The organism is Variovorax sp. IB41 (genome assembly GCF_016405905.1).
Classification (GTDB): domain Bacteria; phylum Pseudomonadota; class Gammaproteobacteria; order Burkholderiales; family Burkholderiaceae_C; genus Variovorax.
In genome coordinates, this window is sequence record NZ_JAEFCB010000033.1 from 1 (window position 1) to 52,514 (window position 52,514).

Below are 52,514 nucleotides of genomic sequence, written 5' to 3' on the forward strand. Positions count from 1 at the left end.
GGTGTCGGGGCCAGCAGCCGCGTTGCCGCTGTCCTCCGGTGCATCGAACACGGTGCCGATGTCGGGCAGCCCGAGGCGTTCGCCGACGCCGGCCCTGAGGTCTTCGTCGAAGTTGTTGCGCGCGATGTGGCGAACAGCCAGCACGGCGAAGCGGCGGTCTTCTTCGCTGTCCTTGTCGTGCTGCTCGTGACCGGTCAGGGTGAAGGTGGTGGCAGGTGCCAGCGTGCGCACGGCGCTCTGGCCTTCGAAGCGCTTGTTGCGCAGCTCCAGGGCCTGCAGGGCGTTGGACAACAGCCGCTCGCCTTGGGCCGAGGTTTCCCAGCCGTAGACACCGGGGTCATCGCTCCACTGGAGTACGCGGTGCTTGTTGGACGATGTGGGTGCGCTTGCATCCGAATCCGAGCCCCGGCTTTGCTGCTGCACGGGCCGCGCACTCACGCTCTTGTAGTCCCAGCTCTGCTGCGCCAGGCTGTTGGTCTGCAACTGGCGGCTGCCGCGCCATTGCTGGATGGTGTCTTCGCTCTCGCTCGCATCGGCGCGGTGGAAGCGGATGGTCGCTTGCGCATTGGCGCGGAAGGCGCCGTTGTGGTCGGCGATGACGAGGGTGTGGCTGCCGATATTCCCGTCCTTGCCCGTTGCATGTTCGACCCAGTAGAAGAGGCCTTCTTCGGCCAGCAGGCGCGCAACGAAATCGAAGTCGCTCTCTTGGTACTGCGTGGTGATGCCGCGCACCGGATAGATGTCGCGCTGTGCGATCTCCCAGCGCCATTGCACGGCCAGCTTACCCTGGCTTTGGTACCGCGCGAACACGGCATCGACAATGTCGAACACGTTCTGGTGTTGAAAGAGGCAACTGTCCTGGCGATGGCGCAGGAACGCGAGCCACGGCTCGATGACAAGCCGGTAGCGCGCCATGCCGCCGTTACTCGAGACGCACTCGGCTTCGGTCACGTGCCCATGGAACGGACGCAGTTCGGTGCGGCTCTGTGCGGTCTGCAGATCGAGGCGCACGCCCTGGCCCATCAGGGTCTTGAGTTCGATGTGCGCGTCGTCGCTCAGCGCTGTGAGTTCGAAGCGGAAGCCGCCTCCATCGATGCACTCCACACCGTCCAGGCGTTCCGCCAGCAGTTTGTTCGCACCCAACGGCGTGTGCAGCACCAGCAAGCGATCGCGCTGCAGCGTGCCTGCGGCGCCCGCACGCAACTGCGCGCTCAGCGACGCAGCGTTGAAGTCCGACATGTTGTTCTCTCTCCCCTGTGACTCTCGATCCGCCGCCGCGTGCCGCGGCGCCTCCCCCGTGATCCTTCGGCGCAATCCGTCGCTCTTGTCTCTGCCGGCCTTTTGATGGGCGAAGCCCAGGCCGGTCTGTTGTGTTTATTGATGCACGAATGCGCGCCTGCACAGCCGTAGGCTGCATGCAGTTTGCAAATGATATCCGGCGCATTCCCCTCGGCAAAGGCCCAGCGCGCGCAGCGCGGACCCGGCCGCGCTGCACTGATACTTTCAGATTACCGATCGCCGCATCGCAGCGAAATAACTGTGGGGCGTGACACACAACGATGTCCTGCAAGGCCCCTGACGGCCTGAAATATTGGCTCCCCGGACACGGATCGAACGTGTGACCTGCGCATTAACAGTGCGCCGCTGCTACCAGCTGAGCTACCGGGGAAAAAGGGAGTGGAGGCGCGGCCCGGATTCGAACCGGGGTCTGCGGATTTGCAATCCGCTGCATGGCCGCTTTGCTACCGCGCCGTGGCGTTCCGCAGGGGAGTCGAACCCCTGGCTTCCTCCTGGACAGGGAGGCACTCTGGCCACTGAGTTAGCGGAACGAAGAAATCTAAAAGATGGCAGACCCTCAAGGATTCGAACCTTGGATGCCGGGATCAAAACCCGGTGCCTTGGGCCACTAGGCGAAGGGCCATCGAACTGGAGCCTCGTGTGGGATTCGAACCCACGATCACCGGGATGAAAGCCCGGGGTCCTGACCGCTAGACGAACGAGACGTTGAAGAAGAAAAAAGAATGGCGCGCACGGAAGGAGTCGAACCTTCAACCGCTGGGTTTGGAGTCCAGTGCTCTGCCAATTGAGCTACACACGCGTGATGAAAAAAAGAATGGTCTGAGTGGCAGGATTTGAACCTGCAGCCTCCTGCTTCCAAGGCAGGCCGTCTACCAGATTGACACTACACCCAGAGAAAAATCGATTGGTGCCCCAGGGGAGATTCGAACTCCCAGAATTCCGCTTCTAAGGCGGACACGTATGCCGGTTCCGTCACCGGGGCGATGAATGTGCTGCTGACTTTTTAATGAGCGTTCACCGGGCCGAGGCGCGGTGTTATGCAGTGCGATCACTGCGCATTTTTGAAAGTTGAAAAAACAAAAAGGCCCGAAACCTTGCGGTGTCCGGGCCTCTGCGAGAGAGCTTGGGAGTTACGCGCTCAAGCGCTTCCTCCACCCGGTGACACCTGATCCTCATAAGCGCAATCCCACAGGTTGGCCTGCGGCGCTTGGAGGGAATTCGGGCATTGATCGAGCCGCTGCGGCAGCAGCATGCCGGGGCCATCGCACAGCGCGACGCACACGAGCGCGCGGCCCGATGCGGGTCGAATGCTGTGGGTGCGGAGGCTTGCTGCTTTCACGATGGTTCCTGTTGGATGCGACTTGTATGAGTCGATGGTTGTGCGGCCTGAACCGCGAATTGGGTGTGACTGTAAATAGTCTTTACGCCACCGTCAACAACTTCTGTTGATTATTTTCGACACACCGTATTTCGATCGAAGATCCTTTCCGCCAACGCCGCGAGGTCACAGAATGGCGCACGGCAACAAGCAGCCGCAAGGAGCCCTCATGCAAATCCGCGAACTCGCCACCGGCCTCCAATTCCCCGAAGGCCCGATCGCCATGGACGACGGCTCCGTGCTGCTGGTCGAAATCGCGCGCGGCACGCTCACGCGCGTGCGGCACGACGGGCTGGTGCAGGTGGTGGCAGACCTCGGCGGTGGCCCGAACGGCGCGGCCATCGGGCCCGATGGCGCGGTCTACGTGTGCAACAACGGCGGCTTCAAATGGCACACCGAGGCCGATGGATGCCACCGCCCCGTGGGCCAGGCCGAGGACTATTCAGGCGGCCGCATCGAGCGCGTGAATCTCGCGACCGGCCGTGCCGAGCGCCTGTTCGACACGGTCGAAGGTGGCGCACTCTGCGGCCCCAACGACATCGTGTTCGACGCGCACGGCGGCTTCTACTTCACCGACCTGGGCAAGACCCGCGAGCGCGACATGGACCGCGGCGGCCTCTTCTATGGCCGCGCCGACGGCAGCGCGCCCAGCGTGATCGCGCGCCCGGTGATGACGCCCAACGGCATCGCCCTCTCGCCCGACGGCGACACGCTCTACTACGCCGAGACCGAAGGCGCGCGCCTCTGGGCCTTCGACATCACCGCGGCCGGCCGCGTGCGCAAGGACGGCTGGCCCTCGCCGCACGGCGGCCGCATGCTGTGCGCCTCGCCCGGCGGGCACTACCAGCGCTTCGACTCGATGGCCGTCGATGCGCTCGGCAACCTCTGCGTGGCGACGCTGCTGCACGGCGGCATCAGCATCGTCGCGCCCGATGGCAGCACCGTCGAGCACGTGCCGCTGCCCGACCGCTACACCACCAACATCTGCTTCGGCGGGCGCGACCGGCGCACGGCCTACGTCACGCTCTCGGGCAGCGGCCGGTTGATCGCGATCGACGACTGGCCCACGCCCGGGCTCGCGTTGAACTGCGAAGCCTGAGCCACTTCGCGCTCAGGCCGCGGCAAGCGCAGTCAGTCCAGCGATGCTCCGGTGAGCTTCACGAGGTCGGCGTAGCGGCCGAGCTCGGCCTTCCAGAACGCCGCGAAGCTGGCGGCATCGCCGGTGCGCACCTCGGCACCGATGTCGGCGAGCCGCTTGCCCAGGTCGCCTGTCTTGAAAGCCGCCTGCACCGCTGCGTTCAGCCGGTCGACCACCACCGCCGGCGTGCCCGCGGGGGCGGCAAGGCCGTACCAGGCGTTCATGTGCATGCCTTTGATCCCGAGCTCGTCGAAGGTCGGCACGCCCGGCAACATGGGATGGCGCTTGTCGGAGGCGACGGCGATGGCGCGGATCTTTCCGCCCTTGACCTGCCCGTACGCCCCGGTGTCGAGCATGTAGTCCAGTTGCCCCGCCATCACGTCGGTCAGTGCCGGCGAGCTGCCCTTGTAGGGCACATGGATCGCGTCGATGTGCGCCACCGACTTGAAGAGCTCGCCCGCCAAGTGCGCCGAATTGCCGACGCCGCCCGATCCGTACGAAAGCGTGCCGGGCTTGGCTTTCGCGGCGTTCACGATGTCGGCGGGTGTCTTGTAGGGCGACGCGGCCGCCACCACCATCACGCTCGGAATGATGGCCAGCGACGCGACCGGCGTGAAGTCCTTGACCGGATCGAAGCCGGTGCGCTTGTAGAGATAGGGATTGGCGGAGTTGGTCGAACTGGTGGCCAGCAGCAGCGTGTAGCCGTCGTGCGGCTGGCGAATGAACTGCTGCGTGCCGATGTTGCCGCCGGCACCGGCAATGTTGTCGACGATGACCGATTGCCCCAGTTGCACCCGCAGGGCCTCCGCCACCGCGCGCCCCACCGAGTCAGTCGCACCGCCCGCGGGCCACGGCACGATCAGGCGGATCGGCTTCTGCGGATAGGCCTGCGCCCACGCAGCCGGTGCCGGCAAGGTGGCGGCCAGCGCGACGGCAGACGCGCAGAGCCCGAGGAAGATTCGCTTGTGATTGTTCATGGGTCTTGTCTCTTCTTTGGTTGTTTGCCGTTCAGGCGGCGTCGTGGGGCCAGGCTTTCAATGCAGGCCGAGCCGGTGCAGCGTTTCGCCCAGCTCGAGCAGTTCCACCGTGGAGCTTCCGTTCGCAATCGCGCGGCGAAAGCCGGCTTCTTTTGCCTCGCGCGCCTGTGCGCTCGCCAGCACGCGCTCGACCGCGTCTGCTTCGACCATGACGAGGCCGTCCCGGTCACCGACGACGATGTCTCCGGGCCGGACCACCGCGTCGCCGATGCACACGGGCACGTTCAGGCGCCCTGGCTGGTGCTTGCCGGTGCCCTTGATCGACAGGCCGCGGCAGAACACGGGAAAGCCCATCCGCACGATGGCGTCGGCATCGCGCACCGCGCCGTGCAGCACCAGCCCCGCCACGCCGCGCGCCATGGCGGCTTCGGTCAGCACGTCGCCCCAGGGGCCCGCTTCCATGAAGCCCTTCGCATCGACCACCAGAACGTCGCCCGGCGTCGCCTTGAGCAGCGCGTAGTGCAGCATGAGGTTGTCGGCGGGCCGCATGTCCACGGTGAGCGCAGGCCCCACGAGGCGGCTGGCCGCATCGAGCGGTTTCAGGCCGCTGTCGAGCGCGCCACAGGCGCCCTGCGCTTCGTACACGGTGGCGGCGCCCAGGAGGCGCAGGCTTTCAAGCGCCTGGTTCTGCAGTTGTTGTCTCATGGGTGCGGATGATCACCCGATGAACTCCTGAACGACAGTGCCGATTTCTGGAGATAACTTCAGATATTCAGAGCTTCCGCGGGGCCTTGCGCGCGGCCGCCAGCGCCGCGAGCATGGCGGCGACCAGCGGCCCTTCCTCGTCGGCGCGTGTCACGGCGACCACCGTGGTGAGCGCCTTGAGCGCGGGCAGCCTGACGAAGGCCACGTCGCTCTGGGCGCGCTGCGCCACCGAAGCGCCGACCACCGCATAGCCCAGCCCCGCCGCGACGAGCCCGAGCGCGGTGTGGATCTCGATGGCCTCGTGCCCCACGCGCGGTTGCATGCCCAACGCACGAAGCTGCCCGATGACGTGCTGCGCGAAGGAGCTCTGCGGGTCTTTCGGATAGCTGATGAGCGGCAGCCCCGCGAGCTCGGCCAGAGAGACCTTGCCTCGCTTCGCCGCGCGATGGTCCGCGGGAAGCGCGACGACGAACGGGTCTTCGAACAGCAGTTCATGGCGCAGGTCCGGGGGCGGCTCCTGGGGGCCGGCGAAACGCGACAGGCCGATATGGATGCGGCCGCTGCGCAGCTGCGCCGGTTGGTGTTCGGACAGCAGCTCGACCAGGTCGAGCTTGACGTCGGGATGCCTCTGCCGGAAAGCGCGCACCGCATCCGTCAGCACGGAGTTGAGCAGCGAGCGGACGAAACCGATGCCGAGCCAGCCGCTCTTTCCGCTGGCCACGTCGCGGGTCTCTTCTTCCAGCCGCTGGCCGTTGGCCAGCAGTTCTCGCGCCCGCGGCAGGAAGAAAAGCCCCAGCGGGGTGAGCTTCATGGGCCTGGCGGTCCGATCGAACAGCATTCCTCCCAAGCCTTCCTCCAGCTGCGCGATCTGCATGCTGATGGCCGTGGGCGCGACGAACAGGCGCTCGGCGGCGCGCGCGAGGGTGCCGTTGTCGGCCACCTCGCAGAAGTAGCGCAATTGACGAAAGTTCATGGTGGGGAATCGTGCCACGGGCACGCGGCCCCCGGGTGGCTGCAAACCCGTGCAGGCGGCCTGCAGCGAGGCCTAGGACACGACCTGGTAATACAGGTTCTGCGGGTGCTTGGCCTGCGCGAAGAAGAACCAGCGCTCGGCCAGCAGCCCCGGCGCCTGCACCAGCACCGCGAGCACCCACGGCAGCACGGCCGCGCTCGCGAGGCCCCACACCAGCAGCAGCGCGGGCAGCGCGAAGGCCAGCAGCAGAAAGCCGAGCTTGATGTTCTTCAGCGCCGCCAGCGATGCGCCATGGAAGAACTCGCGCGTGTTGAACGAACCGGCCGACATGCCCATCGACTTCTGCACCAGCTTCTCGGTGCGGATGCCGGTGGCCGATTGCAGCGTCGACTTGTGGCGGATGCCCGCGTTGCGCCGCAAGGCCTGTCCGCGCGCGGCCCACGCCGCGAGCGTTGCGGCGAGCGCGCACGGCCCGAAGACCTGCACGAAGCGCGCTTCGCCGGCCAGCGCCGCCATCGCGCAGGCCAGCACCAGCCCCGACGACAACCCGATCAGCGTGAAGTTGACGATGGTGAGCGGATGCGCCCACTCCTCGATGAAGCGCAGGCACGCATAGATCATCGCGGTGCAGTACCAGAGCGCGACCGCGCCGAAGAGCACCAGCACGGGCAGCAGCCACGACCACGGCGCGCCCACGCCCACGCCCTGACCGGAATGCAACGACAGCCACCACAGCGCCACGAGCGCGATGAAGCCCGGCAGCACGATCACCTCGCGCGACATCCACGAGGTGCGCCACATCAGCACCGCGCGCCATGCGCGCGTCTTGCGCCCCAGGTGCATGAACGATGCGGCAAGACCGGCGACGAGCAGCACTTCGGCCACGCCCAATGCGATCGTCAGGAAGCCCGGCGCCATCTCCAGGCCGAACAGCGCGCCGAGCGCCAGCGTGAACACAAGGCCCTGCGCCGCGCCGGCCAGCGTGGTGAAGAAAAGAATCGAGAACGCGGGATGCATGCCCTTACCCCTGTTGGCCCTGTGCGTCGGTCGACTTTGTGATGCGTCGCGGCAGGTACTGGTTCGCCGGGTTGGTCTCCCACTCCGGCATCAACTGGTAGCCGCCGCGTTCGCGAATCGCCTTCGACACCTCGGAGTCCGGGTCCTTCACATCGCCGAAGAGCCGCGCGCCCGTGGGGCAGGCCTTCACGCACGCGGGCTTGCGGTCTTCCTTGGGCAGCATCTCGTCGTAGATGCGGTCCACGCAGAGCGTGCACTTGGTCATGACCTGGCGCTCTTCATCGAGCTCGCGCGCGCCGTAGGGGCAGGCCCATGCGCAGTACTTGCAGCCGATGCACTTGTCGTAGTCGACGAGCACGATGCCGTCTTCCTTGCGCTTGTAGCTCGCGCCCGTGGGGCACACGGGCACGCAGGGCGGGTCTTCGCAGTGCAGGCAGCTCTTGGGCAGGTGCACCGTCTCGGTCGCCGGGAAGGCGCCCGCCTCGTAGGTCTGCACGCGGTTGAAGAAGGTGCCGGTCGGGTTGGCGGCATAGGGCCGCTCATCGGCGAGCGGGCCTGCGCTGCCGGAGGTGTTCCATTGCTTGCATGAGGTCACGCAGGCATGGCAGCCGACGCAGACGTTGAGGTCGATGACCAGGGCGAGTTGCTTGGCCAGCGTCTCGCCCTGCTCCGCGCGCAGGCTCGGCTGCGTTTCCGCGAAGCTGGCGCTGGCGGTGGTGCCGCCCATCAGGTCCTTGAGCCACTGCATCATCTCTTGCCCCTCCCCGCAAAGTACGTCAACACACTCGCCGCCTTGCCCAGCACCCCGGGCGGGCTCGGCATGCTCGCCATCTGCGGAAAGCTCTCCTCGGGCTCACCGGGTTCGGCAGGCCGTATGCGCACGCGCACGTCGTACCAGCCCGCCTGCCCGGTGATCGGATCGGAATTGCTGATGCGCCCGCTCGCCGTGCCTTCGCACGGCAGCTCCTCGCTGATCAGGTGGTTGAGCAGGAAGCCCTTGCGCGCCTCGTCCGAACCGGGCGCGAGCTGCCAGGCGCCATCGGCCTTGCCGATCGCATTCCACGTCCACACGGTGCCCGGCTCCACCGCCTCGCTGTAGCGCAGCATGCAGCGCACCTTGCCCCACTGGCTCTCGACCCAGCACCAGCCACCATCCGCGATGCCCGCGGCCTCGGCGGTGAGCGGGTTCACATGCAGGTAGTTGTGGCTGTGGATCTGCCGCAGCCACGCGTTCTGCGAATCCCACGAGTGGTACATCGCCATCGGCCGCTGCGTGAGCGCGTTGAGCGGATAGGCCTTCAGGTCGGTCGCCTCCTCTTCGAGCGGCGGGTACCAGAACGGCAGCGGGTCGAAGTATTTCTCGATGCGCTCGCGCAGCGCATCGGGCGGCTGCCGCCCCGCGCTCTTGCCTTGCGCGGCGAGGCGAAAGCTCTGCAGCGTGTCGGAGTACAGCGCCAGCTGCACCGGGTCGTTGCGCTGGCGCCAGCCCTTGTCTTTCGCGAAATCGAGGTACTCCCGGTTCCAGTTGCGCATGTAGTGCATGGTCTCGGGCATGTGGTACTGGAACACGCAGTTGTTCTCTGCATACGCCTCCCACTGCTTGGGGTTCGGCGCGCCGCGCAGGTACTCGGTGCCGTCCTTGCCGCGCCAGCCCATGAGAAAGCCGATGCCCGGCTGCGGCTCGAAGTTGACGACGAAGTCCGGATACCCCGTGTACTTGCGCCCGCCCTCGGGCGTGGTGAAGGCCGGAAACTTCAGCCGCGAGGCCAGCTCGATCAGCACCTCCTGGAAGGGCTTGCACTCCCCGGTCGGCGGCACCACGGGCACGCGCACCGAATCGACGGGCCCGTCGAACTCCGAGATCGGCCGGTCGAGCATGCCCATCACGTCGTGCCGCTCCAGGTACGTGGTGTCGGGCAGCACGAGGTCGGCGAAGGCCACGGTCTCGCTCTGGAAGGCGTCGCACACCACGAGGAAGGGGATCATGTGCTCGCCCTTCTCGTCCTTGCGGTTGAGCATCTCGCGCACGCCCATGGTGTTCATGCTGGAGTTCCACGCCATGTTGGCCATGAAGATCAGCAGCGTGTCGATGCGGTAGGGGTCGCCCTTGACCGCATTGGTGATCACGTTGTGCATGAGCCCGTGCGCCGACAGCGGGTGCTCCCACGAGAACGCATGGTCGATGCGGATCGGCGAGCCGTCGGGGTTGATCGCGAGCTCTTCGGGGTTCGCCGGAAAGCCCAGCGGCGCGGCGTTGAGCGGCGTGTTCGGCTGGATCATGCCGGGGTCGTTGAACGCGCGGTAGTTCGGCACGATGTGGCGCGGGTACGGCGCCTTGTGCCTGAAGCCCCCGGGCGCATCGATGGTGCCCAGCACGCTCATCAGCACTGCGAGCGCGCGCACGGTCTGGAAGCCGTTGGAGTGCGCCGCAAGGCCGCGCATCGCATGGAAGGCCACGGGTCGCGCCTGCGTCGTCGGGTGCTTCTTGCCCCAGGCATCGGTCCATGGAATCGGCAGCTCGAAGGCCTGCTTGAGCGCGGTCTCTCCCATCTCGCGCGCGAGCTTGCGGATGCGCGCCGCATCGATGCCGGTGATGCCCTCTGCCCACTCGGGGGTACAGAGCGCCACGCGCTCGCGCAGCAGCTGGAACGAGGGCGCCACGCGCGTGCCGTCGGCCAGCGTGTAGTGCCCTTCGAGCGCCGGGTCGCAACCGTCGGCGATGCCCTCGGGGTAAGCCGGCTTCACGCTGCCGCTGGCCATGTCCCACACCAGCTTGTTGTGCGGGTTGCGCCCGTCGCCGGGCACGCCGCGCTCGGGGTCGAACGCGAACAGCCCTTCGCGGTCGCAGTCGTCCAGCACCACGAGCTGCGGCGCATTGGTGAAGCGCTTGAGGAACGCATGGTCCACCAGCTCGTTGCCGATCAGCTCGTGCAGCAGCGCCATGAACAGCGCGCCATCGGTGCCCGGCTTGATCGGAATCCACTCGTCCGCAATCGCCGAATAGCCGGTGCGCACCGGGTTGATCGAGATGAAGCGTCCACCCGCGCGCTTGAACTTGCTGATCGCGATCTTCATCGGGTTGCTGTGGTGGTCTTCGGCCGTGCCGATCATCACGAACAGCTTGGCGCGCTCCAGGTCCGGCCCGCCGAATTCCCAGAAGCTGCCGCCGATGGTGTAGATCATTCCCGCGGCCATGTTGACCGAGCAGAAGCCGCCGTGCGCCGCGTAGTTGGGCGTGCCGAACTGCCGCGCGAAGAGGCCGGTGAGCGCCTGCATCTGGTCGCGCCCGGTGAAGAGCGCAAACTTCTTCGGATCGGTCGCGCGGATCTTGCCGAGCCGCTCGGTCAGCATGTCGTAGGCGCGCTCCCAGCTGATGGGCTCGAACTCTCCCGCGCCGCGCTCGCTGCCGGCCTTGCGCAGGAGCGGCTGCGTGATGCGCGCGGGCGAGACCTGCTTCATGATCCCCGAGGAGCCCTTGGCGCAGATCACGCCCTGGTTCAGCGGGTGGTTCGGGTTGCCGTCGATGTAGCGCACCTCGGGGCCCTTCTCGCCCTCGCGCAGGTGCACGCGGATGCCGCAGCGGCAGGCGCACATGTAGCAGGTGGTGGTCTTGACCTCGGTGTCCGCCGTGGGCGTCGGCGCGGTAAGCGGATCGTGCACGGGCTCTTTGGACAGGAAACTGAACACTGGCGGTCCTTTGTTTTCAGGCGTGGCAGCGCCGATGTTAGGGAGCCGTGATCGATCGGAAAAGCGGAGAATATCGCTCACCATGACCGGAAAAACAGATCAACAGCTCTCGCCGCGCCTGCGCCTGAACCTGCGCCATCTCGAAGTGTTCGTGGCCACCGCGCGCGGCGGCAGCACCCGCGCGGCGGCCGACCGCGTGGCGCGCTCCCAGTCGGCGGCGAGCAGCGCGCTGGCCGACCTGGAAACCTCGGTGGGCGCGCTGCTGTTCGACCGCATCGGCCGGCGCCTCGTGCTCAACGAGAACGGCCGCGCGCTGCTGCCCAAGGCGCAGGCGCTGCTGGACCAGGCGGGCGAGGTGCAGGCGCTCTTCAGCGGCGAGCATGCGGCGCCGCTGCGCGTGGCGGCCAGCTTCACCATCGGCGAATACCTGCTGCCCGAGCGCGTGTCGCAATGGACCGCGCTGCATCCGCAGAGCCAGGTGCACCTGCACATCGCGAACACGCGCGACGTGATCGAGGCGGTGGCGGGCTTCGAGGTCGATGTGGGCTTCATCGAAGGCCCGCAGACGCACCCCGACCTCGTGGTGCGCGCCTGGCGCGAAGACGAACTGGTCATCGTCGCCGCGCCGGGCCATGCGCTGGCGAACCGCATAGCCACGCACCGCCAGCTCTCGCAAGCCACCTGGGTCCTGAGAGAGCTGGGCTCGGGCACGCGGCAGGTCACCGATGCGTGGCTGATCCAGAACCTGGAGCAGGTGCACGTGGGCTTCGAGCTCGGCAGCACCGAGGCCATCAAGCGCGTGGTGGCCTCGGGCACGGCCCTGGCCTGCCTCTCGCGCTACACGGTGGCGCAGGCGCTGGAAGACGGGCACCTCGTCGAGCTGCGCACGCGGCTGCCCGCGGGCATGCGCCGGCTCGCGACGGTGATGCACCGCGACAAATTGCTGGGGCGCGCGACCGCCGATTTCCTTCGGCACTGCGGCGCGACCGTGCCGCGCATGCCGGCCGCCCGCTAGCGTCCACCCACGCGGTCAGGCCGGCCGCGACAGCAGGTGCACGTACTCGTACTGCGCCGTGTTGATGGTCGAGACGCGGTACTCCACCGGCTTGTCGCCGAAGGTGAGCGCGGTGCGCCGCACCTCCATCACCGGCGCGCCCGGCGCCACGCCGAGGATGCGCACCATGCTGCGGTCGGCCGACATCGCGCGGGCGCGTTCGCGCGCCAGCGTCACGGTGATGCCGAACTCGGTCTGGTAGAGGTGGTAGATGGTGCTCGGCCGCTCGCGAAAGCGCTTCTCGGTCAGGCCCTTGAAGAGCAGCGCGGGCAGCGTGAGCCGGTCGTGGATCACCGCCCTGCCCTGCAGCAGCAGGCGGTTGTCGATCTGGATGGCCGGCTCGCCGGTGCGAAGGCCCAGCGCCTGCGCGGGCTCCTCCTCCATGCGCACGCGCTCGAAGGCGACGAACTCCACCTGCGGCGCTTGCCGGAGGCCGTCGCTGCGCTCGACGTGGAAGAACTGGAACATGAAGCGGTCCGCGTTGTGCACCGCAACGAAGGTGCCGCGCCCCTGTCGCCGCACGAGGATGTGCTCGGCCACCAGGTCGTCGGTCGCGTGGCGCAGCGTGCCGATCGATACGCCGAGCGCCGCCGCCAGTTCGCTTTCGCTCGGCAGCGTGCTGCCGGCCGCGCAGCGCCCCGACTCGATGGCGCGCAGCAGCGAGCGCTTGACCAGCCGGTAGAGCGGCGCGCCCGCGGCATCGGCGGGAATCGGTTCGAACACGGAAGGGTCGGTCGGTCGCGGCATGGCGCGATTGTTCGGCCGCATCGCGATTCATTCAAGTCATTCATATGACCTGTTTGACACCCGGAGACACGCACTCGGACACTGGCCCCGCTGCAAATTCTCAGCGAGTCACAACAGGAGACAACGATGATTCATTTCGTTCTGCACGACGCCAAGGACACGGTCGCGGTCGTGGTGGTGGAAGGCGTCAAGGCCGGCATGTCGCTCACCGGCTGGATCATGGACGAGGACCGGATGACCAGCGTCGATGCGCGCCAGGACATCCCGATCGGCCACAAGGTCGCGCTCAAGGACATGGCCACCGGCGATACGGTGTGGAAGTACGGCATCGACATGGGCAAGGTGGTCGCGCCGATCAAGGCCGGCGAGCACGCGCACGTCCAGAACATCAAGACCAAGCGCTGGTAGGCATCCGCCCCACTGCTTCGCCCACCTTCATCACCCACGAATCCGAAAGCACAGCATGTCCATCATTTCCAAAGACACCACCTTCCTCGGCTACCGCCGCGAAAACGGCCGCGTCGGCGTGCGCAACCACGTCATCATCCTGCCGCTGGACGACCTGTCCAACGCCGCGGCCGAAGCCGTGGCCCACAACATCAAGGGCGCGCTCGCCATTCCGCACCCCTATGGCCGGCTGCAGTTCGGCGCCGACCTGGAGCTGCACTTCCGCACGCTGATCGGCGCGGGCTGCAACCCGAACGTGGCGGCCGTCGTGGTCATCGGCATCGAGGACAGCTGGACGCAAAAGGTGGTCGATGGCATCGCCACCACCGGCAAGCCCGTGGCCGGCTTCGGCATCGAGGGCCACGGCGACCACGACACCATCCTGCGCGCGAGCAAGGTGGCGCGCGAGTTCGTGCAGAACGCGAGCGAGAAGCGCCGCGAGCCCTGCGGCATCCACGAGCTGTGGGTCTCCACCAAGTGCGGCGAGAGCGATACCACCTCGGGCTGCGGCTCCAACCCCACCGTGGGCAACGCCTTCGACAAGCTCTACGAGACCGGCAACACGCTGGTGTTCGGCGAGACCTCCGAGATCACCGGCGGCGAGCGCATCGTGGCCGACCGCTGCCGCACGCCCGACGTGAAGGAGCGCTTCATGTTCATGTTCAACCGCTACCAGGACATGATCAACCGCCACAAGACCAGCGACCTCTCCGACTCGCAGCCCACCAAGGGCAACATCGCGGGGGGCCTTACGACCATCGAGGAAAAGGCGCTGGGCAACATCCAGAAGATCGGCAAGAAGTGCCTGGTCGATGGCGTTCTGGACAAGGCCGAGGTGCCCACCGGCCCGGGCCTGTGGTTCATGGATTCGTCCAGCGCCGCGGCCGAGATGGTCACGCTGTGCGCCGCCTCGGGCTACGCGGTGCACTTCTTCCCCACGGGCCAGGGCAACGTGATCGGCAACCCGATCCTGCCGGTCATCAAGATCTGCGCGAACCCGCGCACCGTGCGCCTCATGAGCGAGCACGTCGACGTGGACACCTCGGGCCTCCTGCAGCGCGAGATGACGCTCGACCAGGCCGGCGACCAGCTGCTCGAATGCATGCTGCGCACCGCCAACGGCCGGCTCACCGCGGCCGAAGCGCTGGGCCACCGCGAGTTCGTGATGACGCGCCTGTACGAATCGGCCTGAGCGCGCCATGAAGCGCATCGTCATTGCGGAGTTCATGGACGCCGCCGCGGTCGCGCAGCTGCGCGCGCGGCACGACGTTCTCTACGACGTGGCCCTGGTGGACGACGGCGCCCGCCTCTACCGCGAAGCGAAGTGGGCCAACGCCCTCATCGTGCGCAACCGCACGCAGGTGCGCGGCGAGCTGCTCGATGCGCTGGCCCAGTGCACGGTGGTCGGACGCCTGGGCGTGGGGCTGGACAACATCGACGTGGCCGGCTGCGAGGCGCGCGGCATCCGCGTGATTCCGGCCACGGGCGCGAATGCGCTGAGCGTGGCGGAGTACGTGATCGCGAGCGCGATGCTGCTGCTGCGCGGCGCCTACGCATCGACGGCCGAGGTGGCCGCGGGACGATGGCCGCGCAATGCGCTCTCCAGCGGACGCGAGCTCTCGGGCAAGACGCTCGGGCTGGTCGGCTTCGGCGCAATCGGGCAATTGACGGCGCGGCTCGCGAAGGCGCTGGGCATGCGCACCGTGGCGTTCGACGCGATGCTGGACTCGGGCCATCCGGCGTTCGCGGAGAACGGCACCCAAGCACTAGGCCTCGATGAACTGGTGGCACAGGCCGACGTGGTGAGCCTGCACGTGCCGCTGGTCGATGGCACGCGCAACCTGTTCGGCGCGGCGCGCATCGCGGCGATGAAGGGCGGCGCGGTGCTCGTGAACACTTCGCGCGGCGGCATCGTCGACGAATCCGCGGTGGCGCTCGCACTGCGCGAGGGCCGGCTCGGCGGCGCGGCGCTGGACGTGTTCGATGCCGAGCCGCTCACGGCCAGCACGCACTTCGAGGGCTGCCCCAACCTGCTGCTGACGCCGCACATCGCGGGCGTGACGGCCGAATCGAACGAGCGCGTGAGCAGCCTCATCGCGCAGAAGGTGCTGGAGGCGCTGGAATCATGACGACACTGAGCCTTCAGGAAGCGCGGCATGTCGTGGCCGAGACCCTGCGCGCAGCCGGCGCCAACGAAGCCATGGCCACGGCCACCGCACGCGCGCTGGTACTGGCCGAGGCGCAAGGCCTGGGTTCGCACGGCCTCAGCCGCGTCGCGCAGTACGCGACGCACCTTCGCAACGGCCGCGTCAACGGCGACGCGGTGCCCACGTTGCGCCGCGAGAAAGGCGCCGCCGCGCTGGTCGATGCGCACGAGGGCCTGGCCTTCGCCGCGTGCGAGATGGCGGTGGCCGAAGCCATCGCCCGCGCGCGCGACTTCGGCATCGCCATCGCGGGCGTGACCGACAGCCACCACTGCGGCGTGGTGGTCGACCACCTGCGCGCGGTGACCGACGCGGGCATGGTCGGCCTGGGCTTTGCGAACTCGCCGGCCGCGATGCCGGCGGCGGGCGGGCGCCACCCCATCTTCGGCACCAACCCGGTGGCGGCGGTGTTCCCGCGCCGCGGCGCGCTGGCGTTGATGATCGACCTGAGCCTCTCCGAAGTGGCGCGCGGCAAGGTGATGGTCGCAGCGAAACAGGGCAAGCCCATTCCTCTCGGCTGGGCCGTGGACCGCGACGGCCGGCCCACCACCGACGCGCAGGCCGCGCTCGAAGGTTCGATGCTGCCCATCGGCGCCGCGAGCAGCCCCAAGGGTGCGATGCTGGCGCTGGTGGTCGAGCTGCTGGTCACGGCGCTCGTCGGCGCGCAGTTCGGCTTCGAGGCCTCGAGCTTCTTCGAGGATGCGGGCAACCGGCCGCGCATCGGCCAGGCCTTCATCGTCATCGACCCCGGCGCGCTCGCGGGGTCGGCCAGCTACCTGGACCGCGTCGAGGTGCTGGTGGCCGAGATGCTGCGCGACGACGGCGTGCGCCTGCCCGGCGCGCGGCGCGAAGACCTGCGAAGGCGCGCGGAGGCCGAGGGCATCGAGGTGCCCGATGCGCTGCTCGCGCAGTGGCGACAACGGTAGGCGCCGAAGAGCGTCACTCCCCCCGAACACAACAACAGGAGACAACACGATGAAACGACGCGAATGGATGCAAGGTGCCGGCGCGCTGGCGGCGGCTGGATCGCTCGGTGCGCTGGTCCCCACGCTCGCCAGGGCGCAAGGCGGCGACTACCCCAAGCCGGATGCCACGCTGCGCTACGTGGTGCCCTTTCCGGCGGGCGGCCTCACCGACGTGATGGCGCGCCAGATCGGCCAGCAGTTGGGCGAGCGCTGGAAGGTCAGCGTGCTGGTGGACAACCGCCCCGGCGGCAACGGCCAGATCGGCGCGGACCTCGTGGCCAAGGCGGCGCCCGACGGCAACACGCTGCTGGCGATCACGCTCACGCATGCGGCCAACGTGACGCTGTTCCCCAAGTCGCCCTTCAACTTCCAGAAAGACCTGCGCCCGGTCGCGCTGATCGCCGGCAGCCCGATGCTGATCGTGGTGCCGGTGGCCAGCCCGATCCAGGACCTGAAGGGCCTGATCGCGTCCGCGAAGGAGCGCAAGCTCAACGCCGGCTCCAGCGGCAGCGGCACGCCGCCGCACCTGACGCTCGCGCTCTTCAACGACCTGAACAAGTCCGCCATCCAGCACGTGCCCTACAAGGGCGGCGCGCCCTGCATGACCGACCTCATCGGCGGGCAGCTGGACGTGGTGTTCTCCAACATCCCCGAGTCGATCCCGCATGTGAAGGGCGGCAAGCTGCGCGCGCTCGCCATCGCGAGCAAGGCGCGCTATCCGCTCCTGCCTGACGTGCCGACGACGGCCGAGGCCGGCATGCCGACGCTGCAGGTGGAGAACTGGACGGGGATGATGGCGCCCGCCGGCATGCCCGATGCCGCGGTGCAGAAGCTCGGCGCGGAGGTGCTGAAGATCCTTGCGCAGCCCGGCCTGGAAGAGCGCATGCGCCAGCAGGGTTTCGTGATCGATGCGCGCGGGCCGGAGCGCTTCGCGCCCTTTCTCACCGAGGAGATCGCGCGCTGGGCGCACGTCATCAAGGCGGCCGACATCCAGCCGAGCTAGCGTTCAGCCGCGCAGCACCTGCGCGGTGTGGCGGGCGATGACCGCCTCTTCGTCGGTGCGCAGCATCCAGGCGCTCACGGGGCTTTCGGGCGTCGTGAGCCGCGCATGGCACGCGCCGTTGGCGGCGGCATCGACGTGCACGCCGAGCCAGTCGCACTCTTCGAGGATGCGCTCGCGCAACGCGGCCGCGTTCTCGCCGATGCCCCCCGTGAAGATCACCGCATCGACACCGCGCAACGCGGCCGCGAGGCTGCCCATGTGCTGCACGACCTGCTCAGTGAAATGCGCGATCGCTTCGGCCGCTTCGGGTGCGGCGGAGGCTTCGAGCTCGCGCATGTCGCTCGACACGCCCGAGAGGCCCAGCAGCCCCGATTCGCGGAACAGCAGCGTCTCGACGCGCTCGGCCGACATGCCGTGCGAGCGCATGAGGTACAGCACCACGGCCGCATCGAGGTGACCGCAGCGCGTGCCCATCGTGAGGCCATCGAGCGGCGAGAAGCTCATCGTCGTCGCGACCGATCGGCCCTCTGCCATCGCGCACATCGAGGCGCCGTTGCCCAGGTGCGCGACGATCACGCGCTTGTCCGCGAGATCAGGCGCGAGGCGCGTGAACTGCGCGACGATCGATTCGTACGAAAGCCCGTGAAAGCCATAGCGCCGCACGCCTGCATCGTGCAGCGCACGCGGCAGCGCGAAGCGGCGATTGACCTCGGTCTGCGTCGAATGAAAAGCGGTGTCGAAGCACGCCACCTGCGGCACGCCGTCGAACGCCTTCATCGCGGCGCGCACGCCCGCCAGGTTGTGCGGCTGATGCAGCGGTGCGAGCGGCTCCAGCGCGGCCAGCTCGGCGAGCACCGCATCGTCGATGCGCACCGGCGCCACGAAGTTGACGCCGCCATGCACGATGCGATGGCCGACCGCGGCGATGCGATCGCCACCACCCTGCTGCGCGTGCCATTCGAGCAGCGCGGCGAGCGCGCCCTGGTGCGAGCGCCGGTCGCCATCGAGCGCCGCGTCGTGCAGCGTGCGCCCCTCTGCATCGCGAACGCGCAGCCGCGCCTTCAGCCCGGCGCCGAGCCCATCGGCCTGCCCCGACCAGCGCGCGGCCGGCAGCGCATCGCCCTCGCCGGCCGCCGCGAACAGCGCGACCTTGATCGACGACGACCCGGCGTTCAGCGTGAGCAGCGATTCGGTCAGACGTAGTCCTTGTACTTGTCCAGGAAGCGCACCGGCTTGGAGAGCGCGTCGCGGCGGAACGGATCGCCCAGCTCGCGGGTGCACATGATCTCGATCACGCAGGTCTTGCCTTCGTTCATCTGCATGTCGATGGCCTTCTTGAGCGCGGGGCCCACGTCTTCGAGCTTGTCGACCACGATGCCCTCGGCGCCCATCGCCTTGGCGATGCCCGCGAAGCTCTCGCTCTCGAGCTCGCCCGCGACGAAGCGGCGATTGTAGAAGTCGACCTGGTTCTTCTTCTCCGCGCCCCACTGGCGGTTGTGGAAGACCACCGCCGTCACCGGAATGTCGTGGCGCACCGCCGTCATGATTTCCGACATGCTCATGCCCCAGGCGCCGTCACCGGCATAGGCCACGGCCGGGCGGTCGGGCGCGGCGCACTTGGCGCCGATCATCGTGGGCAGCGAGTAGCCGCAGTTGCCGAAACTCATTGGCGCGAAGAAGCTGCGCGGCTCCTCGAAGCGCAGGTAGCTGTTGGCAATCGCGTTGATGTTGCCGATGTCGGTGGAGACCATCACGCGCGGCGGCATGGCCTTCTCCAGCTCGCGCAGCACCTGGCGCGGGTGCAGGTAGCTGCCGCCCGTCGGCGTCTTCTCGCCCTTGGCTTCTTCGATGGCGTCGAGGCTGAACTGGTCGCGCTCGTGGGTCCACTCGTCGAGCTCTTTTTCCCACGCGGCCTTCTCGCTCTTGATCTTCTCGGCGCGCTCGGCCTTGGTGGCGTCGCACGCAAGCGTCTTGCCCTGCAGGCGCTTGAGCAGTTCCTTGGCGGTGGCCTTGGCATCGCCGTGGATGCCCACGGTGATCTTCTTGACCAGCCCGAGGTTGGTGTGGTCGGCCTCGACCTGGATGATCTTCGCGTCCTTCGGCCAGTAATCCATGCCGTGCTGCGGCAGCGTGCCGAACGGGCCCATGCGCGAGCCGAGCGCGAGCACCACGTCGGCCTGAGCGATGAGCTTCATCGCGGCCTTGGAGCCCTGGTAGCCGAGCGGGCCCGCGGCGAGCGGATGGCTCGCGGGGAACGAGTCGTTGCGCAGGTACCCGTTGGCCACCGGGGCGCCGAGGCGCTCGGCCAGGGCCTTGCATTCCTCGACCGCATCGCCCATCACCACGCCGCCGCCCGAGAGGATCACGGGGAACTTGGCCGAGGCCAGCAGTTCGACCGCCGCGTTCAGGCTGTTCTCGCCGCCCGCGCCGCGCTCCACGCGCATGGGCTTGGGAATCTCGGTGGTGATCTCGCCGTAGAAGTAGTCGCGCGGAATATTCAGTTGCGTCGGGCCCATCTCGGAGATGGCGCGGTCGAAGCAGCGCGCCGTGTATTCGGCCATTCGCTTGGGGTTGTTCACATGGCCCTGGTACTTGGTGAACTCCTGGAACATCGGCAGCTGGTTCGCTTCCTGGAAGCCGCCCAGGCCCATGCCCATGGTGCCGGTCTCGGGCGTGATCATCACGACCGGGCTGTGCGCCCAGTAGGCGGCGGCAATCGCCGTCACGCAGTTGCTGATGCCGGGGCCGTTCTGCCCGATCACGAGGCCATGGCGGCCCGAGACGCGCGCATAGCCGTCGGCCATGTGGGCGCCGCCCTGCTCGTGCACCACCGGGATCAGGCGGATGCCGGCGGGCGCGAAGATGTCCATCGCGTCCATGAAGGCCGAGCCCATGATGCCGAAGATGTCGGTCACGCCGTTGGCGACCATGGTCTCGACGAAGGCCTCGGAGGGGGTCATCTTCTGCACGCCGGTGACGGCTTCGCGGGCGGGTGCGGTGGGTTTCTTCTGGCTCATGGAAGCGTCTCCTGATAGGAATGGGGCGGGGGTCGGGCGAATGCTGCAGCTCAAAAAGTCGGAACCACTTGTTCCGAATTTCTTTCCGGCGGAATATAGGACGGCAAGGCGCTGGCGTCAAACAATGTACAAAAATCGGTACGCCTTGTCTTGTTTTTTGCAAAACAACTATGATCCGCCGCATGAAGATCGTCAAAGGCCTTTCCCTCGGAGCCTCGCCGGAAGCCGCAGAACCGGCGGGCGACACGCCCACCATGCGCCTCTTCGGCCTGCTCGAAGTCATGGCCGCCAAGGACCAGCGCTATTCGCTGCAAGGCCTCGTCGAAGAGACCGGCATGCCCAAGCCCACGCTGCACCGCATGCTGCAGCAACTCGAAGGCGCGGGACTCCTGCAGCGCGAAGGCGACGGGCGCCACTACGGCATCGGCACGCGGCTGCGGCGCCTGTCGGAGAACCTGCTCTTCAACGACAGCCTGCACGGCGCGCGCCACACGGTGCTGCGCCAGTTGGGCGAGGAGATCGGCGAGAGCTGCAACCTCACCTCGCTCTCGGGCAGCGAGGTCGTGTACCTGGACCGCGTGGAGACCGCCGCGCCGCTGCGCTTCTACCTGCACCCGGGCTCGCGCGTGCCGGTGCACTGCTCGGCCAGCGGCAAGATCTTTCTCTCGCAGATGAGCGCGGCGCAGCGCCGCCGCCTGCTCTCCAACGCGCCGCTCGAAACCTACACCGCCAAGACGCTGACCGACCCCGCCGCGCTCGAGAAGGAAGTGCAGCGCGTGCGCAAGGACGGCTTCGCGATCGACAACGAGGAATTCCTTCCAGGCCTCCTCTGCATCGCCGCACTGGTGCCCTCGGGCGACGAGGCGCCCTCGAACCTTTGCATCGCGGTGCAGGCGCCGATCATGCGGCTCGACGCCGCCAAGGCGAAGACGCTGCTGCCCGCGCTGCAACGCGCCGCGCTCGCGCTGAGCCGCATCGACACCGACGCGGGCAACGACCGCGCCACGGCCTGATCCCCATTTTTCGAAAGCCCACCGTGACCGATACCGCAGACCTGCGACCCGACCGGATGCTGAGCGTGCGCGAGGTGTTCGGCATCGACACCGACCTGCAGGTGCCCGCCTTCAGCGAGCGCGATGACCACGTGCCCGAGGTCGATGCTGTCTATCGCTTCAACCCCGACGTGACGCTCGCGATCCTCGCGGGCTTCACGCGCGACCGGCGCGTGATGGTGCAGGGCCTGCACGGCACCGGCAAGTCGACGCACATCGAGCAGGTGGCCGCGCGCCTGAACTGGCCCTGCGTGCGCCTGAACCTGGACGGCCACATCAGCCGCCTGGACCTCGTGGGCAAGGACGCGGTGGTGCTGCGCGAAGGCCAGCAGGTCACCGAGTTCCAGGAGGGCATCGTGCCGTGGTCGCTGCAGCGTCCTGTCGCACTCATCTTCGACGAGTACGACGCGGGCCGGCCCGATGTGATGTTCGTCATCCAGCGCATCCTGGAGCGCGATGGCAAGTTCACGCTGATGGACCAGAACAAGGTGCTGCGGCCGCATCCGTTCTTTCGCCTGTTCGCCACCGCGAACACGGTGGGCCTGGGCAACCTCAACGGCCTCTACCACGGCGCGCAGCGGCTCAACCATGCGCAGATCGACCGCTGGAACATCGTCGCCTCGCTCAACTACCTGCCCGCCGATGAAGAAATCGCGATCGTGCAGGCGCGCGTGCCCTCTCTGGCCGACGATGCGGGCCGCAAGCTCGTCGCGGCGATGGTGGCCGTGGCCGACCTCACGCGCAAGGGCTTCGCGGCGGGCGACCTTTCGACACTGATGTCGCCGCGCACCGTCATCACCTGGGCCGAGAACGTCGAGATCTTCAAGGACCCGGCGCTCGCGTTCCGCCTCTCGTTCGTCAACAAGTGCGACGACGCGGAGCGGCCGCTCGTGGCCGAGTACTTCCAGCGCTGCTTCGACCAGGAGCTTGCGGAGTCGCACCAGCTCGGCCGTCCCGCATGATGTGGACTTGCTGCCAATCTCCAAGAACCGTTCGGGCTGAGCTTGTCGAAGCCTCGCGCAGCGCTTCGACAAGCTCAGCGTGAACGGCTTGGTTTTTATCGTTCCAAACACCCACTTGTATGAGTGATGCCCAGCGCCGCGTGCGGCAGGAGGAGCAGGTCGCCGAACTCTGCGCGGGCGTGGTGCGGGCCTTCAGCGGCGAGCGAGACCTGCACTTTCGCGGCAAGCGCTTGCACCGCGGGCGCGTGGCGCTGCCGTGGTTCGCGCCGCACCTGCATCCATCGGCCGACACCGACGACTTCGCCTCGTTCCGCGGCGTGGCCGATGGGCTCGCATTGCGGCTCACTGCTTCGGATGCGGCGCTGCATGAAAGCCTGCGCCCCGAAGAGCCCGTCGAACGCATGCTGTTCGAAATGCTCGAGCAGTTCCGCGTCGAAGCGCTCGCGCCCGAGGTCATGGCCGGCATGCGCCACAACCTGCGGCACCGCCACGAACAGTGGTCGCTCGCCTTCCACCACTCGGGCCTGACCGACACCGCGCGCGGCCTGCTGCTCTATGCGGTCGCGCAGATCTGCCGGGCGCGCGTGAGCGGCCAGCAGGTGGTGGAAGAAACCGAAGACATGCTCGAGGCCACGCGCTTCCATCTCGCCCCGCTGATCGGCCATGCGCTCGCGGGCCTGCGCCGAGATCGCGCGGACCAGGCCCCCTACGCCGTGCACGCGCTCGCCATCGCGCGCACCGTCGCCGCGATGCTGCACGAGGCCGGCGAAGAAAGCCCCGACGCGCGCGACCCGCACGTGGACGACAAGCGCAGCGTGTTCATGCTCGTGGCCGACATGGACCGCGAGATCATCGAGCGCTTCACCACCGCCGAATCGGGCCGCAGCGCGGTGATCGACGAGGCGGGCGGCACCTACCGCGTCTTCACCACCGCCTACGACCGCGAGCACGACGCGGCCACGCTCGCGCGCAAGGAAGTGCTCGCCGACCACCGCGAAAAACTCGACCGCCGCATCGCCGCGCAGGGCGTGAACATCGCGCGCCTCGCCCGAGAACTGCGCGCGCTGCTCGCGGACCCCACGCGCGACGGCTGGGACGGCGGGCAGGAAGAAGGCCTCATCGACGGCCGCCGGCTCGCGCAGCTCGTCGCTTCGCCGACCGAGCGGCGCCTCTTTCGCACCGAGCGCATGGAGCCGGTGGCCGACTGCATGGTGACTTTTCTCATCGACTGCTCGGGCTCGATGAAGGAGCACGCCGAATCGGTCGCGATGATGGTCGATGTGTTCGCGCGCGCGCTCGAGCAGGCGGGCGTGACCAGCGAGGTGCTCGGCTTCACCACCGGCGCGTGGACCGGCGGCCGCCCGCAGCGCGAGTGGGTGCGCGCGGGCAAGCCGCTGCATCCGGGCCGCCTCAACGAGCGCAGCCACCTCGTCTTCAAGGCCGCGGCCACGCCATGGCGACGCGCGCGCCCCGCGATGGCCGCGCTGCTGAAGGCCGACCTGTTCCGCGAAGGCATCGACGGCGAGGCGGTCGACTGGGCGTGCCAGCGCCTGCGCCAGCGCCCCGAGGCGCGCAAGCTGCTTCTGGTGATTTCCGACGGCTCGCCGATGGACAGCGCCACGCACCTGGCGAACGACGCGCATTACCTCGATCACCACCTGCGCGACGTGGTCGCGCGCCAGGAGCAGCGCGGCGATATCGAGATCGCGGGCATCGGCGTCGGGCTCGACCTGAGCCCGTACTACAGCCGCAGCCACGTGCTCGACCTGGCCACGTCCACCGGCAACACCATCTTTCGCGAGGTGATCGACCTCATGGCGGGGCGCCACCGGCGTTGAAGCAAGGCGGACGTAAAGGCTGAGACGTTTTGGATTACATCCAAGTCCCTGATTGACAAAGGGCGCCCATGGTTCTTACATTGGGTTCCACATCCGGGAACGGTGTTCCGATATTTGGAACACTTCTGAAAGTCTCATGGATTCCACGCTCGCCAAAGGTCTTGTCGCCATCGAATGGATGACGCGCCAGCAACGCCCCTGCCGCGTCACCGACCTGGCGCAGGCTTTCGGCATGGCGCGCAGCAACGCGCACCGCACGCTGCAGACGCTGGTCGATTGCGGCTGGGCCGTGCAGGACCCGGACACCAGCGCCTACCGGCCGAGCCTGCGCCTGTTCGAGCTGGGCGCCCTGGTGGCCGATGCGGCCGACGTCGGCGCGCTGCTGAGGCCGCACCTGGCGGCACTCGCGCAGCAGACGGGCGAGACCATCCACCTGGCGGTGCTCGACGGCGCCGAGATCGTCTACCTCGACAAGTTCGACAGCCCTCTGCCGGTGGCCGCCTACTCCCGCATCGGCGGCCGGGCCGCGGCCTACTGCGTGGCATCGGGCAAGGCGCTGCTGGCCGCGTCGGCGCCCACCGTGCCCGCGCTGCACGAGCGCTTCGGCACGCTGGCGGCCCACACGAAGAACAGCATCACCGACTTCGATGCGCTCCTTCTCGAACTCGAACGCACGCGCGCCCGCGGCTACGCGGAGAACCGCGAGGAATGGCGCCTGGGCGTCTGCGGCCTGGGCGTGCCCGTGTTCAACGCGCGCGGCGAAGCGGTCGCGGCCGTCGGCATGAGCGTGCCCTCGATCCGCTTCGCGCGCACGCAGGCGCGGGGCCTGGCCGACCGTCTCATGGCCTGCGCGCGCGATGCGAGCGTGACGCTGGGCTACCGCGCGAGCGCGCTGCCGATATCCACCACAAAGAGAAGGAGACTCGAATGACCCCGTTCCTCGCCCCCTGGCTGCGCGCCGGGCTGCTGGCCACCGCATTGCTCTCGACGCTGGCCGCGCCCTTCGCAGCGCAAGCCCAGAGCGGCAGCGACTACCCGAACAAGCCGATCCGGCTGATCGTGCCCTACCCGCCCGGCGGCGGCACCGACGTGATCGCGCGCATCGTGCAGGAGCGCTTCTCCACGCTGCTGGGCCAGCAGGTGCTGATCGACAACCGCGGCGGCGCGGCCGGCTCCATCGGCACCGAAGTCGTGGCCAAGTCCGCGCCCGACGGCTACACGGTGCTCTTCACGCTCTCCTCGCACACCATCAACCCGGCCATCTACACCAAGCTGAGCTTCGACACCGCGAAAGACTTCGCGCCGGTCGGCCTCGTGGCCTCGCTGCCGCAGATCCTGGTGGCCAACAACCAGTTCGCGCCCAACACCGTGGCCGAACTCGTGGCGCTGGCCAAGGCCAAGCCCGACAGCATTTCCTTCGCCTCGGTGGGCAACGGCTCGCCCGGGCACCTGGCGGGCGAGCTCCTGAAGCTGCGCACCGGCACGCAGATGACGCACATCCCCTACCGCGGCGGCGGCCCGGCCGTGACCGACGTGATGGGCGGGCAGGTGCCGCTCCTGTGGGTGTCGATTCCCGCGGCCGCGCAGTTCGTGAAGGCCGGCAAGCTCAAGGCGCTCGCGGTCTCCACCACCAAGCGCAGCGCCGCCTTCCCCGACGTGCCGACGATGCAGGAGGCCGGCATTCCCGACTTCGACGTGGACTCGTGGTACGCCGTGTTCGTGCCCGCCAAGACACCGCAGCCGGCCATCGACAAGCTCAACCGCGTGATCAACACCGTGGTGAAAGAGCCCGAGATCCGCGAGAAGCTGCTGGCGCAAGGCAGCGAAGGCGTGGGCGGCACGCCCGAGCAACTGGGCAAGGTCGTGACGACCGAGCTCGTGCGCTGGCAGAAGCTCGCGAAAGAAGCCCACATCAAAGTCGACTGACCGACATAGACAGACAAGCAGACAGACAGACAGCCCCATGGAAAACGCAGCCCCCTCTTCCTCCCCCATCGCCGAACTCGTGGCGCGCGCACGCGCCGCGCAGCGCATCTACGAAACCTGGTCGCAGGAACAGGTCGACACCGCCGTGGTCGCGGCCGGCTGGGCCATCATCGAGCCGGCGCGCAACCGCGAGCTGGCCGAGTTGGCCGTGGCCGACACCGGCGTGGGCAATGTCGAGGACAAGGTCCGCAAGAACTACCGCAAGACCTTCGGCCTGCTGCGCGACCTGCACGGCGCGCGCTCGGTCGGCGTGATCGGCGAAGACCCGGCGCGCGGCATCGTGGAAATCGCGCGGCCCGTGGGCGTGGTGTGCGCGGTCACGCCCTCGACCAACCCGGGCGCGACGCCGGCCAACAAGATCATCAATGCGCTCAAGGGCCGCAACGCGGTCATCGTCGCGCCCTCGCCCAAGGGCTGGTCGACGGCGGCGCGGCTCATCGAGTTCATCCACGCGGAGTTCGACCGCATCGGCGCGCCGCGCGACCTGGTGCAACTGCTGCCGCTGCCGATCAACAAGCAGGCGACGGCCGAGCTGATGCGCCTGTGCGACCTCGTGGTGGCGACCGGCTCGCAGGCCAACGTGCGCGCCGCGTACGCGAGCGGCACGCCGGCCTTCGGCGTGGGCGCGGGCAACGTGGCGGGCATCGTCGATGAAACGGCCGACGTGAACGCGGCGGCCGAGCGCATCGTGCGCTCCAAGACCTTCGACAACGCGACCAGTTGCTCGTCGGAGAACAGCCTGGTGATCGTCGATGCGGTGCGCGCCTCGATGCTCGCCGCGCTCAAGGACCGCGGTGCGGTGATGCTCGCGGCCGCGCAGAAGGCCACGCTGCAATCGCTGATGTGGCCCGAGGGCAAGCTCTCGGCCGCCGTCATCGGCCAGTCGGCGCGCACGATCGCGGAGCGCGCCGCAGAACTCGATGGCGCCAACCGCGATGGCTGGCTCGCCATCGCGGCCACCGACCCGCGCATCCTCATGGTGGCCGAAGACGGCGTGGGCCACGACCACCCGTACTCGGGCGAAAAACTCAGCCCCGTGCTCGCCATCTACGCCGCACGCGACTTCGATGAAGCCGCAGCCACGGTCGAGCGCATCTACGCCTACGAGGGCGCGGGCCACTCGGTCGGCCTGCACAGCGCCGTGCCCGAACGCGCGACGGTGCTGGGCCTCACGCTCCCGGTGTCGCGCGTGATCGTCGACCAGGCGCACTGCATCGCCACCGGCGGCAGCTTCGACAACGGCCTGCCCTTCTCGCTCTCGATGGGCTGCGGCACCTGGGGCAAGAACAACTTCTCCGACAACATGAACTACCGGCACTACCTGAACATCACGCGCGTGTCGCGGCCGATTCCGGAGAGGGTGCCGAGCGAGGACGAAATCTTCGGCGCGTACTTCGCCCGGCACGGAGCGAAATGAGCGGCGAGACGGCCTCGGCCTCCACCGTCCATGCGCTGATCGAGCGCCAGGCGGCGCTGCAGCCGCACGCGGTGTACGCCCGCAGCACCGAGAGCGAGCGCCACGTCACTTACGGCGAACTCGCGCGCGGCTGCCGTCGCGTGGCGGGTGTGCTGGCGCGGCACGGCGCAACGCCCGGCGAGACGGTTTCCGTCGTCATGCCCAACGGCCTGCAGACGCTGCGCCTGCTACTGGGCGCGATGCACGCGGGCTACTGCGTGAACCCGGTCAACCTGCTGTCGCAGCCCGAGCAGATGCGCTACGTGCTCGCGCACTCCGACTGCCGCGTGGTCTGCGTGGCGCCCGAGTGGGAAGCGCGTGTGCGCGAGTTGGTGCAGGCCTTCGAGCGCCCGGTGACGGTGATCGTGGTCGATCCGGAAGCCGAGACGCTGCCCGGCGAAACCGACGCCACGGTCGATGCGTCGCCGCCGGCACCCGATGCCGTCGCGCTGCTGATGTACACCTCCGGCACCACCGGCATGCCCAAGGGCGTGATGCTCTCGCAGCGCAACCTCGCGGCCAATGCGCACGCCATCAGCGCCGAGCACGCGCTCAAGCCCGCGGACCGCGTGCTCGCGGTGCTGCCGCTCTATCACATCAATGCCTTCGCCGTGACCATGCTCGCGCCGCTCGCGCACGGCGGCAGCCTTGCGATGCCGCCGAAGTTCTCGGCTGGCCGCTTCTGGGAACAGGCGACGCTCACGCAGTGCAGCTGGATCAACGTGGTGCCCACGATGATCTCGTACCTGCTCGAAGGCACGAAGCCGCCGCTCGCGCAGACGCTGGCCATCCGCTTCTGCCGCTCGGCCTCGGCGGCGCTGCCGCCCGAGCACCACCGCGCGTTCGAGCAGATGTTCGGCATCGGCATCGTCGAGACCATGGGCCTGACCGAAACGGCCGCGCCCTCGTTCTCCAACCCCATGGACCCGGCCGCGCGCAAGCTCGGATCGGTGGGCCGTGCCTCGGGCTGCATGGCCGGCGTGGTCGATGCGCAGCTGGCGGCCGTGCCCGACGGCACGACCGGCGAACTGGTGATCCGCGGGCCGAACGTGATGCTCGGCTACTACAAGAACGACGAAGCCACGCGCGCGAGCTTCACGCCCGACGGGTGGCTGCGCACCGGCGACCTCGGCCACCGCGATGCGGACGGCTTCTTCTTCGTCACCGGCCGCATCAAGGAGCTGATCATCAAGGGCGGCGAGAACATCGCCCCGCGCGAGGTCGACGAGGCGCTGCTGCAGCACCCCGCCGTGCTGGAGGCCGCGGCCGTGGGCGTGCCCGACCGCCACTACGGCCAGGAGATCGGCGTGTGCATCGTGCTGCGCGAAGGCTGCGCCTGCACCGAGGACGAGCTGCGCGCCTTCAGCGCCACCGCGCTCGGCCGCTACAAGACGCCGGGCCACTACCGCTTCGTCACCGACCTGCCGCGCGGGCCTTCGGGCAAGGTGCAGCGCCTGAAGCTGCTGCCGCTCTTCGAGGGATGACGGCGGCTGAGTTGCTCGTGCCGCCGCTCGCGCCGGCCCTGCTTGCCTACAGCCTGTGTGTGGTGTTCGCAGCCGGCATCGTGCGCGGCTTCGCGGGCTTCGGTTTCTCGGCGATCACGGTGGCGGGCCTGTCGCTGGTGGTGTCGCCCGCGCTCGTGGTGCCGGCCATCTTCATGCTCGAAATTCTCGCGAGCCTGAGCCAGCTGCGCGGCATCGCGCGCGATGTCGACATGCCCTGGCTCAGCTGGCTGATGGTGGGCAACCTCCTTTGCATTCCGCTCGGCGTGGCGCTGCTTGCATGGCTGCCCGAGACGCCGCTGCGCCTTCTGATCGGCGCGCTGCTGATGGCCGCTGCGCTGCTGCTGCGCGGCGGCGCGCACGTCACGCTCGTGCCCACGCGCGGCGTGCGGCTCGCGGCGGGGCTGGCCTCGGGCTTCATCAACGGCGTGGCGGCCATCGGCGGCATCGCCATCGCGGTGCTGCTGAGCACCGCGAAGATGGCGCCCGCCGCGCTGCGCGCGACGCTCATCGCGCTGCTGCTGTTCAGCGACGTGGTGTCGCTCGTCGCCGCCGCGCTCATGCCTTCGTCCGCGCATGGATCGGGCAACCTGCTGGGGCCGAACACGCTCAAGTGGGCGGTGTGGCTCGCGCCCGCGATGCTCGCGGGGATCTGGTGGGGGCAGCGCTCGTTCAAGGGCGTGTCGCCCGAGCAGTTCAGGAAGCACGTGCTGAACCTGCTGATCGCGCTGGCCACCGTGAGCGTGCTGCGCTCGCTCCTGAGCCTGCTGGGCTGACTGCGGCAGGCGCGCGCCCTTCTTGCGCCCCGCTTTCGGCGCGGGCCTTCGGGCGGCGCGACGCCAGCGCCGGCATCGCCCGGGCTATGCTCGGCGCCACATGCCGCAGTCCGACACCTCCGCATCCTCGCCCTGGCGCGCCGCACTGGCCATCGGCGCGCTGGCCCTGTGGCTCGCGGTGCCCGCCAGCGCGTCGGCCGCAGCGTGCCTGGACACCGCCACCAACGTTCCACCACCCTCCCGCGCGCTCGCGATGGCCGCCTTCGCCCAGCAGGAGCACCAGGCCTTCGGCGCGCAGACCATGGACGCCGAGGGCCGCCTCACCTACGCAGGCGCCTGGGAGGCCGAGGACTTCCGCGCCACCGCACAAGACCTCGCGCCCTGGCAGCGCGTGCTCGGCTACTGGAAGGCGACCGGCGTGCGCCTTCGCGGCACCGACCCCGATGCGGCACCCGACGCATCGGAGCCGCAGTCCATCGACGCCGCATTGAGCCGCGCCGCAGTGATCGATGCGCCGTGGTCCGCCGCCTTCATCAGCTGGCTCGCGCAGCGCGCCGGCCTCGGTGCGGACGAATTCGTTTTCTCCGAAGCGCATGCGGACTACGCGGGTGCCGCGTGGCGCGCCGGCATCGAGGAAGCGGCAGGCCGCGCGACCCGCTACGCGATGCGCGCCTGCGACCTCATGCGCACGCCGCCGCGCGTGGGCGACCTCGTCTGCCAGGCGCGCGGCACCGGCGCGGGCTACGACACCTTCGAGCGCATCGGCGAGGTGCTGGCCGCGCGCCCCACGGGCGGCGAGGCGCTGCCCATGCATTGCGATGTGGTGGTGGGCGTGGATGCCACGGGCTTCGACACCGTGGGCGGCAACGTGATCCAGTCGGTCACCCTGCGGCGCCTGGCGTTCGCGCCCGGCACGCGGCTGCTGGATCCGAGCTACCGGCCCGAGGGATGCACGCCCGGCGCGGCCGGCTGCATCGACCGCCACATGAGCCGCCAGCCGTGGTCGCTGTTGCTGCAGTGGCGTTGAGGAACTGGGGGGCTGAGGACTGGCCTCAGCGGTAGTACGCCTCGACCGTGCCCTTGAGTTTGAGCAGCAGCGGGTAGCCCTTGCGGTCCACCGCCTTGCCTGCCGGCACCTTGATCCAGCCTTCGCTGATGCAGTACTCCTCCACGTCCAGCCGCTCCTTGCCGTTGAAGCGGATGCCGATGGGGAATTCGAAGACGGCCGCCACGTGGTGCGGGCTGCGCGCATCGGTGCAGAGACGGTCGGGAAGGGGCGGACGGGTTGTTTCTTCGGTCATGGGAGTCTGTGGTTCGGGAACGACCCGAATGATAAGGACCTCGGTACCGGCGGCTTTTTTACGCCGCTTTTTAAAGCCGCTTTTTCCAGGGCTTGGGCGGCGGCTTCGGCCCCGCACCGAGGGCGGCGCGCGCGAGCGCATCGGCCTCGCCATTGCGATGGCGCGGAATCCATTGCACGCGGGCTTCGTCGAACGTGCCGAGCAGTGCGCGCGCGTCGTCGTAGAGCGGCGCCAGCCGCGCGATCGGCCGCGCATCGGCCGCGCCGAGCTGCTCGACCAGGATGCTGTTGTCGCTGTACGCCAGCACGGCGCTGGCGCCGCGGTCGCGCGCTTCCTGCAGCGCGAGCGTGAGCGCGCGCAGCTCGGCTTCGTTGTTGCACCCGGTCGTGTGCGTGGCCAGCGACAGCGTGTGACGCGTGCCGTCGGGCTGCGTGATGACCGCGCCGATGCCCATGCGGCCCGGGTTGGGCATGGCGCTGCCGTCGCAATGGATGGTCCAGTGGCGCGGGTGTACGGACGCTGCGGCAGGCGCGGGAAGGGTCATGGAATGGGAAGCGTGGCCTCTCGGCCTGCCGGTCTTCAGCAGTTGCCGCGCTTGATGCCCGCGAGGTTCTGGCACGGCCGCTGCCCGGGCGGCGGCCCCGGATCGCTCACGCGGGGCGGACGGTTGGCGTGGCGCTGCGGTCCGTCGTAGTAAGGATCGGGCCCGAGGATGTACACCGGCGGGTCGGTCGGCGGCGCCTCGGCGACGGGGTTGCGCGGGATGATGGCCGGGCCCGACGGCGCGGTGACCGGCGGTGGCGTGTAGGTCGGCTGCCGAGACGCCTCGGCCTGCGGCCTCGGCATGGGAACCGGCGGCGGCGGCGTCTCGTCGATCGCCACCTGCCGCGACTGCTTGCTGTCCGACGGGCACTTGCCGTCGGTGTACGAGATCTTCCCGTTGGCATCGGTGCAACGCACCACGTCCGCATTCGCGGCCAGCGCGGCGAACAGGAGCGGGATGAGGACGAGGGAGGTGCGCATGAGGCGGTTCTAACAGATTGCGCGCTATTTCCCAATCGGCGGCGGCGCTGTCGTATCGTTGCGGGTGCTGCGATTTTCGCCCTCCCCCCACGCCCGCCATGCGCCCTGCCAATCTCCTTGAAGTTGCCCTTGCGGACCTGCCGCGCAGCGCGGGCTCGCCCCTGTTCGAGCGGCTGCGCGCATCGGTCGGCCAGGTGATCCGTCGCGCACCGCCCCTGCAAGAAGCCGCGCGCTGGCACACGCACACCATCGGCGGCGCCGAGCGACGCTTTGCGCAGCCCATCACCTTCACGCCGTATGCATCGGTGCGGCCCTGCTCGGCGCGCTGCAGCTTCTGCTCGGAGAACCTGCGCAAGACCGAGGGCGGAACGCCAGCCTCGCGGCTGCGGCCCGCGACTGATTACTTCGATGGCCTCTCGCATGCGTTGCGCGCCCTGCGCGGCGTGCCGCTCTCGTGGTCGCTCTCGGGTCTGGAGACGAGCGACGATGCCGACTGGATGCTTCGGCTCCTGGCCACGTTGACCGCGAGCGAAAGCGACGGCCCGGTCATCGAAGACCGCGTGCTCTACACCAACGGCGCCGGCTTCGCCGCACCGCAGGGCGAGGTGCTGCGGCACGCGCTGCAGAGCTTCGGCCTGAGCTGGCTGGAGCTGTCCCGCCATCACCACGACGGCGCCATCAACCAGTCCATCATGCGGTTCCGCCCCGAGATAACGATCGGCGACCAGACCGTGTTCGAACGCACCGCGCGGCACCTGGCCGATGCCCTTCCACTGCGCCTCGTGTGCATCCTGCAGCGCGGCGGCGTCGCGCAACCACAGGACGTGGCCGCCTACCTCGCATGGGCGCGAGAGTGCGGCGCCGGCACCGTCGTCTTCCGCGAGTTCTCGCGCCTGGACGACGGCTACCGCGACAACGCCACCGCGCGCTACCTGCGCGCCGAGCGCGTGTCGATGGACGCGCTGCTGACCGCCTGCCTCGACGACCGCGAGGTCTCGCGCGGATGGGCCCTCGAAAGCCTCACCGAGGGCTACTACTTCTGGAACCTGCGCCTGTGCACCGCGAGCGGGCTGAACGTCGTCTTCGAGAGCGCCGACTACGGCGCCATGCACGAACGCCACGCGACCGGCGATATCTACAAGCTCGTCTACTTCGCGGACGGCCAGCTGTGCGCCGGCTGGGAGCCGGGGCACGACGTGCTGCTAGACACCCGCACCGAACAGGGCTTGGTCCATGCCTAGCCACAGCTGGTTGATGCTCGACCACGAATCGCCGCGCTACCGGCTGCCCGACGACCTGCGCGCACGCGACCCGATGGCCGGGCGCGATTGCGGATGGGTCGAGCAGATGCTGCCCTTCGTGCGGCAGTTCTCGCAACCGGGCGAGACGGTGTTCGATCCGTTCGCGGGCTTCGGCACGACCTTGCTGGCGGCGCGTCTCGAAGGCCGGTTGGCCTCAGGCTGCGAGGTCGATGCAGGCCGCATCGGCCTCATCCGCGAGCGGCTCGCGCGCCATGAACTCGCGCAGGGTACGACGCTCCTGCACGGCTCCTGCGATGCGCTCGACGGCGTGCCGCCCTTCGACCTGTGCCTCACCAACGTGCCCTACTTCGGCTGCCGCTGGCCCGGTGCGCCCGCGGCTTCGCAGCTCTACGACAGCCAAAGCTACGCGCAACACCTCGACGGCCTGCGCGATGTTTTCTACCGCGTCCGCGCGGGCCTGCGCGAAGGCGGCGCCTGCATCGCGATGGTGGAGAACATCCGCCTCGGCGACCGCGTGCTGCCCCTCGCTTTCGACCTCGCGCGCATCCTGGGTTCGCTCTTCGTCATGGAAGAAGAGCGCGTGCTCATCTACCCGCACGCGAGCGAAGAAACCGATGCCGATGCCCGCACCGACCGGCGCCACGAATACGCACTGGTCTTCCGCAAACAGCGCGAGCGCATCGACCTGCAAGCCACCGCCGAGCTGCTCGACGCCCTGCGCGCACAAGGCCATGCCTTCACGCTGCTCGGCAGCTTCGCGCGATGGCAGCAAGACCCGCAAGGCACACCCCCCGCAGACGCCGACATCCGCGCAGACGCCGACCCGCAGCGCCTGAACGCCCTGCTGCAATGGCTGCGCGACCACGGCTTTGCACTGACGAGCTGGGGCGACCCCGTCGCCCTGCCCCTTCACCTGGACAGCTACCGCGGCCGCTACTACTTCCGCGCCGACCGCATCGACAGCCGCGGCGCCCTCGTCAGGCTGGACATCTGCTACGAGCAATGAGCCACGCGTTCGATCGCCGCAGCGCTTGATCGCCCCGCACAACGACAGCGCCCGGCGTGCGCAGGGCATCGGGTGCTCCCCGCAGCGAAATCAAGGAGGAGGCCGCAGGCCGGGGGACATTCGCGGAGGGGAGCACCCGATGCCCTGCGCACGCGCCCCGAACCGTCGAACCGCCACTCAAAGCAACCCGCTCATCTTCCCCGCAGCCGCCTTCAGCGCATCGATGCGCTTGACTGCATCCTCCATCGACATCCGCGCCGTAGGCGCATGCACAGCAAGCGCCGCGCGCACCTCGCCCGCCGCATCGCGCACCGGCACGGCCACCGCCACGAGCCCCGCGATGAACTCCTCGCGATCGCGCGAATAGCCCCGCTTGGCGATCTCATCGCACTCGGCACGCAGCGCATCGGCCTTGGTGATGGTGTTGGCCGTCATGCGTTCGAGCGGCAGGTTGTCGATGAACGCATCGCGCGCCGCCTTGGGCATCTGCGCGAGAAAAAGCTTGCCGCTCGCGGTGCAGTGCAACGGCACGTGCGAGCCCACGTCGAGCGTGAGCCGCAGCGGCCACTGCGCCTCGACGCGGTCGAGGTACAGCACCTGCGCACCGTCGAGCGTGGTGAGGTTGCAGGTCTCGCCCACCTTGCGCACGAGCTCGGACAGCACCTCGTGCCGCAACCCCCGCACCACACCGTGGTTCAGCGTATCGAACGCGAGTTTGCGCAATGCAGGCCCGACGCTGAACGAGCGCTCGTCCACATCGCGCGCGAGGAACCCCGTCGCCAGCAATTGCGTGCAGATGCGATGCGCCGTGCCCTTGGGCAACCCGAGCTGCGCGGCCAGTTCGGCGAGCGTGAGCGCGCGGCCTTCATTGGCCAGCAGCGCCAGCAACCGCAGGCTGCGCTCGGCAGACGAACCGGAGGCCGACTCCTCGACGGCAGGCACCGCAGGAGGGGCGGGAATCACTTCAACAGGCGCGCGCGCGGCTCGTGGCATGCGGGTAAACCTTAAAAATGGAACATTGCGTTCCGAAAAACAATAACCTAGGATGCGGCGGATCGGAAGCGATTGTTCCACTCCCCGGGTGCCTTGCATGCGTGATGAAGAGTTCGACTACATCGTCGTCGGCGCCGGATCGGCCGGCTGCGTGCTGGCGGGCCGGCTGAGCGAAGACCCCGCCACGCGCGTGCTGCTGCTGGAAGCCGGCCCGCCCGACCGGTCGCTCTGGATCCATTTGCCCATCGGCTACGGCAAGACCATGTGGAGCCCCACCTACAACTGGCGCTTCGAGACCGACCCCGACCCCAACATGAACGGCCGCCGCATCTACTGGCCGCGCGGCAAGACACTGGGCGGATCGAGCGCGATCAACGGCCTCATCTACATCCGCGGCCAGCGCGAGGACTACGACCACTGGGCCGCGCTCGGCAACGCGGGCTGGGGCTACGACGACGTGCTGCCCTACTTCATCAAGTCCGAAGGCAACCAGCGCGGCGGCGATGCCTTCCACGGCGGCGACGGGCCGCTGAAGGTGTCGAACATCGCAGCGAAGCACGAGCTCATCGAGGCCTTCATCGGCGGCGCGCAGCAGACCGGCGTGCCGCGCACCGAAGACTTCAACGGCGCTGCGCAGGAAGGCGCGGGCTACTACCAGCTGACCACGCACAAGGGCTGGCGCTGCAGCACCGCGAAGGCCTACCTCACGCCCGCGAAGCACCGCCCGAACCTGCGCATCGAGACGGATGCGCTCGCGGGCAAGCTCGTGTTCGAAGGCCGCCGCGCGGTCGGCATCACCTACCGCCAAGGCGGCGAACTGAAGACCGCGCGCTGCCGCGCCGAGGTGCTGCTCTCGGCCGGCTCGATCCAGTCGCCGCAGCTCCTGCAGCTCTCGGGCATCGGGCCGCGCGCGCTGCTCGATCGCTTCGGCGTTCCGGTGGTGCACGAACTCGCGGGCGTCGGCGAGAACCTGCAAGACCACCTGCAGATCCGCCTCGGCTACGAGTGCACCAAGCCCATCACCACCAACGACCAGCTCAACTCCTGGGGCGGGCAGATCGGCATGGGCATGGAGTGGCTCATGCACCGCACCGGCCCGCTGGCCGTGGGCATCAACCAGGGCGGCTGCTTCATGCGCGCGCTGAAGGACGAGCGCGGCAACCCCGTCGCCGCGACGCCCGACATCCAGTTCCACGTCGCCACGCTCTCGGCCGACATGGCCGGCGGCAAGGTGCATCCGTACTCGGGCTTCACGATGTCGGTGTGCCAGCTGCGGCCCGAGTCGCGCGGACACATTCGCATCCGCTCGCTCGATGCCGCCGAGCCGCCGGAGATGCAGCCCAACTACCTGGCCACCGAACTTGATCGCGCGACCACCGTGGCCGGCGTGAAGGCCGCGCGCGCCATCGCCGATGCGCCCGCAATGCGCCCCTACGTGAAGCGCGAAGTGAAGCCCGGCCCCGCGGCCGCGAGCGACGAAGACCTGCTCGAGTTCTGCCGCAACAACGGCGCCACGATCTTCCACCCCACCGGCACCTGCCGCATGGGGAGCGATGCGCTCGCGGTCGTCGATGCGCGCCTTCGCGTGCACGGCATCGCGGGCCTTCGGGTCATCGATTGCTCGGCGATGCCGACGCTGGTGTCGGGCAACACCAACGGACCCGCCGTGATGATGGCCGAGAAGGCCGTCGACATGATCAGAGAGGACGCCAGGGCGAACTGAAAAAAGCCCGAAGAAAGAGGCCCGGAGAGGCCACCGCGACAGACAACAACTCATTGGAGACAAACACATGAGCGCAACCGACGAGAAAGCGATTCGCAGGGTGGTCATCTCCGCCCTGGTGGGCGCCACCATCGAGTGGTACGACTTCTTTTTGTACGGCGTGGTGGCCGGCATCGTGTTCAGCAAGCTGTACTTTCCGGGCAGCGACCCGGTGGTGTCGGTGCTGCTGGCCTACACCACCTTCGCGGTGGGCTTCGTCACGCGGCCGCTGGGCGGCGTGATCTTCGGCCACTTCGGCGACAAGATCGGCCGCAAGAGCATGCTCATCATCACGCTGATGATCATGGGCGTGGCCACCTTCCTCATCGGCCTCGTGCCCACCTATGCGCAGATCGGCATCGCGGCGCCCGTGCTGCTGTTGCTGCTTCGCGTGGCGCAGGGCATCGGCCTGGGCGGCGAATGGGGCGGCGCGGTGCTCATGGCGTACGAGTACGCGCCCAAGGACAAGCGCGGCTTCTACGCATCGCTGCCGCAGATCGGGCTGGCCATTGGCCTGTGCCTCGCGTCGGGCGTGGTGGCGCTCCTGTCGTCGCTGCTCACCGACGAGCAGTTCATGGCGTGGGGCTGGCGCATCGCGTTTCTCATCTCGGGCGTGATGGTGCTGGTGGGCATGTACATCCGCCTGCACGTGCAGGAGACGCCCGAGTTCGCGGCCGTGAAGGCGCGCAACGCGGAACTGCGCATTCCGTTCATGGACATGATCCGCCGCTACCCGGGCAATGTGCTCAAGGGCATGGGCGCGCGCTACATCGACGGCGTGTTCTTCAACATCTTCGGCGTGTTCTCGATCAACTACCTCACCAGCACCATCAAGATCAGCCGCACCGATGCGCTGCTGGGAGTGATGGCGGCGGCGATCGTGATGATCTTCTTCATCCCCTTCTTCGGCCGGCTCTCCGACAAGATGGGGCGCGGCAAGGTCTACATGTGGGGGTCGCTCATCACCGCCGTATCGGCCTTCCCCGGCTTCTGGCTCATGACGCACAGCGGGGGCAATGTGCTGCTGGTGTGGCTCGCGATCATCGTGCCCTTCGGCATTTTGTATGCCTCGGTGTACGGGCCCGAGGCGGCGCTGTTCTGTGACCTCTTCGATGCGAAGGTGCGCTACACGGGCATCAGCTTCGTCTACCAGTTCTCGGGCATCTTCGCCTCGGGCATCACGCCGATCATCGCGACCGCATTGCTCAAATCGGGCGGCGGCGAGCCGTGGCAGATCTGCATGTACGTGCTGTTCGCGGGGGCAGTGTCGGCGCTGTGCGCCTGGATGATCGGGCGCAGCCCATCACCCGCTGATGCCGTCGATGCGCCCGGAGCGGTCGCATCGCGTTGATTCAGTTCAGCCGCCTCAGCCGGCTGGTGCGGGCTGCGGCGGCGCTGCCGGCGTGAGCCCGTAGCGCGACATCACCGCGACCAGCGCCGCCCGGTCGGGCGGCCCGCCCGCATTGACCACGGCCGCGACCTCCCGGAAGTACGCCGCGCCGATGTCCGGCGTCAGCACGACCAGGGCGCGCGCCGTTTGCGATCCGACGTTGCGAAAGCCGTGCACCGAGCCGCGCGGCGTCGACATCCATTCGCCGGGCTGGAGTTCGCGCGTTTGCGCATCGACCGAATAGGTGACCGAACCCTCCACGACGTAGAAGAACTCTTCGTTGTCCCGGTGGCTGTGCGGCGGCGGCACGTTGGCGCCCGGCGGCAGCGTGAGCTCGAAGACGCCCAGGCCACCGGTGGCGGTGCCATCGACCAGGTAGCGGATTTCCAGCTGGCCCGCCTTGATCACTTCGCTGCTGCTGCTCATGTGCGTTTCCTTCGTTGATGCCGAGGCCGGGACTCTAGGGCGTTCCGGGGAAAAGATAAATCCCCATCCATAACCTCAGACGACGAAGCGGCCGCGCTACTTCAGCCGGTAGCTGAGCTTGCGCCCGCCGCTGACGGTGGAGTCCAGCCCCACCCATTCGCCCTGCTGCGAGTACCACACGTCGATGGGCTGGGCCGGCGTCGCGATGCGCCAGCGCGTGGCCGCCACTTGCTGGCCGCGCACCTCCACCGTGCCGCTGCCCGCGCGGCTGACCTGCACCGCTTCGAGCTTGCCGTTCTGCGCGTTGAGCAGCCGCTCCTGCTGGCGGATGCCCGGGTGCCAGTAGGCGAAGCTCATCACGCAGCCATCGACCGACTGCGTGCCCTTGGGCCCGGCGACCGACAGGCCCCCGTCGCCGGCCGCATCGGCATTCACCTTCTCGGGCGTGCCGTCGTCATCGGTCTTGGAGGTCAGCTGCCGCAGGCAATCGCCGCGCCAGAGCTCGGTGGCCGAGTGGCGGTAGCGGTACACCGTGAGGCCCAGCAGCTTGACCGCGAACGAGGCTTCGCTCGCGAGCTTGCGCTCGTCGCCGTTCGCGCTGACGGCGGTGAGCACGAAGCGGTGCTCGCCGATGGGCGCGTCGTCCAGCAACACGCGGAAGTTCCAGTCGCCGCTGCCGGGGCCGGTTGCAAAGGCGGCGCCGCACCAGAGCGCGGCCAGCAAGAGGAGCGTTTTCTTCATGTGGGTTTGCGATGGTTGCCGCGCACCGGTCCGGGCACGAAGGCGTTGGTGCGCGCGATGTAGTCGCGGTAGGCGGGGCGGCGTTCGCCGATGTCGGCTTCGAGCATGCGAACGCCAGAGACGCGCAACAACAGCCAGGTCATGAGGATGGGCGAGACGATGGTCCACGCGCCACCGAAGCCCGCGCCCGCCACCGCGATGAGCCACAGGCCCCACCAGACGCAGGCCTCGCCGAAGTAGTTGGGGTGGCGCGTGTAGCGCCAGAGCCCGCGGTCCATCACCTTGCCTTCGTTCGCGGAATCGGCCTTGAAGCGGCCCATCTGCGCATCGCCGACGGCTTCGAAGAAGAGGCCGAAAAACCCGAGCGCGATGCCGGCGATGTCGAGCCACCCGAGCGGCTGCACCGCCGCCATGCCCGGCAGGAACGGCGCGGAAACAATCCATGCGAGCACCGCCTGCAGCGCGAACACGAGGTACAGGCTCTTGAACGCGAAGCCCGGCTGGTTGCGCGCGCGAATGGCCTGGTAGCGGCGGTCTTCGCCATGCCCCCAGTTGCGCCAGGTGATGTAGAGGCAAAGCCGCACCGCCCACGCCGCGCCCAGCACCGCCATGCACAGCCCACGCGGCGTATGCCCCGGCAGCAGCGCGAAGTAGACAAGCCCCGCGCCCACGATGCAGACGGGCCACACGCGGTCCACGAGGCTCACGTCATGGCGCGCGAGGCTGGCGAGCCAGGTGAGGACGACGACCAGCGCGGTCCATGCCAATCCTGCGAATGCGATGCCGGTCGCTCCCGCTGTCATGCGCGGCGCTCGAAGAGGTAGTGGCTGACCCACCAGCGCTGCCCGCCATCGAAGCCGAACAGCTCCGCCACCGACATGAAGAACAGCCGCCAGCGCGTCCACCACACGTTGGCCTCCGCGCCGTAGGTGGCCTTGAACAGCGGGCGCAGCTCGTCGCGGCGCGCGTCCATGTTGCGCAACCACGCCTCGGCCGTGCGCTGGTAGTGGCTGCCCTCCCAACGCCAGCGGCGCAGGAGGCGCAGGTCGTCCTGGCAGTGCAGCGCGAGATCGTCGCTGGGCATCATGCCGCCGGAGAAGAAGTACTTGCTCATCCAGTCGCTCGCATCGCGCACTTCGAACGGGTACGGCGCCTCGCGGTGCGCGAAGACGTGCATGAAGAAGCGGCCCTCAGGCTTGAGCCAGCGCGCGACATTCGCGAAGGCCTGCGGCCAGTTGCGCAGGTGCTCGAACATCTCGACGGAGACGATGCGGTCGAAACGCTCGTCTGTGTCGAAGGCGTTGATGTCGCGGGTCAGCACGCGCACGTTGGCCAGGCCCCGCTGCGCGGCCTGGGCTTCGATGTATTCGCGTTGGGAATTGGAGTTGGAAAGCGCCGTGACCCAGCTGTTCGGGTACTTCTCGGCCATCCACAACGTGAGGGAGCCCCAGCCGCAGCCCAGCTCGAGGATGTCCTGGCCGTCGATGAGGCCGGCGCGTTCGCAGGTGGCTGTGAGGGCGGCGGACTCGGCTTGCTCCAGCGTCTGCGTGCCTTCTGGCCAGTAGCAGCTGCTGTATTTGCGATGGTTGCCCAGGACCTGGGCGAAGAAGGCGGCGGGGACTTCGTAGTGCTGTTCGTTGGCTTTCTCGGGGAGCGGCGCGAGGTTCGACGAGCGCATCTGGGTGAGGAAAGCCTGGGTCAAGTCGGCGATGGCCAGGGGGTTGCCGGCTTGCAGCTCGGTGAGGCGGTCCTTCAGGAGGCGGCGGATGCCTCGGCGGAGGAAGGGGTCGGGGATGAGGCCTTTTTCTGCCCAGTGGAGGGCGGAGGTGAGGTTCTGCGGCATGGGGGGTTCTCCTCGGCGGGCACGGTGGAAGGGTGTGCGGTTGGGAGATGTACGCAGTGGGATGAGGTTTGGATGAGCTCAAAGCGTCTGGTCGGTCGTGACCATGAGTTCAACCTCGACGAGCCAGGTTGCGGCTTCTGCATCGCAAGCCCCCGTTGGCCGCCACTCGTTGCGATTCGCCTATTTCTCCCCCCGCCCCTTCCCCTTCTTCTCCTCCCCCGTCCCAAACCCGATAGCCCGCTTCGGCGGATCATCCGGCACCGTCAGCGCCTTGATCGCCTCGAACACCTGCAGCAGCTGGTTGCGCGTATTCCGGCTGAAAGCGTCCTGCCGCATATCGATCTGCTCGGTCTTCTGCTCCAGCTCGCTCAGGCGCTTGGCCAGGTCCTGGTGCGTGGCGATCAGCGCGCGCACGCGCACGAAGGTGCGCATGATCTCGATGTTCACCGCGATCGCGCGGGGGCTGCCGAGCACCGACGACAGCATCGCCACGCCCTGCTCGGTGAACACATACGGCGCCGTGCGGCGGCCGCCGCGGCCGGGGTTTGAGGTCACGATTTGTGACCTCAAAGCCGCCCACTCCTTGGGCGAGAGCTGGAACATGAAGTCGGCCGGAAAGCGCTCGGCATTGCGCTTGACCGCCTGCACCAGCACCTTGGTCTGCACGTCGTAGAGCACCGCGAGGTCGGAGTCCAGCATCACGCGCTGTTCGCGCAGCGAGAGGATGCGGCTTTCGATGCGGGGCTGCAGCGGCGCGTCGGAGGGTACTTCGCTCATGAGGTGCGTGGCATCGGTTGGATGGAAGGGTCGCAAAGGCCATCGACATTCTGAATGACGATGCCCTCGTTCCCAAGCGTGTGCGTCGCCTTTGACTTTTCCGTTCTTCAATCAAGCAAATTCCAAAAAAATCACGATGTCTCCCGCAGATATTTGACAAAGGCATTCGACATCAACTGCAATTTCATGCCCCGCTGTACCGTTGGCCCAGGAGCATTGGCAATTTTCGCAACAATCGAAAATTCCAGCTTCTTGACTGTGCGATCGCGACAAAAAATGCGATCGTCTACTACGGGCCATCGGGGAGAAATAATGAAACCATTGAATTATTGCGCGCCAGAAGAAATTTCCTATCCGAAGTGGACATCCTTCAATGCTTTGATATGGAAAATTGGCGGAGGCGCACCATCACTTAATAAATACAAAGACAGCTGGATTGTTTTCAATCGCCAAAGAATTATCAGTTCAGCAAATCGCCACAATATTTCGCCGCAGCTTTTAGCAAGCGTCGCCTGGATTGAGGTTGGCGGAAAGCCGGATGGGTGGAAGGACTATGCGTACTTTCTCAGGGCCATCGACTGGAGCGGCTCGGATTGGGCGAACCGCCACCTGACCATCTTCAGCAAATCACCGCTCGAAACCTCCTTCGGCGGGGTGAGCATTCAACTGCGAGCCGTCGCAAAAGAACTGGACATGGACCCTGCGACGCTGAGCTTTGGAGATTCGCTGCGCATCATTTCGTGCCTGAAGAAAGATGCCTTCAATCTGGACATCGTGGCGAAACACCTGCATGGCTTGATTCTTTACGACTACCCGGACGTCGACACTGCCAACCTGTCCGATGAGCAATTCATTGTTGCGGGCTCGCGCTATAACAGAGGAATTCGGCGGGCCTTGGGGGAGATCATCAACTCAAATCGCCAAGCGCCCGGAAATCCAGCAAGAATTTATTCCTCGTACGGTCGGACCATGCTGCGGCACAAACAGCATATTGCCTACCTTCTCAAGAATTACTGACAATGCGCAAAATTCTCTTTGCCTTGGGAACGATTTATTCCGCCTTATGCATCTTGCTGATTTTCGGTCTGCCGAGAAACAGATACGAATGGATGCTGGACGACCCCGCGCTGCGAGCAGATTCAATCACTTTCTGTACGCTGCCGCTCGATGACGGCGAAGGATCGTCCGAAGTCATTTCATTTGTATTTCTGATTCCATTTCTGGTGGCGGCAATTGCGCTTTCGGTGCGGCAGCGAAAGATCCACCTCTCTGTCTGGGCAGGGCTCGCGCTCGTCGCCATCTGGATGCTGCGCTTCTATGTTTTTTCCCCGAGCTGCCCGGGGCGGGAGACGTTCTAGGACTCACGGCGAGGAGGCAGGCGCTTGGGGCCACCGATTGCGACCTCCAAGCAGCCTCCTCGGACGGACGCTGCCCTTGCCTTCAAGAAGCAGGCAGCGCGCCCCCGCTCAACGCCACGCGCAGCGCCTGCATCGTGGCATCCGCGGCCCCGATGCGCCGCTGCAGTTCTTCATTGACGAGCGCCATCAGCGCGCTGATTTCCGTGCGGTCCGGCGCGGTGTCTTCCGCATCACGCGGGTGCTGCGGACCGATGAATTTTTCGAGACACGCATAGGCGCGCTGCACGACGTGAAGCGCTTCGACGTCATCGCATGCTTGCAGCGCGAGCGATTGCGCATTGGGGGTTTCGAGAGATCCGGGGAACGAAGGGACGTGAGCCATCAATGGCCTCCAGGCAGTTCAGTTTGTATAAACCGCCGCACCCAACGCCAATTGAGGGCGGCAGCTCGAACAGGTTGGCGTACCGGGAACTGCTTGCGCAAACCGGCGAGCCTCGCGGCTCCCTGCTCGAGCCGCCAAAACTGGAGGCACGAACGAAGAAAGCCGCAGGTCTCTGCGGAGGAATCTGCGGCTTTCGTCGCAGCAGTTACTCGGGACGCCAATCCCGATCACGCCTGTTTTTGACGTGACGGGCGCAGTATAGCCACGCACCACAGCAAGATCAGCCCCGCGCTGACATCGCCAGGCCCGCAACCGCCCGACCCTTCCAGCACCTCCCATCGACACGTGCCCATGCGCAATCTCATCGTGGTCCTCGGCGACCAGCTCAGCCCCACCAGCGTCGCGCTCGAAGGCTTCGACGCCACGCAAGACCGCGTGTGGATGGCCGAGGTGCGCGAGGAGTCCGAGCATGTGCCGAGCACCAAGATGCGCACGGCCATCTTCCTGTCCGCGATGCGCCACTTCGCCGAGGCCATCGCCGCGCGCGGCCTGCCCATCGATTACTTGAAGCTGGGCACGCACGAGTTCGCATCGATCGAATCGGCGCTCGCGCACGCGCTGGCGCACCACCGCCCGCGCGCGGTCGTGATGATCGAGGCGGGCGAATGGCGGCTCGAACAGGCGATCGCCAAGGTCTGCGAGGCGGCACAGGTGCGCCTGGTGGTGCGCGACGACCTGCACTTCATGGCCTCGCGCGCCGAGTTCGCCGAGCACGCGCACGGGCAGCGCCGCCTCGTGATGGAAGACTTCTACCGCCGCATGCGGCTCAAGCACCAGGTGCTGCTCGATGCGCGCGGCGAGCCCGAAGGCGGGCAGTGGAACTTCGACCACGACAACCGCAACGCGTTCGGCCGCAACGGTCCGGGCATGCTGCCGCCGCCGCCCTTCTTCGCACCCGACGCCATCACGCGCGAGGTGCTCGCGGATGTCGAAACGCATTTCGGCGACCACTACGGCAGCGCCGCGCAGTTCGACTGGCCGGTCACGCGCGAGCAGGCGCTCGTGGCGATGAACGATTTCATGGCCCACAGGCTGCAGGACTTCGGCCGCTTCCAGGACGCGATGTGGACCGACGAGCCGGTGCTCTATCACGGCCTGTTGTCGTCATCGCTGAACCTGAAGCTGCTCGACCCGCGCGAGGTGATCGCTGCGGCCGTCGCACAGTGGCGCGCGGGCGCCGCGCCGCTGGAGTCGGTCGAGGGCTTCGTGCGGCAGATCCTCGGATGGCGCGAGTTCATGCGCGGCGTGTACTGGTGGCGCATGCCCAAGCTGCTCGATGCCAACGCGCTGGACCACCACGAAGACCTGCCCGCGTGGTACTGGACGGGCGAGGTCGGCATGAACTGCATGAAGCAGGCCGTCGGCCAGACCTTGCAGCGCGGCCACGCGCACCACATCCAGCGGCTGATGGTCACGGGCAACTTCGCGCTCACCTTCGGCGTTGCGCCCGCGCAGGTGCATGCGTGGTACCTGTCGGTGTATGTCGATGCGGTGGAGTGGGCGGAGCTGCCGAACACGGTGGGCATGTCGCTCTACGCCGACGGCGCACGCTTCGTGACCAAGCCCTACGCCGCAGGCGGCGCCTACATCCGCCGCATGAGCAACTACTGCGACGGCTGCCGCTACAAGCCGGGCACGCGCAGCGGCGAAGGCGCATGCCCGATGACGGTGATGTACTGGGACTTCGTCGCGCGCCACGCGCGCATGCTCGAGAACAATCCGCGCACGAACGTGATGACGCAGAACCTGCGCAGGCTCAGTGCCGAGGAGCTCGCGGCGATTCGGGGCACTGCGCAGCGGATGCGCCAGCGGCCGGAGTTGCTGTAGGCATCGAAACGCCAGGCCTTTCCACGATGGCAGACGACGAGCCCGCACCCACCACCGACGACGAGATCGAACGAACGATCTTCGCGCTGCTGCGCCAACGCGATGCGGCCGCGTCGATCTGCCCATCGGATGTCGCACGCGCGCTGGCAAGCAAGGCGCCTGCGTGGCGAGCGCTCATGCCCGCCGTGCGCCGCGTGGCCGCGGTGCTGGCAGAGCGCGGATCGCTGCGGGTCACACGCGGCGCGGACGAGGTCGATGCGATGTCCCCGGGCGGACCGATACGCCTGCGCCGGTCGAAGTGACGATGGCCGGTCTCGGTTGACCGTATGCCACTACAGCGGGCTGCCTCTCCTTGGATGCTGGCGAACCTCTTTCGCCCTATGCACCGGCCATTGCGGTGCAGCGGGCCACGTCGACTCAAGCATCAGCGGATTCTTTATAAAACGCGCCGGTGCGCTTCAACGTCGAGGCGTCATTGCACGAGGTGCTCGCCGAGCAGAGCGCGCAACGCGCGCGTTGTCGCTCCGGCCGCGTCGATCCGTTGCTGCAGTTCGTCATTGACCAGCCCCATCAGCGCGCTGATTTCGGCGCGGTCGGGCGCGATCTCTTCCATGTCGCACAGGTGCTGCGGACCGATGAGCTTTTCGAGGCACGCATAAGCGCGCTGCACGACGTGAAGACTTTCGACGTCATCGCATGCCTGCAGCGCGAGCGATTGAACGTTGGGGGTGTCCGGGGGTCCGGGGAACGAGGGAACGTGAGCCATGCATGGCCTCCAAGAGGTGCGGTTTACTGAAACCGCCGCTCCCGAGTCCAATCGGAGGCGGCGACTCGACGAGTTGGACTACCGGGCACCTCTTGCGAGAACCGGCCGGGCTTGCGCCCGCCCGTCGAGCCGCCAAAACTTGTTGGGGCACGAATGACAAAGCCGCAGACCCTGCGGGGGTGACTGCGGCTTTCGTCGCAGAGATGCTTCGGGAGTCCAATCCCGGCCACGTCCTTTTTTTACGTGACCGGCGCAGTATAGCCACGCGCTCAAACGCAAAATCAGTGACCTAGACTGTGCGAGGCCATCCGCCAGGTGCTGGCCTGACAGGCCGATGATCTGGGCGGTGGCGTGCTCGCCAAGCCCGGGCGCTACTGGGTCTACGAGTACCTGTTCGCCAAGAAGCGCAACTGGTACGCGCCAACCATTTTGTGGAGATATGCCATGACGACACGGCCTAAATTCAAGAGCGATGCCTTCGCGGCCATCCATACCTCGGCGAGCGCCCTCAGAAAGATCGGCGCGATCGACAAGGCCACCATACGCCAGTTCGACGAGAGTTGTCTCGTCGCGCCGCCGGTGCTCGCGCCCCAGCAGATCAAGCACATCCGCGAAGCCGCGCATGTGAGCCAGCCGGTGTTCGCGCGCTATCTGAACACCAGCGAATCGACGGTGCAGAAGTGGGAGGCCGGCACCAAGCGGCCCAGCGGCATGGCGCTCAAGCTGCTGGCCGTGGTCGAGAAGCACGGCCTGAAGGTGCTGGCATGACGGTGCCTTGCAGCCGCCCGATGCGCCGGGTTCAACACTGAAGCGACCGCGCCACCATGGACGGCCTCGACCTCATCAAAACCTTCCGCGAAGTTGCCTTCCGCCGCAGCTTCTCCCGCGCGGCCGATTCGCTCGGCATGTCCAAGGCCACGGTCAGCCGCTATGTGGCCGAGCTCGAAGCGCGCAGCGGCGTGCGCCTGTTGAACCGCTCCACGCGCGCGCTGAGCCTCACCGATGCGGGCCAGGTGCTGCTCGATCGCAGCACCGAGCTGGTGGCGATGGCCGAGAACACGCTCAACGACCTGCAGGGCCACGGCGCCACGCCGCGCGGGCGGCTTCGCATGAGCGCGCCGAACGGGCTGATCGCGGGCTGGATGTCCGACGTGATCGCCGAGTTCATCAACCGCTACCCCGATGTGTACGTGAGCCTGGTGTTCACCAACAACGCCATCGACCTGATCGAGGAAGGCATCGACATTCACCTGACGGGCGGGCGCATCGACGACATGAACCTCATCGTGCGCCGCCTTGTGCAGTACGACATGGTGGTGTGCGCCTCGCCCGCCTACTGGGCGCGGCGCGGCATTCCGCAGGTGCCCGAGGACATGGCGCGGCACGACGTGCTGAGCTATTCGGCGATGCCGACCACGCACCTGCCCTTCGAGACCGACGGCCGCGCGCACGATGTGGCGGTGCACAGCCGCATGGAGGCGAACGACGCCGTTGCGCTCATCGAGCTCGCGCTGCGCGGCGTGGGCGTGGCGTATGTGCCGGAGCCGCTGGCGCAATCGCACCTGGAGCGCGGCGCGCTGGTGCCGGTGCTGCGCGAGCACATGCCGCACGAGCACTGGCTGTATGCGGCCTACTCGCAGCGCCGGCACAACAGCGCGGCGATGCGCGCGATGCTCGACTTCCTGGAGCAGTCGATGGCGCAGCACGGCGACCCGCCCGCCATGCCGCCGATGCCGCCGGCCTTGCCGGTGGCGCGGCCTGTCATCGTCACTGCTGCCGCACCTGCTGCACCTTCGCCTTCGCCTGTGGCCGCGCCCGAGGCTACATGCGCCCTTTCCAGGGCACCAGGCGCCGCTCGAGCCAGCGCATCAGCAGGTCGAAAAGATACGCCACCACGCCAATGACGATGATGCCCATGATGACGATGTCGGTGCGCAAGAAGTTCGACGCGTTCAGCACCATCTGACCCAGGCCCATGTTGGCCGCGACCATCTCGGCGGCCACCAGCGTGGTCCAACCGAAGCCGATGGCGATGCGCATGCCCACGAGGATGTCGGGCAGCGCCGAGGGCAATATCACGTGGCGGATCACTTGCATGTAGCTCGCGCCCATCGAGTACGCGGCGTTGATCTGCTCCTGCGACGCACTGCGCATGCCCGAGCGCGCGGCGAGGGCCAGCGGCGCGAAGCAGCTCAAGAAGATCAAGAGCACCTTGGGCAGCTCGTCGATGCCGAACCAGATGATGATGAGCGGCAGGTACGCGAGCGGCGGCAGCGGCCGGTAGAACTCCAGCGGCGGATCGAAGATGCCGCGCCAGAAGCGGCTCATGCCCATCGCGATGCCCACCGGAATGGCCGTGGCGCATGCGAGGAAGAAGGCCGAGAACACGCGGAACATGCTCGCGAGAAAGTGCTGCCACAGCGGCTTGTCGTTGGCCTGCCCCGTGAGGTATTCGTAGAACTGCTGGAACACCGCCTGCGGCGTCGGGAGAAACAGCGGCTTGACCCAGCCCATGTTGGTGACGACGAACCACAGCACGACCAGCGACACCACGGTGACCACGCTGATGACGACGCTGGAGCCCTCGCCCGGCACCTTGAAGGCGCTGGTCTTGAGCTTGGTGCCGGGGGCAGGCGGCGGCGATGCGGCGGGTTTCGATGGCGGCGTCATGGCAACAACAACGGCAGCAGGCGATGCGATGGTGACCTCAGGCATGGGCGGCCTCGCGATGATGAATGATCGACAAGACCTCCTCGCGCATGCGGATGAATTCGGGCTCCGATTTCACCTTGCGCGAATCGCCGTGTGACAAGTACTGGCGCGAGAACGGCACGTTGTCGTAGACGTGCGAGATGCGCCCCGGGCTCGGGCTCATGACGATGAGGCGCGTCGCGAGAAAGAGCGCCTCCTCCACCGAGTGGGTGATGAAGAACACCATCTTGTTCGACTTGGACCAGGCCTTGAGCAATATCTCCTGCACCTGCTCGCGCGTGAACGCATCGAGCGCGCCCATGGGCTCGTCCATCAGCAGCACGGCCGGGTCGCTCGCGAGCGCGCGCGCAATGCCCACGCGCTGCTGCATGCCACCCGAGAGTTCGTACACCGCGCGGTCCGCGTACTGCTGCAGGCCGACGAGCGCGAGCTTGTCTTCGGCAATGCGGTCGCGCTCGGCCTTGCCCGTGCCGGCCAGGCGCAGGCCCAGCGCCACGTTGTCGCGCACGTTGAGCCAGGGCATGAGCGCGTGCTTCTGGAACACGACGCCGCGGTCCGCGCCGGGGCCGACGACGGGCTTGCCGTCCAGAAGAATTTCGCCGGTCGATGGCGGCAGGAAGCCCGCGATGCTGTTGAGCAGCGTGGTCTTGCCGCAGCCCGAGGCGCCGAGCGCGACGACGAAATCGCCGTCGTGCATCGTGAGGTTCACGGGCGCGAGCGCCTGCAGCGTGCCGCCCTTGACGGCGTAGTTGACCGTGAGGTCGCGGATGTCGAGCGTAGGCATCGGATGTGCGCCCGCGCTTACTTGCCCATCGCCTTGTCGACGTACACGGTGGTCACGTAGGCGCCGTAGTCGGGCTTGACCTCCTGCACGCGGCCCTGCTCTTTCAGGAACGCCGCGGTGCCCGCCATCGCCTTGGCCGCGCCGCCGCCCAGCCACGTGGGCGAGACCTGCTCGGCCATGGTCGGGAAGGTGTAGAGCGACATGGCCGCGCCCACGTCCTTCGGGTCGGCCTTGGTCCACTTGGCCATGGCCTTGGTCTGCGGGGAATCGGGCGTCCAGCTCTTGCCGGTGGCCTTGTATTCCTCGTTCGCGCGGTTCAGCGCCTTGACGAACGCGACCATGAAAGGCTCGTTGGCCGCGGCCCACTTGGCGTTGACGACGATGCCCTCGAACGTGGGCGCGCCGCGCTTGCCGATGCTGCCCGAGGTGGCGATGGTCTTGCCCGAGCCCTTGATCTTGGAGAGCACCGGGTCCCAGATGAAGGTGGCGTCGATGTCGCCGCGCTCCCAGGCGGCGGCGATCTCGGGCGGGCGCATGTTCATCACGTTGACGCTCTTGGGATCGACGCCGTCCATCTTCATGCCGGCCATCAGCTGGTAGTGCGCGGTCGAGACGAACGGCGTGGCCACCTTCTTGCCCGCGAGGTCCTTCATGCTGTTGATGCCCGAGGCATTGCGGGCGATGAGCGCCTCGGCGTTGGCGATGTCCGCCGAGATCCAGAAGAGCTTGATGTCCTGGCCCTGGCTGGCCGCCGCGGTGAGCGGGCTGGAGCCGGTCTCGCCCATCTGCACGTCGCCCGAGGCCATCGCGCGGATGACGTCGCCGCCGCCGGAAAACATGCGCCAGTTGATCTTGTAGCCGGTGGCTTTTTCGACCTCACCCGATTCCATGACCAGGCGCAGGGGGACGAGCATGTCCTGGTGGGCGAAGGTGACTTCCTTGGTTTGCGCGTTCGACATGCCGCACAGCGTGAGGGTGGCGGCCAGCAGGGCGAGTTGAAGGGGGAGACGGCGGGACGTGGTCATCGGGTTTCTCCAATAGGTGAATCTCGGCTGCGACTTTGCACGCAACGGGTGCAGCCAGGAAGTACCAGCGAGGTTGGGGGGATGGAGCCAGCTTGTCCGTAAATACCCTTGTTCTGGTGCATGGGGCACTTAGACGGGGCATTGGGCATTGCCCGTCGCCCTTGCCTCCCCGGCCATCCGGGGGGGTGATGAGGGATGTGCTTTGTTTTTTTTTCCGAGGCCGGGTCTCGCCCCGGCGGGCGACCTACTTTTCTTTGCTTCGCCAAAGAAAGGTAGGCAAAAGAAAGGCGACCCTGCTGTCTGCGACCCTTCGCTTCGCTACGGGCAACCTGCGGTGCTCACGTTTCGCGGGGTCTCGCCGAACTCGCTTCGCTCAAACAACGGCGAGCCCTTGTCCGCGAAACGCTCCGCTCCTCGGCGCAGACAGAAGGGGTTTGGGAACCAGCGGGCCATCGCTGCGCTCGGCGCCTGGACACCTCACGAGCCTTTGCTTCGCTCGGCTTGGATTGGCTCCCTCCCCTTCCGGGGAGGGTTGGGGTGGGGGCACGCGGCGCTCGTTGAAGCACTGTCGTGTAGCGAGGGCCGTCGTGCCCCCATCCCAGCCTTCCCCCAGAGGGGGAAGGAGCAATGCATCAAGGCCCTGTATTGAAGGTCTTGTCCTTCTCCCTCCCCCCCTGGGGGAGGGCCGGGGTGGGGGCACCGCAGCCGAGCGAAGCAAAGGCCCGACCCTCACCAAGCCGAGCGAAGCAAAGGCCCGACCCCAAGCCGAGCGCAGCGATGGCGCGTCAGGTGCCCCCTCCCCTCTGGCTGCGCCGAGGAGCGCAGCGTTTCGCGGACAAGGGCTCGCCGCTGTCTGAGCGCAGCGAGTTCGGCGAGACCCCGCGAAACGTGAG

At 67.6% G+C, this 52,514-nt stretch carries 50 protein-coding genes and 7 tRNA genes; 26 read left to right on the forward strand and 31 right to left on the reverse strand.

Annotation, left to right across the window (positions count from 1 at the left end; genetic code table 11):
• The 8 genes from JC881_RS31205 to JC881_RS31240 form a co-directional block, all read right to left on the reverse strand.
• A partial coding sequence (locus tag JC881_RS31205) for a type VI secretion system Vgr family protein (RefSeq protein WP_198789645.1) occupies positions 1 to 1,239 on the reverse strand: 1,239 nt, incomplete at its 3' end.
• Between the two features lie 353 nt (positions 1,240 to 1,592).
• Positions 1,593 to 1,669 (reverse strand) — tRNA-Asn (locus JC881_RS31210).
• Positions 1,670 to 1,678: 9 nt separating this feature from the next.
• Positions 1,679 to 1,752, reverse strand: a tRNA-Cys gene (locus JC881_RS31215).
• A 1-nt stretch (position 1,753) separates the two neighbouring features.
• Positions 1,754 to 1,829, reverse strand: a tRNA-Asp gene (locus tag JC881_RS31220).
• A gap of 98 nt (positions 1,830 to 1,927) precedes the next feature.
• Positions 1,928 to 2,003 (reverse strand) — tRNA-Glu (locus JC881_RS31225).
• A 19-nt stretch (positions 2,004 to 2,022) separates the two neighbouring features.
• Positions 2,023 to 2,098, reverse strand: a tRNA-Trp gene (locus tag JC881_RS31230).
• 16 nt (positions 2,099 to 2,114) lie between these two features.
• Positions 2,115 to 2,192: transfer RNA gene (locus JC881_RS31235), tRNA-Pro, on the reverse strand.
• A 12-nt stretch (positions 2,193 to 2,204) separates the two neighbouring features.
• Positions 2,205 to 2,281: transfer RNA gene (locus JC881_RS31240), tRNA-Leu, on the reverse strand.
• 565 nt (positions 2,282 to 2,846) lie between these two features.
• Here JC881_RS31240 and JC881_RS31250 point away from each other — a divergent pair.
• A complete protein-coding gene (locus tag JC881_RS31250; protein WP_198789647.1) occupies positions 2,847 to 3,776 on the forward strand; it encodes an SMP-30/gluconolactonase/LRE family protein in 930 nt (309 codons plus the stop codon).
• A 32-nt stretch (positions 3,777 to 3,808) separates the two neighbouring features.
• On the opposite strand, the gene JC881_RS31255 is transcribed toward JC881_RS31250, so the two are convergent.
• From JC881_RS31255 to JC881_RS31280, 6 genes are all read right to left on the reverse strand, one after another.
• Positions 3,809 to 4,792: a Bug family tripartite tricarboxylate transporter substrate binding protein gene (locus tag JC881_RS31255; RefSeq protein ID WP_198789648.1), complete on the reverse strand. Its 984-nt coding sequence runs from the start codon at positions 4,790 to 4,792 to the stop codon at positions 3,809 to 3,811.
• Between the two features lie 57 nt (positions 4,793 to 4,849).
• Positions 4,850 to 5,497, reverse strand: a complete 648-nt coding sequence (locus tag JC881_RS31260; RefSeq protein WP_198789649.1) for a 4-carboxy-4-hydroxy-2-oxoadipate aldolase/oxaloacetate decarboxylase — start codon at positions 5,495 to 5,497, stop codon at positions 4,850 to 4,852.
• A 67-nt stretch (positions 5,498 to 5,564) separates the two neighbouring features.
• A complete protein-coding gene (locus JC881_RS31265; RefSeq protein ID WP_198789650.1) occupies positions 5,565 to 6,470 on the reverse strand; it encodes a LysR family transcriptional regulator in 906 nt (301 codons plus the stop codon).
• Between the two features lie 72 nt (positions 6,471 to 6,542).
• On the reverse strand, positions 6,543 to 7,487 hold the full coding sequence (locus JC881_RS31270) for a dimethyl sulfoxide reductase anchor subunit family protein (RefSeq protein WP_198789651.1): 945 nt from the start codon (positions 7,485 to 7,487) through the stop codon (positions 6,543 to 6,545).
• Positions 7,488 to 7,491: 4 nt separating this feature from the next.
• Positions 7,492 to 8,238, reverse strand: a complete 747-nt coding sequence (locus tag JC881_RS31275) for a 4Fe-4S dicluster domain-containing protein (RefSeq protein ID WP_233102149.1) — start codon at positions 8,236 to 8,238, stop codon at positions 7,492 to 7,494.
• Positions 8,235 to 11,174: a molybdopterin oxidoreductase family protein gene (locus tag JC881_RS31280; RefSeq protein ID WP_198789652.1), complete on the reverse strand. Its 2,940-nt coding sequence runs from the start codon at positions 11,172 to 11,174 to the stop codon at positions 8,235 to 8,237. The genes JC881_RS31275 and JC881_RS31280 overlap by 4 nt, the downstream gene beginning before the upstream one ends.
• 82 nt (positions 11,175 to 11,256) lie before the next feature.
• Here JC881_RS31280 and JC881_RS31285 point away from each other — a divergent pair, with 82 nt between their 5' ends.
• Entirely contained in the window at positions 11,257 to 12,189 is a 933-nt protein-coding gene (locus JC881_RS31285; RefSeq protein WP_198789653.1) for a LysR family transcriptional regulator, read from the forward strand.
• 15 nt (positions 12,190 to 12,204) lie between these two features.
• Here JC881_RS31285 and JC881_RS31290 read toward each other — a convergent pair whose 3' ends face one another.
• Positions 12,205 to 12,975, reverse strand: coding sequence for a GntR family transcriptional regulator (locus tag JC881_RS31290; protein ID WP_198789654.1), 771 nt, complete (start codon positions 12,973 to 12,975; stop codon positions 12,205 to 12,207).
• Positions 12,976 to 13,101: 126 nt separating this feature from the next.
• Here JC881_RS31290 and JC881_RS31295 point away from each other — a divergent pair, with 126 nt between their 5' ends.
• Genes JC881_RS31295 through JC881_RS31315 form a run of 5 tightly spaced genes read left to right on the forward strand, consistent with a single transcriptional unit; the run spans position 13,102 to position 17,594 of the window.
• Positions 13,102 to 13,383 (forward strand): UxaA family hydrolase, encoded by a 282-nt coding sequence (locus tag JC881_RS31295; RefSeq protein ID WP_093238744.1) that lies wholly within the window; start codon positions 13,102 to 13,104, stop codon positions 13,381 to 13,383.
• A gap of 55 nt (positions 13,384 to 13,438) precedes the next feature.
• The gene (locus tag JC881_RS31300) at positions 13,439 to 14,614 is read left to right on the forward strand and encodes a UxaA family hydrolase (RefSeq protein ID WP_198789655.1); all 1,176 of its coding nucleotides are present in this window, start codon (positions 13,439 to 13,441) and stop codon (positions 14,612 to 14,614) included.
• A 7-nt stretch (positions 14,615 to 14,621) separates the two neighbouring features.
• Complete coding sequence (locus JC881_RS31305) at positions 14,622 to 15,551, forward strand: hydroxyacid dehydrogenase (RefSeq protein ID WP_198789656.1); 930 nt, start codon at positions 14,622 to 14,624, stop codon at positions 15,549 to 15,551.
• A complete protein-coding gene (locus JC881_RS31310; protein WP_198789657.1) occupies positions 15,548 to 16,552 on the forward strand; it encodes an Ldh family oxidoreductase in 1,005 nt (334 codons plus the stop codon). Before JC881_RS31305 ends, JC881_RS31310 begins: the two co-directional genes overlap by 4 nt.
• Positions 16,553 to 16,601: 49 nt before the next feature.
• Positions 16,602 to 17,594: a Bug family tripartite tricarboxylate transporter substrate binding protein gene (locus JC881_RS31315; protein WP_198789658.1), complete on the forward strand. Its 993-nt coding sequence runs from the start codon at positions 16,602 to 16,604 to the stop codon at positions 17,592 to 17,594.
• Between the two features lie 3 nt (positions 17,595 to 17,597).
• Here JC881_RS31315 and JC881_RS31320 read toward each other — a convergent pair whose 3' ends face one another.
• Together JC881_RS31320 and xsc are read right to left on the reverse strand one after the other, a co-directional pair.
• The gene (locus JC881_RS31320; RefSeq protein ID WP_198789691.1) at positions 17,598 to 18,791 is read right to left on the reverse strand and encodes an acetate/propionate family kinase; all 1,194 of its coding nucleotides are present in this window, start codon (positions 18,789 to 18,791) and stop codon (positions 17,598 to 17,600) included.
• Positions 18,788 to 20,611 carry a sulfoacetaldehyde acetyltransferase gene (gene xsc, locus JC881_RS31325; RefSeq protein WP_198789659.1) on the reverse strand — a complete coding sequence of 608 codons (1,824 nt, stop codon included), beginning with the start codon at positions 20,609 to 20,611 and terminating at the stop codon, positions 18,788 to 18,790. Before xsc ends, JC881_RS31320 begins: the two co-directional genes overlap by 4 nt.
• Positions 20,612 to 20,781: 170 nt before the next feature.
• Between xsc and JC881_RS31330 the strand changes: the two genes are divergently transcribed.
• From JC881_RS31330 to JC881_RS31370, 9 genes are all read left to right on the forward strand, one after another.
• The gene (locus JC881_RS31330; protein WP_198789660.1) at positions 20,782 to 21,624 is read left to right on the forward strand and encodes an IclR family transcriptional regulator; all 843 of its coding nucleotides are present in this window, start codon (positions 20,782 to 20,784) and stop codon (positions 21,622 to 21,624) included.
• Between the two features lie 23 nt (positions 21,625 to 21,647).
• Complete coding sequence (locus JC881_RS31335) at positions 21,648 to 22,625, forward strand: AAA family ATPase (protein WP_198789661.1); 978 nt, start codon at positions 21,648 to 21,650, stop codon at positions 22,623 to 22,625.
• 119 nt (positions 22,626 to 22,744) lie between these two features.
• Positions 22,745 to 24,463 (forward strand): cobaltochelatase CobT-related protein, encoded by a 1,719-nt coding sequence (locus JC881_RS31340; RefSeq protein ID WP_198789662.1) that lies wholly within the window; start codon positions 22,745 to 22,747, stop codon positions 24,461 to 24,463.
• 136 nt (positions 24,464 to 24,599) lie between these two features.
• Complete coding sequence (locus JC881_RS31345; protein WP_198789663.1) at positions 24,600 to 25,394, forward strand: IclR family transcriptional regulator; 795 nt, start codon at positions 24,600 to 24,602, stop codon at positions 25,392 to 25,394.
• A complete protein-coding gene (locus tag JC881_RS31350) occupies positions 25,391 to 26,389 on the forward strand; it encodes a tripartite tricarboxylate transporter substrate binding protein (RefSeq protein ID WP_198789664.1) in 999 nt (332 codons plus the stop codon). Before JC881_RS31345 ends, JC881_RS31350 begins: the two co-directional genes overlap by 4 nt.
• 37 nt (positions 26,390 to 26,426) lie before the next feature.
• Positions 26,427 to 27,866 (forward strand): acylating sulfoacetaldehyde dehydrogenase, encoded by a 1,440-nt coding sequence (sauS, locus tag JC881_RS31355; RefSeq protein ID WP_198789665.1) that lies wholly within the window; start codon positions 26,427 to 26,429, stop codon positions 27,864 to 27,866.
• The gene (locus tag JC881_RS31360) at positions 27,863 to 29,389 is read left to right on the forward strand and encodes an AMP-binding protein (RefSeq protein ID WP_198789666.1); all 1,527 of its coding nucleotides are present in this window, start codon (positions 27,863 to 27,865) and stop codon (positions 29,387 to 29,389) included. The genes sauS and JC881_RS31360 overlap by 4 nt, the downstream gene beginning before the upstream one ends.
• The gene (locus tag JC881_RS31365) at positions 29,386 to 30,183 is read left to right on the forward strand and encodes a sulfite exporter TauE/SafE family protein (protein ID WP_198789667.1); all 798 of its coding nucleotides are present in this window, start codon (positions 29,386 to 29,388) and stop codon (positions 30,181 to 30,183) included. Before JC881_RS31360 ends, JC881_RS31365 begins: the two co-directional genes overlap by 4 nt.
• Positions 30,184 to 30,283: 100 nt before the next feature.
• Positions 30,284 to 31,210 (forward strand): DUF2272 domain-containing protein, encoded by a 927-nt coding sequence (locus tag JC881_RS31370; protein WP_233102151.1) that lies wholly within the window; start codon positions 30,284 to 30,286, stop codon positions 31,208 to 31,210.
• A 25-nt stretch (positions 31,211 to 31,235) separates the two neighbouring features.
• Here the strand turns inward: JC881_RS31370 and JC881_RS31375 are convergent, their stop codons facing one another.
• From JC881_RS31375 to JC881_RS31385, 3 genes are all read right to left on the reverse strand, one after another.
• Entirely contained in the window at positions 31,236 to 31,484 is a 249-nt protein-coding gene (locus JC881_RS31375) for a DUF3297 family protein (RefSeq protein ID WP_093437225.1), read from the reverse strand.
• A gap of 70 nt (positions 31,485 to 31,554) precedes the next feature.
• Positions 31,555 to 32,028 carry a ribonuclease HI family protein gene (locus JC881_RS31380; protein WP_198789668.1) on the reverse strand — a complete coding sequence of 158 codons (474 nt, stop codon included), beginning with the start codon at positions 32,026 to 32,028 and terminating at the stop codon, positions 31,555 to 31,557.
• A gap of 35 nt (positions 32,029 to 32,063) precedes the next feature.
• On the reverse strand, positions 32,064 to 32,507 hold the full coding sequence (locus tag JC881_RS31385) for a DUF4124 domain-containing protein (RefSeq protein ID WP_198789669.1): 444 nt from the start codon (positions 32,505 to 32,507) through the stop codon (positions 32,064 to 32,066).
• Positions 32,508 to 32,605: 98 nt separating this feature from the next.
• Here JC881_RS31385 and JC881_RS31390 point away from each other — a divergent pair, with 98 nt between their 5' ends.
• The gene (locus JC881_RS31390; RefSeq protein WP_198789670.1) at positions 32,606 to 33,748 is read left to right on the forward strand and encodes a hypothetical protein; all 1,143 of its coding nucleotides are present in this window, start codon (positions 32,606 to 32,608) and stop codon (positions 33,746 to 33,748) included.
• Positions 33,741 to 34,775 (forward strand): DNA methyltransferase, encoded by a 1,035-nt coding sequence (locus JC881_RS31395; RefSeq protein WP_198789671.1) that lies wholly within the window; start codon positions 33,741 to 33,743, stop codon positions 34,773 to 34,775. Before JC881_RS31390 ends, JC881_RS31395 begins: the two co-directional genes overlap by 8 nt.
• Before the next feature lie 177 nt (positions 34,776 to 34,952).
• Here JC881_RS31395 and JC881_RS31400 read toward each other — a convergent pair whose 3' ends face one another.
• On the reverse strand, positions 34,953 to 35,768 hold the full coding sequence (locus JC881_RS31400) for an IclR family transcriptional regulator (protein WP_198789672.1): 816 nt from the start codon (positions 35,766 to 35,768) through the stop codon (positions 34,953 to 34,955).
• Positions 35,769 to 35,865: 97 nt separating this feature from the next.
• On the opposite strand from JC881_RS31400, the gene JC881_RS31405 reads away from it, so the two are divergent.
• The gene (locus JC881_RS31405) at positions 35,866 to 37,491 is read left to right on the forward strand and encodes a GMC family oxidoreductase (RefSeq protein WP_198789673.1); all 1,626 of its coding nucleotides are present in this window, start codon (positions 35,866 to 35,868) and stop codon (positions 37,489 to 37,491) included.
• 67 nt (positions 37,492 to 37,558) lie between these two features.
• Complete coding sequence (locus JC881_RS31410) at positions 37,559 to 38,881, forward strand: MFS transporter (protein ID WP_198789674.1); 1,323 nt, start codon at positions 37,559 to 37,561, stop codon at positions 38,879 to 38,881.
• A gap of 15 nt (positions 38,882 to 38,896) precedes the next feature.
• Here JC881_RS31410 and JC881_RS31415 read toward each other — a convergent pair whose 3' ends face one another.
• The 5 genes from JC881_RS31415 to JC881_RS31435 all read right to left on the reverse strand — a co-directional run bounded on the left by JC881_RS31415 (position 38,897) and on the right by JC881_RS31435 (position 42,707).
• Entirely contained in the window at positions 38,897 to 39,346 is a 450-nt protein-coding gene (locus tag JC881_RS31415; protein WP_198789675.1) for a cupin domain-containing protein, read from the reverse strand.
• A 96-nt stretch (positions 39,347 to 39,442) separates the two neighbouring features.
• Positions 39,443 to 40,087: a DUF6134 family protein gene (locus JC881_RS31420; protein ID WP_198789676.1), complete on the reverse strand. Its 645-nt coding sequence runs from the start codon at positions 40,085 to 40,087 to the stop codon at positions 39,443 to 39,445.
• Entirely contained in the window at positions 40,084 to 40,890 is an 807-nt protein-coding gene (locus tag JC881_RS31425; RefSeq protein ID WP_198789677.1) for a DUF1295 domain-containing protein, read from the reverse strand. The genes JC881_RS31420 and JC881_RS31425 overlap by 4 nt, the downstream gene beginning before the upstream one ends.
• The gene (locus tag JC881_RS31430; protein ID WP_198789678.1) at positions 40,887 to 41,930 is read right to left on the reverse strand and encodes an SAM-dependent methyltransferase; all 1,044 of its coding nucleotides are present in this window, start codon (positions 41,928 to 41,930) and stop codon (positions 40,887 to 40,889) included. Before JC881_RS31430 ends, JC881_RS31425 begins: the two co-directional genes overlap by 4 nt.
• A 180-nt stretch (positions 41,931 to 42,110) precedes the next feature.
• A complete protein-coding gene (locus tag JC881_RS31435; protein ID WP_198789679.1) occupies positions 42,111 to 42,707 on the reverse strand; it encodes an ORF6N domain-containing protein in 597 nt (198 codons plus the stop codon).
• Between the two features lie 312 nt (positions 42,708 to 43,019).
• On the opposite strand from JC881_RS31435, the gene JC881_RS31440 reads away from it, so the two are divergent.
• Together JC881_RS31440 and JC881_RS31445 are read left to right on the forward strand one after the other, a co-directional pair.
• Positions 43,020 to 43,724 carry a hypothetical protein gene (locus JC881_RS31440; protein ID WP_198789680.1) on the forward strand — a complete coding sequence of 235 codons (705 nt, stop codon included), beginning with the start codon at positions 43,020 to 43,022 and terminating at the stop codon, positions 43,722 to 43,724.
• Between the two features lie 2 nt (positions 43,725 to 43,726).
• Positions 43,727 to 44,065: a DUF2645 family protein gene (locus tag JC881_RS31445; RefSeq protein WP_198789681.1), complete on the forward strand. Its 339-nt coding sequence runs from the start codon at positions 43,727 to 43,729 to the stop codon at positions 44,063 to 44,065.
• Positions 44,066 to 44,147: 82 nt separating this feature from the next.
• Here the strand turns inward: JC881_RS31445 and JC881_RS31450 are convergent, their stop codons facing one another.
• Complete coding sequence (locus tag JC881_RS31450; protein ID WP_198789682.1) at positions 44,148 to 44,447, reverse strand: hypothetical protein; 300 nt, start codon at positions 44,445 to 44,447, stop codon at positions 44,148 to 44,150.
• A gap of 351 nt (positions 44,448 to 44,798) precedes the next feature.
• On the opposite strand from JC881_RS31450, the gene JC881_RS31455 reads away from it, so the two are divergent.
• Both JC881_RS31455 and JC881_RS31460 read left to right on the forward strand, forming a co-directional pair.
• Positions 44,799 to 46,334: a cryptochrome/photolyase family protein gene (locus tag JC881_RS31455; RefSeq protein WP_198789683.1), complete on the forward strand. Its 1,536-nt coding sequence runs from the start codon at positions 44,799 to 44,801 to the stop codon at positions 46,332 to 46,334.
• Between the two features lie 26 nt (positions 46,335 to 46,360).
• Positions 46,361 to 46,636, forward strand: coding sequence for a DUF3253 domain-containing protein (locus tag JC881_RS31460; RefSeq protein ID WP_198789684.1), 276 nt, complete (start codon positions 46,361 to 46,363; stop codon positions 46,634 to 46,636).
• A gap of 170 nt (positions 46,637 to 46,806) precedes the next feature.
• Here JC881_RS31460 and JC881_RS31465 read toward each other — a convergent pair whose 3' ends face one another.
• Positions 46,807 to 47,100: a hypothetical protein gene (locus JC881_RS31465; protein WP_198789685.1), complete on the reverse strand. Its 294-nt coding sequence runs from the start codon at positions 47,098 to 47,100 to the stop codon at positions 46,807 to 46,809.
• Between the two features lie 444 nt (positions 47,101 to 47,544).
• Between JC881_RS31465 and JC881_RS31470 the strand changes: the two genes are divergently transcribed.
• Positions 47,545 to 47,868 carry a helix-turn-helix domain-containing protein gene (locus JC881_RS31470; RefSeq protein WP_198789686.1) on the forward strand — a complete coding sequence of 108 codons (324 nt, stop codon included), beginning with the start codon at positions 47,545 to 47,547 and terminating at the stop codon, positions 47,866 to 47,868.
• Positions 47,869 to 47,924: 56 nt separating this feature from the next.
• The gene (locus tag JC881_RS31475) at positions 47,925 to 49,004 is read left to right on the forward strand and encodes a LysR family transcriptional regulator (protein WP_198789687.1); all 1,080 of its coding nucleotides are present in this window, start codon (positions 47,925 to 47,927) and stop codon (positions 49,002 to 49,004) included.
• On the opposite strand, the gene JC881_RS31480 is transcribed toward JC881_RS31475, so the two are convergent.
• Genes JC881_RS31480 through tauA form a run of 3 tightly spaced genes read right to left on the reverse strand, consistent with a single transcriptional unit; the run spans position 48,922 to position 51,621 of the window.
• Positions 48,922 to 49,815, reverse strand: coding sequence for an ABC transporter permease subunit (locus JC881_RS31480; protein WP_198789688.1), 894 nt, complete (start codon positions 49,813 to 49,815; stop codon positions 48,922 to 48,924). The two genes, JC881_RS31475 and JC881_RS31480, sit on opposite strands and share 83 nt — an antisense overlap.
• A complete protein-coding gene (locus tag JC881_RS31485; protein ID WP_013542810.1) occupies positions 49,808 to 50,596 on the reverse strand; it encodes a taurine ABC transporter ATP-binding protein in 789 nt (262 codons plus the stop codon). The genes JC881_RS31480 and JC881_RS31485 overlap by 8 nt, the downstream gene beginning before the upstream one ends.
• Before the next feature lie 17 nt (positions 50,597 to 50,613).
• Positions 50,614 to 51,621, reverse strand: a complete 1,008-nt coding sequence (gene tauA / locus JC881_RS31490) for a taurine ABC transporter substrate-binding protein (RefSeq protein WP_198789689.1) — start codon at positions 51,619 to 51,621, stop codon at positions 50,614 to 50,616.
• Between the last annotated feature and the right edge of the window lie 893 nt (positions 51,622 to 52,514).

Bases quoted from the DNA above. Each gene is read 5' to 3' on its own strand.
- JC881_RS31250 (WP_198789647.1), top strand. From the start codon at position 2,847: ATGCAAATCCGCGAACTCGCCACCGGCCTCCAATTCCCCGAAGGCCCG.
- JC881_RS31255 (WP_198789648.1), bottom strand. From the start codon at position 4,792: ATGAACAATCACAAGCGAATCTTCCTCGGGCTCTGCGCGTCTGCCGTC.
- JC881_RS31260 (WP_198789649.1), bottom strand. From the start codon at position 5,497: ATGAGACAACAACTGCAGAACCAGGCGCTTGAAAGCCTGCGCCTCCTG.
- JC881_RS31265 (WP_198789650.1), bottom strand. From the start codon at position 6,470: ATGAACTTTCGTCAATTGCGCTACTTCTGCGAGGTGGCCGACAACGGC.
- JC881_RS31270 (WP_198789651.1), bottom strand. From the start codon at position 7,487: ATGCATCCCGCGTTCTCGATTCTTTTCTTCACCACGCTGGCCGGCGCG.
- JC881_RS31275 (WP_233102149.1), bottom strand. From the start codon at position 8,238: ATGATGCAGTGGCTCAAGGACCTGATGGGCGGCACCACCGCCAGCGCC.
- JC881_RS31285 (WP_198789653.1), top strand. From the start codon at position 11,257: ATGACCGGAAAAACAGATCAACAGCTCTCGCCGCGCCTGCGCCTGAAC.
- JC881_RS31290 (WP_198789654.1), bottom strand. From the start codon at position 12,975: ATGCCGCGACCGACCGACCCTTCCGTGTTCGAACCGATTCCCGCCGAT.
- JC881_RS31295 (WP_093238744.1), top strand. From the start codon at position 13,102: ATGATTCATTTCGTTCTGCACGACGCCAAGGACACGGTCGCGGTCGTG.
- JC881_RS31300 (WP_198789655.1), top strand. From the start codon at position 13,439: ATGTCCATCATTTCCAAAGACACCACCTTCCTCGGCTACCGCCGCGAA.
- JC881_RS31305 (WP_198789656.1), top strand. From the start codon at position 14,622: ATGAAGCGCATCGTCATTGCGGAGTTCATGGACGCCGCCGCGGTCGCG.
- JC881_RS31310 (WP_198789657.1), top strand. From the start codon at position 15,548: ATGACGACACTGAGCCTTCAGGAAGCGCGGCATGTCGTGGCCGAGACC.
- JC881_RS31315 (WP_198789658.1), top strand. From the start codon at position 16,602: ATGAAACGACGCGAATGGATGCAAGGTGCCGGCGCGCTGGCGGCGGCT.
- xsc (WP_198789659.1), bottom strand. From the start codon at position 20,611: ATGAGCCAGAAGAAACCCACCGCACCCGCCCGCGAAGCCGTCACCGGC.
- JC881_RS31330 (WP_198789660.1), top strand. From the start codon at position 20,782: ATGATCCGCCGCATGAAGATCGTCAAAGGCCTTTCCCTCGGAGCCTCG.
- JC881_RS31340 (WP_198789662.1), top strand. From the start codon at position 22,745: ATGAGTGATGCCCAGCGCCGCGTGCGGCAGGAGGAGCAGGTCGCCGAA.
- JC881_RS31345 (WP_198789663.1), top strand. From the start codon at position 24,600: ATGGATTCCACGCTCGCCAAAGGTCTTGTCGCCATCGAATGGATGACG.
- JC881_RS31350 (WP_198789664.1), top strand. From the start codon at position 25,391: ATGACCCCGTTCCTCGCCCCCTGGCTGCGCGCCGGGCTGCTGGCCACC.
- sauS (WP_198789665.1), top strand. From the start codon at position 26,427: ATGGAAAACGCAGCCCCCTCTTCCTCCCCCATCGCCGAACTCGTGGCG.
- JC881_RS31360 (WP_198789666.1), top strand. From the start codon at position 27,863: ATGAGCGGCGAGACGGCCTCGGCCTCCACCGTCCATGCGCTGATCGAG.
- JC881_RS31365 (WP_198789667.1), top strand. From the start codon at position 29,386: ATGACGGCGGCTGAGTTGCTCGTGCCGCCGCTCGCGCCGGCCCTGCTT.
- JC881_RS31370 (WP_233102151.1), top strand. From the start codon at position 30,284: ATGCCGCAGTCCGACACCTCCGCATCCTCGCCCTGGCGCGCCGCACTG.
- JC881_RS31375 (WP_093437225.1), bottom strand. From the start codon at position 31,484: ATGACCGAAGAAACAACCCGTCCGCCCCTTCCCGACCGTCTCTGCACC.
- JC881_RS31380 (WP_198789668.1), bottom strand. From the start codon at position 32,028: ATGACCCTTCCCGCGCCTGCCGCAGCGTCCGTACACCCGCGCCACTGG.
- JC881_RS31385 (WP_198789669.1), bottom strand. From the start codon at position 32,507: ATGCGCACCTCCCTCGTCCTCATCCCGCTCCTGTTCGCCGCGCTGGCC.
- JC881_RS31390 (WP_198789670.1), top strand. From the start codon at position 32,606: ATGCGCCCTGCCAATCTCCTTGAAGTTGCCCTTGCGGACCTGCCGCGC.
- JC881_RS31395 (WP_198789671.1), top strand. From the start codon at position 33,741: ATGCCTAGCCACAGCTGGTTGATGCTCGACCACGAATCGCCGCGCTAC.
- JC881_RS31400 (WP_198789672.1), bottom strand. From the start codon at position 35,768: ATGCCACGAGCCGCGCGCGCGCCTGTTGAAGTGATTCCCGCCCCTCCT.
- JC881_RS31405 (WP_198789673.1), top strand. From the start codon at position 35,866: ATGCGTGATGAAGAGTTCGACTACATCGTCGTCGGCGCCGGATCGGCC.
- JC881_RS31410 (WP_198789674.1), top strand. From the start codon at position 37,559: ATGAGCGCAACCGACGAGAAAGCGATTCGCAGGGTGGTCATCTCCGCC.
- JC881_RS31415 (WP_198789675.1), bottom strand. From the start codon at position 39,346: ATGAGCAGCAGCAGCGAAGTGATCAAGGCGGGCCAGCTGGAAATCCGC.
- JC881_RS31420 (WP_198789676.1), bottom strand. From the start codon at position 40,087: ATGAAGAAAACGCTCCTCTTGCTGGCCGCGCTCTGGTGCGGCGCCGCC.
- JC881_RS31425 (WP_198789677.1), bottom strand. From the start codon at position 40,890: ATGACAGCGGGAGCGACCGGCATCGCATTCGCAGGATTGGCATGGACC.
- JC881_RS31430 (WP_198789678.1), bottom strand. From the start codon at position 41,930: ATGCCGCAGAACCTCACCTCCGCCCTCCACTGGGCAGAAAAAGGCCTC.
- JC881_RS31435 (WP_198789679.1), bottom strand. From the start codon at position 42,707: ATGAGCGAAGTACCCTCCGACGCGCCGCTGCAGCCCCGCATCGAAAGC.
- JC881_RS31440 (WP_198789680.1), top strand. From the start codon at position 43,020: ATGAAACCATTGAATTATTGCGCGCCAGAAGAAATTTCCTATCCGAAG.
- JC881_RS31445 (WP_198789681.1), top strand. From the start codon at position 43,727: ATGCGCAAAATTCTCTTTGCCTTGGGAACGATTTATTCCGCCTTATGC.
- JC881_RS31450 (WP_198789682.1), bottom strand. From the start codon at position 44,447: ATGGCTCACGTCCCTTCGTTCCCCGGATCTCTCGAAACCCCCAATGCG.
- JC881_RS31455 (WP_198789683.1), top strand. From the start codon at position 44,799: ATGCGCAATCTCATCGTGGTCCTCGGCGACCAGCTCAGCCCCACCAGC.
- JC881_RS31460 (WP_198789684.1), top strand. From the start codon at position 46,361: ATGGCAGACGACGAGCCCGCACCCACCACCGACGACGAGATCGAACGA.
- JC881_RS31465 (WP_198789685.1), bottom strand. From the start codon at position 47,100: ATGGCTCACGTTCCCTCGTTCCCCGGACCCCCGGACACCCCCAACGTT.
- JC881_RS31470 (WP_198789686.1), top strand. From the start codon at position 47,545: ATGACGACACGGCCTAAATTCAAGAGCGATGCCTTCGCGGCCATCCAT.
- JC881_RS31475 (WP_198789687.1), top strand. From the start codon at position 47,925: ATGGACGGCCTCGACCTCATCAAAACCTTCCGCGAAGTTGCCTTCCGC.
- JC881_RS31480 (WP_198789688.1), bottom strand. From the start codon at position 49,815: ATGCCTGAGGTCACCATCGCATCGCCTGCTGCCGTTGTTGTTGCCATG.
- JC881_RS31485 (WP_013542810.1), bottom strand. From the start codon at position 50,596: ATGCCTACGCTCGACATCCGCGACCTCACGGTCAACTACGCCGTCAAG.
- tauA (WP_198789689.1), bottom strand. From the start codon at position 51,621: ATGACCACGTCCCGCCGTCTCCCCCTTCAACTCGCCCTGCTGGCCGCC.